Below are 57,671 nucleotides of genomic sequence, written 5' to 3' on the forward strand. Positions count from 1 at the left end.
TACAACAAAGCCTTAGACATCCAACCAGATTCTCACGTTGCCTGGAACAATCGGGGCAATGCACTGCGTAATTTAGGAAGATGGGAAGAAGCCATAGCCTCCTACAACAAAGCCTTAGACATCCAACCAGATTCTCACGTTGCCTGGAACAATCGGGGCAATGCACTGCGTAATTTAGGCAGATGGGAAGAAGCGATAGCCTCCTACGACAAAGCCTTAGACATCAAACCAGATTCTCACGTTGCCTGGAACAATCGGGGCAATGCACTGCGTAATTTAGGCAGATTGGAAGAGGCGATAGCCTCCTACAACAAAGCCTTAGACATCAAACCAGATTCTCACGTTGCCTGGAACAATCGGGGGGGCTATGCACTGCTTAATTTAGGCAGATGGGAAGAAGCGATTGCCTCTTATTACGACAAAGCCTTAGACATCAAACCAGATTCTCACGAAGCCTGGTTCAATCGGGGCATTGCACTGCGTAATTTAGGCAGATGGGAAGAAGCGATTGCCTCTTACGACAAAGCCTTAGACATTAAACCAGATTATCACGAAGCCTGGTTCAATCGGGGCATTGCCCTGCGTAATTTAGGAAGATTGGAAGAAGCGGTTGCCTCTTACGACAAAGCCTTAGAATTCAAACCAGATTATCACGCAGCCTGGTACAATCGGGGCATTGCCCTGCGTAATTTAGGCAGATGGGAAGAAGCGATTGCCTCTTACGACAAAGCCTTAGACATCAAACCAGATGATGACGCAGCCTGGAACAATCGGGGCAATGCACTGGGTAATTTAGGAAGATGGGAAGAAGCCCTCTCTTCCTACGACAAAGCCTTAGAAATCAAACCAGATGATGACGCAGCATTTTATAATAAAGCTTGCTGCTATGCGTTACACAGTCAAATGGACAAAGCAATTCAGAATTTGCAGCAAGCCATCAATCTGAATCCTGACGAATACCGAGAAATGGCAAAAACTGACTCGGATTTTGACAGCCTGCGATCGCACACTCGGTTTCAAGCCTTGATTCAAGAATAGAGATTTGCCCTTGGGCGAGCCGGGTTTATGAGATTGTCGTTTTTAGACAATTATTGTTGGTAAAACCCGCGCTTACAGCATCAAAAAGACTTTTCAAACGAAGCTAGTACACACGATATGATAGAAGAATTAGTAGCGAGGTAAAAAATGACTCAACTAAATGTAACCGTAACTAATGACAGATTTCCCGAACTCATCGCCCAGGTCGAGGATACGGGAGAACGAAGTGTCATAGAACAGGAAGGAAGGGCGATGCTGCTATCATTACTTATGCAGACCTGAAGCGACTGGAAGCACTAGAAGCCACCCTAATTGACAAAGCAAAACTACAAGAATATGAATGGCTAAAAGCTGCGATCGCAAATCCAGCATTTGATTCCCTAAGAGACTCAGCGGAAGATATCTACACTTTAGCTGATGGCTTGCCCTTCCACGACCCTGCATGGATTAAAACAGTAGCGATCGAGCCTAATTTTGGTTCGATACTCGACCCAGAAGAAGACATTTATACCATAGCTGACGGTAAACCATTCCATGACCAATGGTAAGATATTCCTAGTACCGTTTCCCTATTAGGTAGGTGAAAATAGACAGCAATTTATACACTTAAATCTCGGTCGATTTACTTTGAAAATTACTTCTTAATCACATATAGACAAATCTCTAACTAAATGTCCTTGATTCGGATGAAGACGATGGCTAGTTTGACCGCAGCGTGGGCAAATCGCTGTTTTCTTTGATAATTTAACGGTGAAAATTAATGTTTCTGCCGTTTGTATTTCATTTTATACTATTACCCTAGGTAAATTTAGTATATGGTCATTAACCTATTCATAATTTATTTTTTCACACTTTTTCTGCACATTCCATTAACATTTGAGCAGCGGTAAGTAACGAAGACCCGACGTATTTTATATGTTTACTTATTTTAACATAGTTGGGTTTTTTCTCACCTAGTTACTTAGTCATATCAGTGAGCTTCCCTTCTCAACTTCACTGGAATCAGCAAATCCTAGGAAGCTGTTCACCGCTCAACATTTCCAGGAGGCGATCGACTCCTATTTTGCTGTTGAGAATGACAGATTTAGCGGGTTGCTCTCTCACCTCACCGATCGCACAAGCTGTTTTTGCGTCTCCTCTCTTTTCCTGATCAGCCTCCATAATCCCCCGTGCTCGTTCCGCATCGGAAGAGGGGACAAATGCGATGAATCGTCCTTCATTTGCAATATATAGCGGGTCGAGTCCCAAGAGTTCACAGGCTCCGCGAACATCCTCACGCACAGGAATTTTTCGTTCGTCAATGTTTATCGCTACATTTGCTGCTGATGCGATTTCATTCAGTGCACTGGCTAGCCCACCTCGCGTTAAATCCCGTAAGCAGTGAATTTCGATGTTCGCACTCAGAAGTTCACCCACTAAATCTGCTACAGGAGCTGAATCACTTTCAATGGTTGTTTCAAACTCCAATCCTTCACGCATTGCCATAATGGCAATTCCATGTCTGCCAACATCTCCACTCAGAAGAATGATATCCCCAGGTTGAACTGAGGTGGGATTAATTCTCTGGTTGTGTTCGAGAATGCCAACACCTGCGGTATTGATAAAAATACCATCTCCTTTTCCGCGATCGACCACTTTAGTGTCACCAGTCACAATCTTGACGTTGGCGGAATCAGCAGCTTGTTTGATAGATTGGACAACACGCCATAGCGTTTCCATCGGCAGTCCTTCTTCTAGAATGAAGCCCAAGCTGAGATAGAGTGGGCGTGCGCCTGCCATTGCTAGATCGTTGACTGTGCCATGAATGGCTAGCGAACCAATATCACCACCGGGAAAGAATAGAGGACGCACAACATAGGAATCAGTGGTGAAGGCGATGCGATCACTAGAGAGCGACAAGACAGCAGCATCATGTTGAACATCGTTTGGTGAGCCGAAAATCGGCAGAAACATCTGCTCAATTAACTGATGCATCAATCGCCCACCGCCACCGTGTGCGAGGAGTATGGTTGGGTACTGCTGAATTGGAATCGGACACGATAGGGTAAAGTTTTTAAGACCAGTCATGATGAATGTATGCCAAAGCTAGCTGAGGGTTACTGGCGATCGCTGTCGATAACGGTAGTAGGCAGCGCAGGCTCCCTCGGAGGAAACCATCGGTGCCCCTAAAGGATGTTCGGGAGTACAGCGAGTGCCGAAGGCTGGACAATCATGAGGTTTACGGATGCCTTGAAGGATGAGTCCGCTGATACATTCGGAGGAAACAGGCGGATGGGGAGATGGCGAGATAGGGAGGAGTCCTTTGTTGTGAACATCGAAGGCGGCATACTGTTCGCGCAGTCCTAACCCGCTTTGAGAAATCTCACCCAAGCCGCGCCAGCAGCGAGGGACAACTTCAAACACTTCCTCAATGAGATGCTGTGCTGCTTCATTGCCCTGTCTGCGAACCGATCGCGCATACTGATTTTCAACTTCTGCTGTGCCCTCTTCCAGTTGTTTGATGCACAAGTATATTCCTTGCAAAATGTCAATAGGTTCAAATCCCGTGACTACAATTGGAACGCGATACTTGGGCGCGATCGCTTCATACTCTCGATACCCCATTACCGTACAAACGTGCCCTGCCGCCAGAAAGCCCTGCACCTGGCACGTTGGAGAGGATAAAATCGCTTCCATTGCTGGAGGAACAAGCACATGAGACACCAGCAGTGAAAAGTTGGTCACTCCCTGTTGGTACGCTTGGTATACTACCATTGCGGTTGCTGGGGCGGTTGTTTCAAACCCAACTGCAAAAAATACAACTTGCTTGTCAGGATTGTTTTGAGCGATTTTCAGGGCATCCAATGGAGAGTAAACCATGCGGACATCGCCACCCAATGCTTTAACTGTGAGTAAATCAGAGGGACTAGAGGCGATATCGCTAATCGCCGATCCAGGCACGCGCAGCATATCTCCAAAGGAGCAAAAGATAACGTTCGGTAGGGCAGCTAGTGCGATCGCCTCATCAATAATCTCAGCCGATGTGACGCATACAGGACACCCCGGGCCATGAATTAAGGTGATTGTTTTGGGTAAAAGAGTATCAATGCCAAATTTAACAATTGAGTGAGTTTGTCCCCCACAGATTTCCATGATGCTCCAGGGACGGGTGGCGATCGAGGCGATCGCGTCAGCGTACTGCTGAGCAAGGTGGGCGTCCCGATATTCGTCAACAAATTTCATCCGTTCAATCCTCCTGCTGATAAACAACATAAGCCGTTTCAGCCAGTACAGGAGGTTTGGGTATGTAGGTTTGAATCGCTTTCATGTACTGCACCCGTTCAAACTCACTAGGATTCGGGCAGTAACATTGGCTCATGATGCCTTGCATTTCACGGACGGAAGTGTAATCGTGTTCTTGCATCCACTGCCGTAGTTCCTGTTCAATCTCCAGGAGATGGTTAATCCCATGCCGCAGCAGAGCACTCACAATCATTGTCACTTTTGCTCCTGCCATTAACATTCGCACCACATCAACCCCTTTCTGAATACCGCTTGTTGCTGCAAAATCAGCAGCAATGCGGCCATATAAGATCGCAATCCACCGCATCGGCAAACGCATCGCTTGAGGAGTGCTCAGAAGAACGTTGGGTTTAACTTCCAGTTCTTCCACATCAATGTCCGGCTGGTAGAAGCGATTGAACAACACCAGCGCATCTGCTCCTTCTAGCGCCAATCGGTCTGCCATATTCGCTAAATTGGTTAAATAAGGGCTGAGTTTCACGGCAACCGGAATTGTCACAACCGCTTTCACTGCCTTGAGAATATCCAAATATTGCTGCTCGATCGCTGCACCTGTGAGATGGATATCGGTAGGAATGTTGTAGATGTTGAGTTCCAGTGCATCCGCTCCAGCTTGCTCAATTTGACGGGCGTAGTTTGTCCAACCTCCTAAAGTCGAGCCATTGAGACTGGCAATGATGGGAATATTCACTCTCTCTTTGGCTTTGCGAATATGCTCTAGATAAAGCGCAGGCCCTACATGAAAAATTTCGGGTTCAGGAAAGTAGGTCAGTGCTTCAGCATAGCTTTCGGTACCCTGTTGCAGATGGTGGTGCATTGTCAACATTTCCTGCTCAATTTGCTCCTCGAAGAGTGAGTGCAGGACGACGGCTGCAGCTCCAGCATCTTCCATTCGCTTGATATTATCGATATCTTCGGTTAGAGGAGCGGCTGCACCAACCACCAGGGGCGATAGCAATTCCAATCCCATATAAGTTGTGGTTAAATTCATGATTTCTCCTTCTTACAATGCCTGAGAAGAATACCCAATTTCAGGGCGCACGGTTGTGCGCCCCTACAATAGTGTTTACTGGTTTGCAGGTTCTGACTGTTTGTCACTGTTGGGAGGAACAGAGTTTGCGTCGTGATGCCCGTTGGGTTGGCCCAGGTGCTGTGCAGCCAAGTACTGATACATTTGCCAACGAGTATTGACATCCGCTTGAGCGAGTTCTACTAACCGTTTCGCATCTTCTGGTTTAGTGCGAGTTAGCATCTTGAAGCGATTTTCGCTGTACATCGCCTGCTCAACCGATATCTTGGGCGATCGCGAATCCAAAATCAGTGGATTTTCACCCCGTTCAGTCCGACGCGGATCGTAACGATAGAGCAACCACCGCCCCGATTCGACTGCCGCCTTCTGCTGCTGCATTCCCGTTGTCATATCAATGCCGTGAGCAATGCAGTGCGAGTAGGCAATAATTAACGAAGGGCCATTGTAAGATTCCGCTTCCAGGAACGCTTTGAGCGTGTGTTCATCCCGCGCTCCCATCGCGACACTGGCAACATAGACATTGCCATAGGTCATTGCCATGAGTCCCAAATCTTTCTTGGGTGCAGGCTTACCTCCGGCGGCGAACTTCGCAACCGCACCTCTGGGTGTGGCTTTGGACATCTGCCCACCTGTATTGGAATACACTTCTGTATCCAACACCAGAATGTTGACATTGCGACCACTAGCAATTACGTGATCGAGTCCACCATAACCGATGTCATAGGCCCAACCGTCACCACCAATCAGCCAGACGCTCTTTTTGACTAGGTAATCGGCGAGGGATTTTAGAGTTTGGATTTTAGATATTAGATTTTGCTCTCCCTCTAACTGATTGCACCATTCCTCTAGGCGTTGCTTGAGGATAGCTACCCGTTCGCGTTGCTCGACGATATCGGCTTCGTCCTTTTGTTCTGCATTGAGAATGGCGGATGCTAAGTCAACCGGAATTGGGGAACTGCCATTCATACTGCTCGATAGCTCTTGTATGAGTTCTCTGGCATATTCCATTTGCTTGTCGATCGCGACTCGGAAGCCCAAGCCAAATTCTGCATTATCTTCAAATAGTGAGTTTGACCATGCCGGCCCGCGCCCTTCCGCATTGTGCGTCCAGGGGGTTGTTGGCAAGTTACCCCCATAGATAGATGAGCATCCTGTCGCATTCGCCACTAACATACGATCGCCAAACAGTTGCGATACCAGTTTGACGTAGGGCGTTTCACCACAACCCGCACAGGCACCGGAGAACTCAAACAACGGTTCCTGCATCTGTTGCTGAGCAATCTTGTGCAAATTCAGTTTGGTGCGATCGGGGTTCGCTAAGTTGAGGAAGAAGTCCCAGTTTTCCCGTTCCTGTTCTCGCAAGGGTAACTGAGGAGCCATGTTAATTGCTTTCTTCCTGGGTTCGGCCCTGTTCTTTGCCGGACAAACATCGACACAAATCCCGCAACCCGTGCAGTCTTCAGCCGCCACTTGAATCGTAAATTTCAGGTTCGTCCAGTCATGGTCTCTGGCATTGGCACTCTTAAACGTTTCCGGTGCAGTTTCTAGTGCTTCTGGTTCATACACTTTGGAGCGGATTACGGCATGGGGACACACCATCACGCATTTGCCGCACTGCACGCACACATCAGCATCCCACACCGGAATTTCCTGGGCAATGTTGCGCTTCTCCCATTTGGAGGTACCACTCGGATAAGTGCCATCAATCGGCAACGCACTTACTGGAAGATCATCTCCCTGCCGTGCCATCATCTTGCCGAGTACGTCTCGAACAAAAGCTGGGGCAGTATCGGGAACCGGGGAGGGCGCTGATCCTACCTGAGTGGGAATAGCAGATTGTTGATAATTCTGATACTCGACTTCGTATAGATTATCCAGCGTGCGATCGACCGCTTTCAAATTCATTTCAACAATCGCCTCACCCTTCTTGCCGTAAGTCTTGCGGATAGATTGCTTGATGCGTGCGATCGCTTCTTCACGGGGCAACACGCCTGCAATGGCAAAGAAACAAACCTGCATCACGGTGTTGATGTGCCTGCTCATGCCTGTCTCACGCGCCACCTGAGAAGCGTTAATGACGTAGCATTTCAACTGCTTCTCAACAATTTGCGCCTTCAGACGCTCTGGTAAACGCATCCAGGTTTCTTCTGGATTGTAGGGACTATTGAGCAAAAAGATAGCTTCCGGTTTTGTAGCATCCAGCAGATCGAATTTCTCGACAAATTCCCATTGGTGGCAAGCGACAAAATTCGCACTGCTAACCAGGTAAGTTGAACGAATTAGTTCTGGGCCAAAACGCAAATGGGAAACCGTAACAGAACCAGATTTCTTGGAATCATAGACGAAGTAACCCTGAGCATAATTGTCTGTTTCTTCGCCAATGATTTTGATCGAGTTCTTATTTGCGCCCACTGTCCCATCGGAACCCAAACCATAGAAAATTGCTCGTACTACGTTATCGGGTTCAGTGGAGAAGCTGGGATCGTAGTTTAGTGATGTATGGGTGACATCATCGTAAATGCCAACGGTGAAATGATTTCGTGGCTGGTCACTTGTCAAATTATCAAATACAGCCTTCACCATTGCAGGGGTGAATTCTTTAGACGAGAGACCGTAGCGACCCCCGACTACCTGAATAGTCCGACGGTTGCTTTCAACTAGCGCACTCAGGACATCAAGATATAATGGTTCACCCGTGCTGCCTGGTTCTTTCGCGCGATCGAGTACAGCGATCGCTTTTACACTTTCGGGCAGTGCAGCAACAAATTGACTGACACCAAATGGTCTGTACAAGCGAACTTTCAGTACACCTAGTTTTGCACCGCGAGCATTCAGGTAATCCACCGTTTCATGCACGGTTTCACAACCCGAACCCATCAATACAATTGCTTGTTCCGCTGCTGGATCGCCGTAGTATTCGTAGAGTTGATACTGTCTCCCTGTTAGTTGTGCGAATTCATCCATCGCCTGCTGTACGATACCTGGACAGGCGTTATAGAATGGGTTAACCGTTTCCCGCGCTTGGAAATAAACGTCCGGATTTTGGGCTGTACCGCGAATCACTGGGCGATCGGGTGTCAAGGCGCGATCGCGATGCGCCAATATCAGTTCATCGGGAATGAAAGCGCGTAACTCGTCATCAGATAGCAGTTCTACTTTTTGAATTTCGTGGGACGTGCGGAAACCATCGAAGAAGTGGAGGAATGGAATACGAGATTCCAGCGTGGCACGAGTGGCGATCGCCGCTAAATCTTGCGACTCTTGCACCGAGGCTGAACAAAGCAACGCGCCACCCGTTCCTCGAACTGCCATTACATCACTGTGATCGCCAAAAATCGAAAGTCCCTGTGCCGCTAGCGATCGGGCCGCAATGTGAATCACCGCAGACGTTAGTTCACCCGCAATCTTGTATAAATTGGGAATCATCAGCAGCAAGCCTTGGGAAGCCGTAAACGTTGTAGTCAACGTTCCCGCCTGCAACGCTCCATGAACCGTTCCGGCTGCGCCTGCCTCACTTTGCATTTCCACAACCGAGGGAACAGTTCCCCACACGTTAGGCTGTTCAGCAGATGACCAGGCATCCGCCCATTCCCCCATCGTTGAAGCCGGTGTAATAGGATAAATTGCGATAACTTCACTGAGTCGGTAGGCAACGCGAGCAACAGCTTCGTTACCGTCTATCGTCACAAAAGTTTTTAATAGCATTGCCCAATCCTCTTTTTGTGGTTACAGGCATTCAGTTTGTTCGTTGTTAGCAAGCTGACATCTTGCACCTATCTCAATAAGCTTCGTTCGTGTAGGGTGAGAAGTGCCTCGGACACCCTGAAAAGCTAGCAATAGGGTTGGTAGGCAAAGATATGCCTGCTGTAGCGCGTAACAAATTACCAATGAAGCCCAAATAGGGTGTAATTACACCTGTTAGCATCTGAACTAGCGTATGGTACATAGCGTGATCAGCAGCAATTTGTCCGCATTCGTGCCCAATTACAAAACAGGCTTCTTCTTTAGAAAAAAACTGGCACAGCCCAGGCGAAATATAAACTAAGGCATCTTCATCTGTCCCTACAGTGTAGGCGTTAAAAAAGTCACCACCTTGCCTCGTGACTGCATGGGGCATGGGGATTTCGAGAGTTTTTGCACAATGAGACAACACCTCGAACAAGTCAGGGAAAGATTTTTGATCGATAAAGACACTACTAGCCAGTTCATGCCCAAACTGTAAGCTGACTACAGCATCCATAGCCTTGTTAATGACAGTTTTGACTGCTGTAGAATTCAATGTACGAATAATCCATTGGTCTACTAGATGTGCGTACACAGGTGCGGCGGTTATGCCCAATAGCCTACCTGTGGCAGAGTGCTGAATGTATCCTTGGAAACCTAAAGAAGTTTGGTCTAAGTATTTGAGAACCATTTTCTTTACTTGTTTAAATTGATGAAATTTTATCTTATACTAATAAATTATCACACTTGCAAAGTATACTCTTTTAATTAACGCTAAAATTTACTTTTCTTAACTGTATGTGATGGACAAATAATCTATTCATAAAAAAGCAATAAAATTAACAATAAAATTTACTTTTCTTAATTATTTGCTATGAACAAATAATATTATTTCCGGTTACACTCCTTATGATGTTGACGGTTGACAGTGGACAGTGGACAGTGAACAGTCAACCGTCAACAGTGAACAGCGAACTGGAATTTACTATTCCGATGCTAACGGATTTGATATAATCTCTTCACATACAGTCAATAAAACAACAATATTATTGTTTTATTGACTGTATGTTAACTGGCGATGGTTAAAATTGAAACTGATTCAAATAAGTTAAAGTTTCTTCTGCTTCTTCGTGGTCAACAATACTGAGTGCAAAACCCACATGCACAATGACGTACTCACCAATTTTTACGTCTGGTACATAGGCGAGGCTAACTTCTTTGATAATGCCGCCAAAGCTGACTTTACCTGTGCGCCAGAGCGAGGAGTTTCCATTGCGCTCTGAATTTTCCTCAATACCGATTACTTTACCGGGTACGGCAAGACACATTTTCACGCCCTCCTGATTGATTTTGCAAAGCTCGTAATGCAGCCATAATTTGTCCAGCCGCAATGCCTCCATCATTGGTTGGAATTCGGTGATGCCAATAAACTGAGAAACCCTCTGTATTGAGTCGAGCGATCGCACGTTCTAGTAAATAACGATTTTGAAAACAACCGCCCGTTAACACAATTTGTTCAACACCGACTCGGTTAGCGATCGCCACCATTCCCTCGATTAACGTGTTGTGAAACTTTGCGGCAACGATTTCTTGAGAAATCTGCCCGTGAATGTCATCGAGAATGGCATTGAGCATCGGTGAATAATCGAGAATCATAGAAGAGTGTACAGGACACAGCAACTCATACGGATAAGCTTCATCCGTCTTGAAACCATTAGTCGCGAACTCGATTTGCATCGCGGCTTGCCCTTCAAAACTGGCTTGTTGACACAACCCCAACAAGGCAGCGATCGCATCAAACAAGCGTCCGGCACTCGACGTTTTTGGAGTATTCAACCCTCGTTGCAACATGGTCTGCAAGACTTTAAGTTCTTGCTTTGAGAAGGATTGAAGAGGGGCTAACTCCGACATCTCAAACGCCCGATTTCCAAAGCATTCGTAGAGCAATCCCAACGCGCATCGTCGAGGTTCTTTGACTGCCTGTTCCCCTCCAGGTAATGAGAACGATCGCAGATGAGCCGTTCGTTCAAATCCGTTTGCTAGGATGTTGAGAAACTCACCTCCCCAAATCGTCCCGTCTAAGCCATAACCCGTTCCATCCCAGGCAATTCCCAACACGGGGGGTTCCAGTTGATTGTCCACCATGCAAGATAGGACATGAGCATAGTGATGCTGCACTGGAATTACGGCTGTAGAAGTACGAAAGGCTGATGGCAGATGGCAGAGGGCAGAAGGAAAGCGTTTCTGTTCAGTTGCCTGCTTGCTCTCTGCATTCACTTCAATTAAAGCATTGGCAAATTGAGTCGAGTAGTAGTCTGGATGAGCATCACAAGCGATCGCAGTGGGCTGAACCTCATAGATATTAAGTAGATGGTGAATCGCTTCTTGAAAGCGATCGATTGTTGATAAATTATCGAGATCGCCGAGATGCTGGCTCATCAAAATTTGATGATTGAGATACAGCGCAACGGTATTTTTTTGATGAGCGCCAACAGCGAGGATGACGGATGAATTATGAGAGGTTGATTTCGATGGCGGTGTAATTGGAAAGGGAGCATAGCCTCTGGCACGACGCAGAACGATTGGTCGATCGCAAACTACCCGCACGATGGAATCGTCAACAGGACGAGCGATCGGGCGATCGTGAACTAAGAACAAATCGGCAATATCCTGTAATCGGTTCAGCGCATCCAATTCATCCGTACAAATCGGTTCGCTAGAAAGATTTCCACTCGTCGCGACAATCGGAAAACCGAGTTCCGACAGTAAGAGATGATGCAACGGTGTATACGGTAGCATCACCCCTAAATAGGGATTGTCGGGAGCAACCGAGGGAGCAATTGTAGATTTGAGATTTTGGATTTTGGATTGAAGGAGAAGGATTGGTGCTTCGGAAGAACGCAGCAATTTTTCTTCCTCTTCAGAAACCTGACAGTGTTCGCGGATTAGCTCTAATGAAGGATACATTAACGCAAGCGGCTTATCAGGCCGCCGTTTGCGATCGCGGAGCGTTCTCACGGCAGTCTCATTGCTGGCATCCACAACCAGATGAAATCCGCCTAATCCCTTAATTGCCAGAATTTTACCCTGACGAATAGCATTTGCCGTTTGCAGCAGTGCCTCATCATGGCTTGCTAACGTCTTACCTTGACGATCCCAAAGTTCTAAATGGGGCCCACAAGTCGGGCAAGCGTTTGGTTGAGCGTGAAAGCGTCGATCCAGAGGGTTCTCGTACTCTGCATGGCACTCCGGACACATTTGAAATAGCTGCATCGTGGTATTAGGGCGATCGTAGGGAAGCGATCTCAAGATGCTGAAACGAGGGCCACAGTGCGTACAGTTGGTGAAGGGATAGCGATAGCGACGGTTGGCAGGATCGTCAATTTCGTGCAGACAGGCTGGACAGGTTGCGAGATCGGGCAGAATCAGTGCCGATTTAGGAGTGGCGATTGAGGAATCAGCCGCATCTGATGGATGAATGTCAAAGTCGGTGTATCCTGCAAGGCTCCTCCACTGAGCTTCTATGTGCTGTAAAAAGGCATGGGGCGGTTTGTCTTGATCGAGTCGTTTCTGGAAAACCTGAAGCTGTTCGATAGTACCCTCAATATCGATCGAGACTCCGCGATCGGTATTTTTCACCCAGCCCACAACCCCCACGTCTTTTGCTAAGCCGTAAACGAATGGGCGAAAGCCGACTCCCTGCACAATGCCTTCTACAGTCAAGCGCAGCCGACGTTTGGTTGAGTTTTGTATAAACTCTGATACTGTGGTCACCATAGCCGCTTCTCCTGATGACTTGCACAGACTATTGAATTGGCAGTTTCCAGGTAGCTATACCAGGCTTCCATTCCCTGTCCAGTTCGAGCAGAAACTTCAAAGAGTGTTGCTTGGGGTGCGACGCGCTGAATGTTAGCAATAGCCGATTCTCTCTCGAACCCCACGACTTCTGCAATGTCAATTTTGTTAATCAGAACGACATTTGCCGTTTTGAACATTGTGGGATACTTTAAAGGCTTATCCTCACCTTCCGTCACGGATAGCAACACAACTCGCATCGCTTCGCCTAAGTCATAGCTAGCCGGACAGACTAAGTTACCCACATTTTCAATAATCAACACATCCAGAGCATCTAGATCGAGCTTCTGCATTGCCCGTGACACCATATCTGCTTCTAGATGGCACGCATTCCCGGTGGTAATTTGCACGGCGGGCGCACCAGCACGGCGTAAGCGTTGAGCATCATTGTCTGTTTCTAAATCACCCACAATCACACCAATTTGTAAGGGGTGTTGCAGGGATGTTAATACGCGACTGTTCAAATCCTGCACCATTCGCTCAATCAGTGCTGTCTTCCCCGAACCGGGCGAGGACAGAATGTTGAGTGCCAGCACCCCTTTTGCCTGAAAATATCCCCGATTGCGTTCTGCTAAGCGATCGTTTTTCGACAACAGGGATTCATGAATAGCAATGGTGTGTGAAATGTGCGATCGCTCATGCGGATCGTGATGGTGTCCTTTTCCATTACCCGTGAAATCCGGGTGAGGATGTTGATGCTCATGTCCGCGATCGTGAGAATGAGAATGTTCGTGCAGATGGGAATCTTCGTGATGAGTAACCCCATCAATCGCAACTGCTCCAACCTGGCTGCAACCACAATCTTGACACATACTAAGAAACCTCCAGCGAAGTAAGTTCGAGTTCTCTACCCTGACGGATTTCAGTGCAGAATTGATGGCACTCAGGACACTCGTAAATCCAATCATAAGGTTGAAATTCACGTTGGCAATTTGGGCAATAGCAAATGGCTGGAATGGAATCAATGCTGAGTTGGGCGTGTTCAGCAATGGTTCCCTGTGTCACAACATCAAAGGCAAAGGCTAAAGCTTCTGGCTCCACTCCCGACAATTGACCAATACGTAGTGTCATGCGGTCAATTTGAGCTGCACCCTCACGTTTCGCGTACTCCAGAGCAATATCTAGTGTGTTTTGCATGATGCCAACTTCGTGCATATCAATTAGGAAGTGAAGGGGAAAAGGAAAAGGGGCAGTATCAAATAGTTTTCATGATAATCTCCTTTTGAGTTGGTTAAAACTCAGTTTTCAAAGGGTTTTATCATAAGTAGTAATCCTTCTGCTGCTCTGTTGAGAAACCAGTTGTTTAATCTTTACTAAAGCCAAGTCAACGTTCTTTCGTGTAACGGGAGAAAGGGTTTCTCCAAAGGAAAAGTTAACGGCTGGAATCAAAATTTGGTAAGCAGTAGGAATAGCTTTATACAGGGAACAGGTTAAAGCAAGCATCGATCGCGGATCGGCATAGTGTCCTGTAAAGCTGGCTGCATAATTTGGTCTGAGTTGTTCGATTTTGACCTCTGATAGTGTTGTAGTAACCACATCTACAAAAATGACGGTCTTCGCCTGTGCGATCGCTTCAGCTAAGTCTGGTGTAAGCTGATGTACAGCGAGCGATCGCACATCATTAAAATTCCACTGGGCAACAGTTTCGGCAACCTGATAACCGGCTCCATCGTCCCCCCGAATTGTGTTGCCATAGCCAATGATGAGATAGCTAATTTTTTTGTTGTCAGTAATATTCAAAAACTACCTCCTTTGCTTACTCAGCGGTTCAGATTCTCGACTGCTCTAAAGAAGTCGGGAATCTCGTTTTCAGCCTCTAGAAATTTCGTTCAATATCGTTCCATCTGGTGCAACCAGTTGAACGTGTAAAGGCATTTGACCAGCCGCATGGGTGGAGCAAGATAAACAAGGATCGAAGCAGCGAATTCCTGCTTCAACACGATTTAGCAAGCCTTCGGGAATTTCATTGCCGTTGCTATTGCCATGAATATATTGTTTGGCGATTTGAGCAACAGTTTTGTTCATTGCTAGGTTGTTTTGTCCAGTCGCAATGATCAGATTGACCTTTTCAATCAAACCATTTTCATCAACTTTGTAATGATGGAACAAAGTACCGCGTGGTGCTTCGCTAACTCCGATCGCTTCGAGTTGATTCACCCCACCATGAGCGCGAATTCGATTGGATAGAATATCTGGATCGTCCATGAGGGCTTGGATTTTCTCCAAACAGGCCAGGATTTCAATCAATCGAGCATAGTGGTAAAGGAATGAAGACGTGGCAACCCCACCAGAGCGATCGCGAAACTCATTTAACTCCCGATCGGCGGCTTCTGTACCGATGTAATTACACACATTGAGTCGAGCCAGTGGCCCAACTCGATAGATGCCATCGGGATAGCCTAAGGGCTGGTAGTACGGGAATTTCAGGTACGACCATTTCTCAACGGCTTCGCCTAAGAATTCCTGATAGTTATCTTCGCTCAGGTTGTCAGCAATAATATTGCCTTGACTATCAGTAAAGCGGAGATGCCCACCGTAGTGTTCCCATTCACCATCTTTGCCAACAAGTCCCATGAATAACGAAGGGAATTCACCAAAGATGTTCACTTCATCTTTGAGTTGACCATCAATCATGCCTTTGAATAGCCCCAAAGCCAGATTGATAGTTGCCAATGATTCGGGCAAGCGATCGCAAATCCACTGTCTGCTTTCTTCCGAAAGAGGCGATCGCACCCCTCCCGGCACCGTCCAAGCCGAGTGAATCTTGCGTGCGCCCAAGAGTTCGATGATATTTTGTCCAAATTGCCGTAGCCGGATTCCAGCTCTTGCCAGATCGGGATTGGCTTCAATCAAACCAAACACATTCCGTTTGGCGGGATCGCTATCCCAGCCCAACAAGAAATCGGGACTACTGAGATGAAAGAATGAAAGGGCATGAGATTGAGTAATCTGTGCCAGGTTCATCAATCGTCGCAGTTTCTCTGCAGCAATCGGAATTTTAACTGCCAGAATTTTGTCCCCAGTCTTCGAGGATGCTAGCAAGTGACTCACCGGACAAATGCCGCAAATCCGAGCAGTAATGCCTGCCATGTCTGTGAAAGGTCTGCCTTCACAAAACTTTTCAAATCCCCGATATTCCACGACATGAAACCGAGCATCTGAGACTTCACCCGCCTCATCCAGAAAAATTGAGATTTTAGCGTGTCCCTCAATGCGTGTAACAGGATCGATGACAACAGTCTTCATAGCACCTCTCTCTTCTAGTGGGCTGTCAGTAGTCCGTTTTCATTTGCACCTAACCATCAACCATTACCCAAACTTAATCATGTCTCGCCCTTCCATGCGGGGTTTTTCCCCTTTGAGCAGAGGTTCAAGGGTTGCTCGAATGCGCTCAGCCGATGGCGGACATCCTGGCATATAGATATCAACTGGAACAACCTGATGCACGGGCAAGACGCGATCGAGCAATTCCGGTACAATTCCTGGCTCGTGAGGCAGTTGCCGCCCCGTATCTGCCAATTCGATATAAGCGCGTTTGAGGACGGATTCAGTGCCCCCCAACATATTTCGCATACCAGGAATGTTTGCCGTGACGGCACAATCCCCAAAGGAAATTAGGATTTTGGTGCGTTGTCTGACTTGGTGGATCAGTTCCAGATTGGCTTCGTTGGCAACGCCTCCCTCCACCAGACAAACCTCAACATTTTCGGGATAGTCCTTGAGATCCGATCCAACGGGACTATAAACTACATCCACCTGCTGAGCGAGTTCAATCAACCACTCGTCTAAATCCAAAAACGACATGTGGCAACCGGAACAGCCTGCTAACCAAACGGTGGCAAATCTTATCTTGTCCATTCTTTTTTCTCCCGTGCCCTCACCAAAAATTCCAGCTTGTTGCGATCGCGTTCTTTCTCGCCAGTCGTGTCGCCTTTACGGAAAATCGATCCAGTGGGACAGGCATCGACACACTTCCCGCAGGAGGTACAGGCATCCACTGCGCCCCAAGGCTGATTCAATCCAGATACGATGTAACAATTCTCGCCCCGTTGTGCGACATCCCACACATGGGCTCCCTCAATCTCATCGCAGACGCGCACGCAACGAGTACAGAGGATGCAACGATTGTGGTCGATACTAAATAGCGGATGGGAATTATCGACTTTGCGATCGGGGAAACGATACGAGAAGCGAGAATGATCCATTCCCACTTCAATGGCAACATCCTGCAACTCGCAATTACCATTCGCTACACAAAAGGAGCAGACATGATTGCCCTCGGCAAATAGCAACTCAACAACCATGCGACGGTAGTCTTGCAGCTTGGGCGTGTTGGTAGAAACCTCCATCCCCTCAGCTACCTGAGTGACGCACGCAGGCAACAGCTTCGGTGTTCCTGCAATTTCTACCATGCACAGACGGCAAGCTCCGATATCTGTGACACCATCAAGGTGACATAGTGTAGGAAGGGCAACTCCAGCCTCTCTTGCCGCTTGCAGGATGCTTGCGCCCTCTTCGATCGCTACATCAATCCCATCAATTTTGAGCGTTTTGACAGACATACACACCTCACGAAGATTGCGAAACGGTGACTTTGCCGTTGTGTTCGACTGGAGATTGCAGCAAATCCAAATACTCTTGTTTGAAGTATTTCAACGTGCTGAGTACAGGATTTGGAGCCGTTTGACCCAACCCACACAGGCTCATCTCCTTAACCATGTAGCAGAGGGCTTCTAGCTGATCCAAGTCTTTCTGCGTCGCCTGGCGGTTCGCGATCTTATTCAACAGCTCATAAAGCTGAACCGTTCCCGCACGGCAAGGAATGCATTTACCACACGATTCATCCCGGCAGAATTCCATGTAAAACCGAGCAACTTCCACCATGCTGGTGTCTTGATCCATCACAACCATCCCGCCCGATCCCATCATGGAACCGACAGCCATGAGCGAATCATAGTCAACTGGGGTATCCAGTAACGAGGCAGGAATACAACCACCGGAGGGGCCGCCTGTTTGTACCGTCTTTACTACTCCATCGGGAATCCCGCCTCCCATTTCTTCCACAATTTCTCGCAGAGTGATTCCCATCGGGACTTCAATCAATCCGTTGTTACGAATCTTCCCAGTCAGGGCAAAAATCTTGGTTCCTTTACTTTTTTCAGTGCCGATACTGGCATACCAAGCCGATCCCTGACGAATGATGGGAGAAATATTGGCAAAACTTTCCACGTTATTGATCAAGGTTGGACATCCCCACAAGCCTTTTTGAGCTGGGTAAGGGGGGCGAGGACGTGGGCTACCTCGTCCGCCCTCGATCGATTGGATTAAAGCTGTTTCTTCACCGCAGACAAATGCTCCGGCACCAATCCGAATATCAACTTTGAAATCGAAGGGAGAGTCAAAAATTTGTGTGCCGAGGAGATTGTACTTCTTGGCTTGTTGAATTGCCTTTTGCAGGCGTTCAATGGCGAGGGGATATTCCGCTCGAACGTAGAGATATCCATGATTGGCGCCAACGGCATAACCGGCGATCGCCATGCCTTCTAAGACTAAATGGGGATCGCTCTCCAAAACGCTGCGATCCATGAATGCACCGGGGTCGCCTTCGTCACCATTGCAGATGACGTATTTCTGATCTCCCGATACTTTGGCCACCGTTGCCCACTTGAGCCCTGTGGGATAGCCACCGCCACCCCGTCCCCGCAAGCCACTCTTACTGATTTCCTCTACAACTTGGGCAGGGGTCATGTCATAGATGGCTTTGTACAACGATTGATAACCACCAACGGCTATATATTCCTCAATCCGTTCTGGATCGATTTTGCCGCTATGTTCCCGCACAATCCGCATTTGTCGAGCAAAAAAAGGATGCTGGGTATCGCCTTGGATGGGTTTGGCTGTCCCGCCATTGAGAGCATCAATGATGCTGGCGGCTTCTTCGGGCTTAACTTCTTCGTAGAGCGTGTTATTGGGTTCAATTTCTACTAGGGGGCCTCGTCCGCAGAACCCCATGCAACCTACACCAATGACTTCAACGCGATCGCTCAATCCGTGCTCTTTCACTGCGGTTTGCAGATTGGCTTGCACACCCAAAGAATTGGCAGCACGGCATCCCGTCGATGTACAGCAGTTGATACGAATGCTCTTTTGGTGCGATCGCTCCTGCTCAGCAATTTCCAATAATTCTGTTAAATTCATACTGAACCTATCTCCTCTCCGTTACGGCTTATCTGGGTTAGGTTATTCTTTCAATTCCAAGAGGCTAGGATATGGGGGCTTTAGGTCAGGCTTCCCAGGTGCGAATACGAGCCAGTACGGTTTCCGGCTCCTGTTTACCTGCCACAGTGCCATCGAAAACAACGGCTGGAGCAATACCACATGCTCCCAAACAGCGAGCTGCTATTAGTGAAACGTTGCCATCTGGAGTTGTCTTGCCCCTTTCGATCCCCAGTTCTTTTTCCAATGTTTCCATTACTTTATTGCTACCTTTGACGTAGCACGCTGTTCCCAAGCAAACGACGCAGGTGTGAGCACCACTGGGTTTGAGAGAAAACAGGTGATAGAACGTTGCAACTCCGTATACTCGACTCAACGGCAGTTTGAGTCCCTTAGCGATGTAGATCAGGACATCTTCTTCCAGATAGCCAAAGGCTTCCTGTGCCTTATGCAGCACTTCAATTAAGGCATCTGGTTTGTACTGATTCCGCTTCATGGTCATATCCAATGCTTTAAAGCGGCGATCGCCACTGGCATGACTCTTGGCAGAAGGAGATTTCGCAGGGGATGCAACGCCAGCAACGGTCGAACGGGGTTGGTCTTGAAGAGGTGGGTAAGGCATATTAATTAACCCTCAATTACAGCAACTTCAACCTTTTGTAATAATCCCTAATTAAAATTTAAGCTCCTTAGAGGCTTGCTACTTTTGCAACATTTGTATTGCTTAACTTTCTTTGCTACAAACTTTTAGCCTTCTAAACCTATCTTATGATGTGACAAGTCATGAAGTGAGAAATCACATAAATTTCTTCACAACTTGTCATGACTTTGCCCAGGGGAGCACTTCATGCCAAATCCGCTATAATAGCCCGCTTTTTCTTTCCAGTCGTAGAGACGCTCCGCTGGAGAATCTTCCACAGATTGGTGATAACGGGCATCCAGGGGAATCGCCAGCTAGGGCTAGAGCATCGGTTCAGTATGCGGTCTTGACAAAACAGACTGGAAATGATAAGTGAATTGAGAAGCCTGTTAAATTCTCACAATCAGGAAGAAGAAAGAAACCTTATGCGTCCTCCCTTATGGCATCCTCCAATTGAACTCTCGGCTCTCCTGAACTTATGGTTATAAGTTTATCTAATGAGAGAAGCAAGCTAATACGCGATTTTTAAAATTATTAAAATTAGACAAGCCATATCCTTGCTGCATTATCAACTTAATTCGATTGTTGATTCCTGACATAACTCCACTTGTTGTGCAATTCCGAAAGTAGTTGCAAATCCCCTCAAAATGAGTTTTAATTATTGATGCAAATCTCAAAAATACTTCTGCATGATTTAACAATTTCATAATTTATTTTTTCACACTTTTTCTGCACATCCCATTAAAATTTGAGCAGCGGTAAGTACCGAAAAACCAAATTGAGCAAGCGATTCAGAATTTGCAGCAAGCCATCAATCTGAATCCTGAGAAATACCGAGAAATGGCAAAAACGGACTCGGCTTTTGACAGCATTTGATCGCATACTCGGTTTCAAGCCCTGATTCAAAGATAGATAAACAGAGTCCAAATTTCCTGGCTAAATCTGGATTCTATAAAGCTTACAAGCACTTTCAAAAATAGTACAATTAAACTTAAACGACTTACAGGCTCAGACGAAAGAAACCGGGTTTTTGCCGAATCTGCGAGCTGTAACGCGTCTTTTCGTAAAAAACCCGGTTTCTGGCCACTCATGCGTAAGTCCTGAATTAGATACTTCTCGGAGACAAACACTATGCAAGTCACAACCGAAGAAATCATTTATCCTTCCAGCGACGGTCAACCAATGGCAGACAGCACAATTCAATATGAATTAATTGTCAAAATCAAAGAAGGTTGCGAATCGCTGTTTAAAGAGGACCCAAACGTTTTTGTAGCCGCCGATTTACTGTGGTATCCCGTTGAGGGCAGACCTGAGATTTCTCAAGCACCTGATACAATGGTGATATTTGGCAGGCCAAAGGGCGATCGCCTTTCCTACATACAATATCGAGAGGATAATATTGGCCCTCAAGTCGTCTTTGAGATTCGCTCCCATAACGACAGCAACACTAAAATGAATAAAAAACTTTCATTTTACCAGCGTCATGGAGTTGAGGAGTATTACCTTTACGATCCACAAAGAAATGAGTTGGAAGGTTGGCAAAGATTTGAGGGCAATTTAGAAGTTATTGAGCCGATGGAGGGATGGATTAGTCCGAGATTAGGTGTGCGATTTGAGTTGGGAGAAGATGGGTTAGAAATTTATCGGCCTAATGGAGAAAAGTTTCTTTCCTATGCGGAATTAGAAGAAGAGAGGTTATTAGATCGTCAGCGCCTACAACAAGAATCTCAAAGGGCCCAACAAGCAGACCAAAGAGCTCAACGTTTAGCTGCTAAACTGCGCGAATTGAACATCGATCCAGATAGCATTTAACGAATAAATGCTAAGAAACCTGGTTTGTTTGAGAAATCGGGTTTCTGGCGATCGCGGTTGTTTGTGGTTTTAAGGTAATCCTGTCAGCCCGATCGCCCTTTCCTCTTTTCTACGCAGTCATATAAAAAAATAGTATTAATCTATAGCTGGTAAAAGTATAGTCATTTATAGGCATGGGAGGCTTCAAGTCCCTCCCCCTTCACTTTTACCTTGAGCGGATTAACCCGCCTCGGCTGAACTACGCAGCTCCCTATCCCATCGCTGAAGGCATTTGGGATTGCTTTTCTGAGGATATTGTACGCTGCATTCACATCGGAATTAATTAGCTGACCAACCGATGTTTTGTACAAACCCCGCTTAATTCGCTTACCAGTAAACACAGGCTCTTTTTCGGTTTTTCCATAAACAGGAATTGGGTCTAAACCTAAAAAACTGGAGCGAGATGTGTAGGATTCTTCCTGCACAATTACATTGATTCCCGCCAACCGAGCTTTGTACTCCAACATTTCAATTAATCGAGAGTGAGGAATACTAACAAAGTTTTGGTTGGTTTGCTTCCCTAGATCAATTTCTGTTTTCCACTGCGCGTTCTTGCCAATTACTAGCGTCCCAATCTGCTTGGTGAGCAAAAGGTTAATAATTAGACGGCTAGCATGATGCAAATAATTATCAACTTTTTGGTGGCGACAGCGGGTTAAGCGCTGAATGCGAGGCGAAGTTTTTCGACTTCCTTTTAACTGGGATTGCAATCGTGCTTTCCGCTTGTTGTAGAACTGGTTGATCGATTTCAATGGTCGCCCGTTAATCAACAAAGGGATAAATCCCGGTTGATTTGAAGTTAACGCCACTAAATTATCCAGTCCTAAATCAATACTAGCTACAGAATTAGCGTTGCCAAGGGTGGACTCCGGTTCATCATAAATTACCTCAATTACATAGGAATCACATTTCGGAACCAGCCTAACTTGGCAAATCTTATCGGGAGCGACTTTGGTTTTGATTAAAAGTTCAGTACCCGAAAGTTGAATGATTCCTTTCTTCAACTGTTTACTGCTAATTGCTTGAATCGTGTAGACGAGAATGTTTCGCCCTTTAGTCTTATCTTTGTACTTTGGCAATTTTGGGCTACCCGTGAATCTTGAAGAGTCAGCTTTGTAAGCTTTAACGGCTTCAAAAAACGCTTTCCAATTCTTGTCTAGCACCATCAAGATTTGCTGACTTACTTTAGCAGGCAAAGCCTTGTATGCTTCATGAGACTTCATCAATCGGTTCATTTCGTTATAACTGACATAACCCCATCCATAAATAAAGCTTTGACGAATGACGTAATTGGCGGCATTGTAGAGGTTTTTGGACTTGAAAGCTAGTTCGTCTATTTGGGCGAAACGGTGTGACGTTGATTTAATGATGTGCCTCTCTGTTAGTTGCATTTGAGACTTGCGTTTTTTGGGCTATGCGTATTCCTTGTTCAACACTCACAACAATAGAATACCATTATTGTTTATAATTGCTTATACAATACTTCGGACAGTTTTAGATATAGTTGAGTGTCCGAAACCATTGCTGGCTATATGCTGGACTATTTTTTCAAGGTTTAAGTTCAGCGCTAAGTTTCAGAAAATGCGTAAAAAATGGCAGGGCTTCCTCGCCCTCGGCTTACAGGGCCGTTAAAAAACTGTCCGAAGTATTGTTATAAACTCAATGAAGTTTTACAATACCTACAAATCCAAGCTCTAGAATTATAATGAAAAAAATTGAAAAAGTCCCCAAATTCCTGTAAAATTGCCCTAAATAACCAAATAATATCGATCGAAAGCACTCACAGGCGAAAAAGATCGCATATAAAAAAGAAAAGAATCAATTAGACAGAAAATAAAGAGGTGAAACCCCTTGCAAAAATTAGCCAGCATAGAAAAGCCGATCGACTCAGGGGAAAAATCCATAGCAGTCAACACCCAAAAGGCTCAAACATTTTACGATCGCGGCAACGCCCTAGAAGCAATGGGACGATTCCAAGCAGCGATCGAATCTTGGGAAGAAGCGATCGAACTTGAACCAAAATTTTATGAAGCCTGGTACAACCAAGGCGTAGCCCTCAAAAAAATGGGCCAGCTAGAAGAAGCGATCGCAGCCTACAACAAATCCCTACAAATCAAACCAAACAATCCCGAAGCGTGGTATAACCGCGCCAACGTTTTGCGGAAGCTCAATAGACTCTCAGAAGCGATCGCATCCTACGAAAAGGCGATCGAACTCAACCCCAGCTACCCCGAAGCTTGGACGAACCGCGGCAACACCCTCGTCAGCTTAGAGAAATTATCAGAAGCGATCGCATCCTACGAGAAAGCTATAGCAATCAAACCAGACTACTGCGAAGCTTGGTACAACAAAGCATTTGCCCTGAGAAAATCCGACGAAAATACAGCCGCGATCGCCTCCTACGACAAAGCGATCGAACTCAAACCAAATTTGCATCAAGCTTGGTACAACCGCGGCTTAGCCCTAGCCGATGAAAAACTCTACCCGGAAGCCGTCGCCTCCTACGACAAAACCCTGCAACTGCGGCCGAATTCCGCCGAAGCCTGGAACAAACGCGGCAAGGCGATCGCCCAAATGGGACAATTTGAATCAGCGATCGCATCCTGGGACAAAGCCCTCGCACTCAACCCAAACGACAGCGAAACCTTTTATAACCGTGGCTTAGCCTTCGCAAACTTACAACGCTTGGAAGAAGCAATAGCCTCTTGGGACAAAACCCTAGAGTTGCAGCCAGACAACACCGAAGCCTGGTACAACCGCGCCGTCGCCCTCAAAAAAATTCAACGATTTACCGAAGCGATCGCCTCCTACGATAAAATCATCGCACTCACACCCGACGATCCCAACCTGTACTATCAAAAAGCTTGCGTGTACGCCCTGGAAAAACAAACAGGCGAACTCACAAACAGCCCCGAACTTGTAGCTACAAGCATCCGGCTGGCGATCGAAAACTTGTCCAAGGCGATCGAACTCAATCCGCATAAATACCGGAAATTGTGCAAAAATGACTCTAAATTGCGTACAATACGGGAAGAAGTGCGGTTTTTAGCTTGATTTCAGGGTAGCAATGATTGATGGAGACGGATGCCGCACTGCAACCTTTGTAGGCAAAACAGCACCATAAACCCCCAATCATGCAAACCCTAGACAAAACTCAAGCAAAATTCGCTCAACTGGCAGCCCACCTCAGAGAAGTTAACGATATCGAATCAGCCTCGTCGCTGCTGCATTGGGATCAATCAACTTATATGCCCGCCAAAGGTGCAAATGCCAGAGGCCGCCAGTTGGCTACTCTCAAACAAATATCCCACGAAAAATTTACCGACCCCAAAATAGGTGAACTCCTAGAAGACTTGCGTTTCTACGAACAAACCCTCCCCTACGACTCCACCGCAGCCAGCCTGATCCGCATAGCCCGCAGAGACTACGATCGCGCCTCCAGGGTCCCCGCAACCTTCATGTCCGCACTCTGCCGCCACCAAGCCGACAGCTACGAAGCTTGGGCCGCAGCCAGGGCAGCCAACAATTTCGCAGCGGTCGAGCCGTATCTAGAAAAAACCCTAGAATTAAGCAGGCAATACGCCGATTTTTTCCCCGGCTACGAACACATTGCCGATCCTTTGATCGATCGTAGCGACTACGGCATGAAAGTATCTCTGCTGCGCCCGCTTTTCGCCAAACTGCGTGAAGAGTTAGTGCCGATAGTCGAAGCCATCACCTCGCAACCTCCCGCCGACGACTCCTGCTTGCACCAAGACTTCCCAGAATCCCAGCAACTAGAATTCACCCGTAAAGTCGTAGAACGCATGGGGTACGACTTCCAACGGGGACGGCAAGACACCACCCTGCACCCGTTCATGACCAACTTCTCCATAGACGACGTACGAATTACCACCCGCGTCTATGAAGACCACTTGGATCAAGCACTCTTCAGCAGCATCCACGAAGCCGGACACGCCCTCTACGAACTCGGAAATTCCCCGGAATTTGAAGGCACGCTTCTGGCAGGCGGCATTTCCTCCGGCGTCCACGAAAGTCAATCGCGACTTTGGGAAAATTTGGTGGGGCGCAGCCGCGGTTTGTGGGAATGTTTCTATCCGCAACTCCAAGGCGTATTTTTGCGACAGTTGGGACACGTATCCACTGACGCATTTTACCGGGCAATTAACAAAGTCTCACGATCGCTCATCCGCACCGACGCCGACGAAGTAACCTACAACCTCCACGTCGCCATCCGCTTTGACCTAGAATTGGCAATGGTAGAGGGAAAACTAGCAGTGCGAGACCTCCCCGAAGCCTGGAACGAACGCTATAAAACCGACCTCGGCGTTGTCCCCGCCACCGATAGCGAAGGCGCGATGCAAGATGTTCACTGGTATGTTGGTACGATCGGCGGAATGTTCCAAGGTTACACCCTCGGCAACTTGATGAGCGCCCAATTCTACGAAACAGCAGTAAAAATCAATCCTGAAATTCCGGTAGAAATAGAACGGGGCAATTTTACCGTACTCCACAACTGGCTAAAACAAAACATCTACCAGCACGGCCGCAAATACACCGCTGTCGAATTGATCGATCGCGTTACAGGTTCACCTTTAACTATCGATCCCTTTATCCGCTACATTCGCCACAAATACGGGGAATTTTATGTCATTTGAGGGATAGCAACTTCACTTTGCAGATTTTAAAATGGCATTAAAAAAAGTAGCCCCCTAAAAATAAATGGCGATACTCACAAAGTATCGCCCAGTTTTACAACGAAAATCAAAAATCCTAAATAAGGGAGTATGTATGTCGGAACTCTTTCAGGCTGTTATCGCCAGCGACGAAAAAACCGACTTGCGTCAGTTTGTGAGCGATTTGCGCGCTTTGGGAAACAAATATTTACTGCGAAACGACATAGTTAACGCTTTTGCCGCCTACTGCACCAAATACGAAAAGCCTGAAGAGTTCCATCAATCTTCTCATTTAAGCAAATTAATTTACTACGTTCAGGAAATTATCCTCGAAGATGGTAGCCTTTGCGTCCTGCTGCGACCAAAAATTGCTACAATGGAAATAGTGCGAGTTGCAGACGACTTGACTGTTGAGCAGATGACAGTGCAAGACTTGCTCGATGTGCGCGATCGGTTCGTCAACCACTTTCACCCCCACGAAGGCGACATTCTCGAACTAGATTTCGGGCCTTTTTACGATTATTCCCCCACAATTCGCGACCCCAAAAACATCGGCAAAGGAGTGCAATTCCTCAACCGATACCTGTCCAGCAAACTATTTCAAGACGCCAGACAGTGGCAGGAAACTCTATTTAATTTCTTGCGGATTCACCGCTACAACGGCGTACAATTACTAATTAACGATCACATAAAATCCCAAGAACAACTTTCAAAACAAGTCAAAAAAGCCCTCACCTTTGTTAGCGAACTTTCTGAAGAAGAATCCTACGAGAGATTTCGACGGGTTTTGCAAATGATGGGTTTCGAGGCAGGTTGGGGAAATACCGCCGCCCGCGTGCATGAAACCCTAGGACTTCTTGACGAATTAATTGATGCCCCCGATCCGCAAACCCTAGAAGCATTTATTTCTCGCATCCCGATGATTTTCAACATCGTCCTAGTTTCTCCTCACGGCTGGTTCGGCCAAGAAGGAGTTTTGGGGCGACCGGATACGGGAGGTCAGGTAGTTTATGTCCTCGATCAAGCCAAGAGTTTAGAGAAACAACTGCAAGAAGATATTCATCTTGCCGGCCTCGATAGTTTAGGCGTCAAACCTAAAGTAATTATTCTCACCCGGTTAATTCCTAACAGCGACGGCACGCGCTGCAACAAACGTTTAGAAAAAGTTCACGGCACAGAAAATGCTTGGATTTTGCGGGTTCCCTTCCGGGAGTTCAATCCCAAACTGACTCAAAATTGGATTTCGAGGTTCGAGATTTGGCCTTATTTGGAAACTTACGCGATCGATGCAGAAAAAGAACTGTGGGCTGAGTTTCAGGGTAAGCCAGATTTAATTCTCGGCAACTATTCAGACGGCAACTTGGTAGCGTTTTTGCTATCTCGAAAACTGAAAGTTACTCAGTGCAATATTGCCCATGCGCTGGAAAAATCTAAATATTTGCTCAGCAATCTTTACTGGCAAGAATCAGAGGAAAAGTACCATTTTTCGCTGCAATTTACGGCCGATATAATTGCCATGAATGCAGCTAATTGTATTGTCAGCAGCACCTATCAAGAGATTGTGGGCCAACCCGATAGTGTCGGTCAGTACGAATCTTACAAGTGTTTTACCATGCCGGATTTGTACCACGTTGTGAACGGGATTGAACTGTTCAGCCCTAAATTCAACGTCGTGCCGCCGGGAGTTAACGAAAGTGTGTACTTTCCCTACACGCGGATAGAAGACCGGGTGCAAGGCGATCGCGATCGGCTCCACGAATTATTATTTACTCTAGAAGACCCGGAACAAGTCTTTGGAAAACTCGACGATCCGCACAAGCGCCCTTTATTTTCGATGGCCCGGCTCGATCGCATTAAAAACATGACAGGCTTAGCAGAATTGTTCGGAACAAGCCAGGAATTACAAGAAAAATGCAACTTAATTCTAGTAGCTGGCAAGCTTCGCGTCGAAGAAACCGACGATTACGAAGAAGCAGAAGAAATTAAAAAGCTCTACGCAATTATCGACCAATACAACCTTCACGGTAAAATTCGCTGGTTGGGAGTGAGGCTTTCCAAAAGCCTGTCCGGCGAAATCTACCGGGTAATCGCCGACACCCAAGGTATATTTGTTCAGCCAGCCTTATTTGAAGCTTTCGGCTTGACAATTCTCGAAGCAATGATTACCGGTATTCCTACTTTCGGGACACAGTTTGGTGGGCCGCTGGAAATTATTCAAGATGGCGTAAATGGGTTTTATATCAACCCGACCAACCACCAGGAGACTGCCCAAAAAATTCTAGCTTTTTTCTCGAAATGCGAACACAATCCCAACTATTGGTATGAAATTTCAACGCGAGGCATTGACCGAGTTTATAGCACGTATACCTGGAAAATTCACACTACCAAGCTGCTGACGCTGGCGCGGAGTTACGGTTTCTGGAACTACTCGTCCAAGGAAAACCGCGAAGATATGCTCCGCTACATAGAATCGCTGTTTTATCTCATTTATAAGCCAATAGCAAAGGCTTTATTGGCAGAACACGCAAATCGATAAGTCGCGAGTTTTGCTTTTTATATCCAATCCGTTGGTATCGCAATTATTCATCTCTCTCTTCCCTTTCTCTGTATCCTCTGCGTCAAGAGGGGTTTAATAATTCCCATACAACCGAAATTGATATTACGGGGAGATTGAAGGAAAAAACTTCGCTTTTCATAGATCAACTTTGTAGAAAATTCGCCTGTAAAGATTTGTGAATGACGGCAGGTTTTGTACCATAAGACTGAGGCTAAAAGACGTGGTTTATACGAAAATATGAGCTTTGGTAACGAAACATCTCGGAATCAAGCGGGTTTATTAGGAATAGTGCGAACCGGCCCCTACTTCTAACAGGTAAGTTGTGAGTGCTGGTGTCCCGAGTGCTGAAATTCTAGAGACCGGGGCAGATATAGCAACCGCGGCAGACGCTTAGAACTTTCTTAATGGCTCAAACCAATGCGGTCTATTACCCCTTCCCTCGGACTTCTTCTTACCCGATAGCGAAGTAGAAGGGCATTCTTCCTTCTTGCTTTTGCTATATGTCTCAGAAAGCTGTCCGGGTAATACAATTAGATTTAGAAACTTGAAAACAGGGAAACCTTGTCAAACCTTACTAACAGGATGAAATTTATGCGTGTGACTACTGTTACGATTTTCAGCTTGATCGCTCTGCTCGCTCCCGGCTTAACCCGAAAGGCAATTGCTGCTTTTGACTCCGAGCCCTTGGTGCAGGAACAGTACCGCAGAGACTTTACGGCTCCCGCCGATCCGGGTGCGTCAGCATCGCCCGATGGAAAGTCCGAAGCAGATATGTTTAACAAGCCTTTTTACGCGGGCGAGCAGGCGCCAGTCAGAAAGGAAAAAACTATCTCGGCGGGAGCTGACGGGCCAGAAGTTGCCGCCATACAGCAACGGTTGCAGGTGCACAGTTTCAAGGTGGGGACGATCGACGGTTCCTATGGCTCTCGCACTACATCGGCGGTTCGTGCCTTTCAGCAGTCTAAGGGTTTGAACTCAGACGGCATTGTGGACAAAGAAACTTGGACAGCTTTAGCAGCAGATCCGGCGCCTGCTCCTGAAACTGTGCAGAACAATGCTCCAATTCTGAGCAATGCTGCTGTTGCCGGCAATCCTCCAGCTCTTCTAAATAAAGGCACTGTCGGTTCCAAGGTGAAGACGCTACAGGTGCGTTTGGAAATGCAGGGTTACGATCCGGGCCCGATCGACGGCATTTTTGGCGCTCGCACTGCTACGGCTGTCAAGAACTTTCAGAAATTTAAGGGTTTGACGGTTGACGGCATGGTTGACGAAACAACCTGGAAGGCGCTGGGTCAAAAGTAAGCGAGGAGTAAAACATACGGAAAATTGCTGTGGCGATAACTCATGATTGAACCCGGTGTGCCAAAATGACCGGGTTTCTCGATGTTGGGCGATCGAGCAATTTGGTCATCCGCCTGCGGATTTATCAGTGGGTCGCTGTGTTTTATCTAAAATCTAAAATCTAAAATCTAAAATCGATTGACCGATCGCTCTGTTGTGTGCTATAGTATTAAAATGTCAAAATGCGGATATGGCGGAATTGGCAGACGCGCCAGATTTAGGTTCTGGTTCCGAGAGGAGTGAAGGTTCAAGTCCTTTTATCCGCATAACAGATTGTATTCCCAAACGAAAAACCCCCACCCTTGGTTTAGCAGAGTTTTTGCTGCCTTGTGAACGGCATCCCGGAATTGAAGGTTGTGTTACAAGCTGCCATTTTTGCCAAGGGCTTTGAAGGCTATGTCCTTGATTCTATCGTGGTTTTGACTCTTGTTGTCACCCCGTCCGGGCTTTTGCTAACTCTTGATAATTAGGCGTCTTGATAGAACGGAGAATATTTTTAAGTTTTGACCATAAATTTTCACGCTTGTGAGAAATCGGGCGAATAGGGCGACAGGTATATTAATTTTGCCTCTTTCTCTTTAATGGCTTTTTCTACTTCTTCTCCGGTATGAATAGTACAATTATCCAGCACTACACAAGCACCTTTCCATAACTTTGGCACTAATTTTCTGATAATAAAAGCCTCAAATGTAATTCCATCAGTTGTACCTATTAAATTAACTCATGTTAGGACTTCTTTGACCGATATAGCTCCAATTATTGAGACATTTCTTCGGCGTTTATTCGGTTGTGATCACGAGAGCTCTTGAACCTTTTAGAGATCGAGCATATAACCTAACCATTGCCCAGTTTACTCCACATTCATCAATGAATATTAAGTCGTTCAAACAAACTTCTCTAATTTTTTGCCAGAACTCGTATCGCAGGTTCTGAACCCTGTCAGTGCCTTTGTCTGACGGGAAAAGAGTTTTTTTTCAAAGTCATGTTTAAGAGTTTTGCCATTCTTCCCATCGTTGCTACGCTGATGGTAAAACCAATTTTTTGGTACAGTAAATAACGGAGTTCTTCGAGAGTTGCATCATTGTTTGCTTCAATCAATTCCGCTACAATTAGCAGTTGTTCTGCATTCAGTTTTAATTTGACTCCACATCGCTCAGTGCGAGGAGCAATGTTTTGGGTGTCACGATACTGTTTAACCCATTTTTGGACAAAACTCTGAGGCTCCACAAAAACGCTTAGCTATTGCTCTTTGTGACAGCGGTTCATTATGGTACACATCCATAATTTTTTGTCTAAAATCAAGAGAATAACTTTTCATTTTTACTAATGCGTGATCCTTGCTAAAATTTGAGATAGTTGTCATTCTAGTGACTGCGGGTCGAGCGACTACTGCTCGAAGAGCGCCCCATTTAATTAGAACTGTATAACATTTTGAAGTTCTATATTTTTCACTCCGTTTAAGTCAGTTATATTATACCTCATCTTTCTAAGAAATGCTATAGATGCTCCCTCGGCCCCAGCCGACATTAGTTATCCTACCGACTTAGGACTATTAAACGGAACCAGATTTCATACCGACAAAATTATAGGTATCCTGTATAAATAACTCAAATATCAAACCAATAAAAAAACAAGAACCTACCGTAATATTGCCAAAAAAAACTACTTAGCAGTAGCGAAAAAAAGACGATTAACCCGCAATAAAATAAGACGAAGCCTTAAGAAATAACTCCAATACATCAAAAGAAATCTCGCTCATATTGAACAGCTAATCGAGTCAGGTGCGACCCTAGAAAGTTTGAATAAAAAGCAATATAAAACCTTCCTAGTCCTCACGGAAGTCTATCGTCAACAGCTATGGTTATTTGACAACAATAAACAGAGTATTGAGGATATAATAGTAAGTTTAAGTCAGCCCCACATTCGCCCAATAGTCAGAGGAAAAGCCGGAAAAAGCGTAGAGAGGCGAGCCAAACTATCAGCCAGTTGCTTTGAAGGGTATGTATTCTTAGACCGGATGAGCTGGGATAACTTTAACGAATCTGGGGACTTAAAAGCACTCTTTAGAAGCATATCATAGGATCACAGGATATTATCCAGAGTCAGTTCATGCAGATCGAATTTATCGAAATCGAGAAAACCGAGCTTGGTGTAAAGAAAGAGGAATTAGAATCAGTGGCCATCCTTTAGGAATAGCTCCAGCAAATGTGAGTAAAGAAAAAAAGAGGCAAGCGTTGGAAGATGAGAGAATTCGCAACGCGATTGAGGGAAAATTCGGACAAGGTAAACGAAGATTCGGTCTGAATCGAGTGATGGCTAAACTTGATAATACATCTGGTAGCGTTATTGCAATTACTTTTTTGGTAATGAATCTTTCTACCTGGTGGCGCCGGGTTTTTTGTGTGTTTTTATGTCTGTTTGGAAAAAGAACACCTGTTTTGGAAGCGATGATAATCTTCCCTTCTAATAGGAGTGGATTAATACATAAAAGACTTATATTAAATCGAGCTTGAATATATCGATCGCTCCTGTTATTGGGAAAGCAATGAATTATTCAGCAAGCCCTAATTAGTCACTATAAAATTGACATAATTCCAAATCATGCACAAGTATTTTTTAGAGAATCTGCATCAACAATTGAGAATTATTTTGAGGGTATTTGCAACTACTGTCTTGATCGCACCACAAGTAAAGTCATGGAAGGAATCAACAATCGGATTAAGTTGATAATGGGGCAAGGGTATGGTTTTTCTAATTTTAATAATTTTAGGAATCGCGTAGCTTGCTTTTTTGATTAGATAAACTTGTAACCATAAGTTCAGGAGAGCCAGTTGAACGCCGCAAAATCTTTTCAAGAGTACCTTCAAAGCCTTCTACAATTATCCGATCGCCCAATTGAAACGGTTCGTGCCACAGCAACAATATTTCCGCTAAAAAGTATTTGAAGATGTCTGGGAACGGGAAACTAATCCCTACTGAACCAAGTCCTAACCAACTGATGATATCTGCAGGCTGCCAAGCTGGGAACGCAATCACGCAGGCCCTCAAACTGCCAGCCACCCAAGTGAGAGTGTCAAATAATTCAAGAATGCCACGCTAACACAAAAGATTGAGCTCGATCGCCCGACAAGAATGTTTGACTCTCACTGTGCGGGTGACTCCATCGACTAGCTCGCTAATCATTAAAACACAATCAAAATTTAAGATTAGCAGCGCCGACCCCGATCGAGTAAAATCACAGCACTTGCCCCCCGATGGGTTAATCTGCTAAAACTAACAAAGTTTGATGATTTCTGAGAAATAACATACATGGTTGCTACATCCGTCAAGATTAAACACGAAGTCAAAGACTTGTCCCTCGCCCCCTTGGGAAAGCAACGCATCGAGTGGGCCGGTCGGGAAATGCCCGTTTTGCGGCAAATTCAAGAACGCTTCGCTAAAGAAAAGCCTTTCGCTGGCATTCGCTTGGCTGCTTGCTGCCACGTAACCACAGAAACCGCTCATTTGGCAATCGCCATCAAACTCGGCGGTGGCGACGCCGTACTGATCGCCAGCAACCCCTTGAGCACTCAAGATGACGTAGCGGCTTGCTTAGTTCAAGACTACGGCATTTCCGTCTTCGCCCTCAAAGGAGAAGATGCGGCTACCTACGAACGTCACGTCTACACAGCCCTAGACCACCGCCCCAATATTATCATCGACGACGGCAGCGACGTGGTAGCGGCACTGATCCAACACCGCCCGAACCAAATTTCCGACTTGATCGGAACTACCGAAGAAACTACCACCGGCATCGTGCGCCTGCGGGCCATGTTGAAAGACGGCGTGCTGACTTTCCCCGCAATGAACGTCAACGACGCCGACACCAAGCACTTCTTCGACAACCGCTACGGTACCGGTCAATCTACCCTAGACGGCATTATCCGCGCTACCAATATTTTGTTAGCCGGTAAAAATATTGTGGTTGCAGGTTACGGTTGGTGCGGCAAAGGCACGGCACTGCGCGCCCGTGGTATGGGTGCTAACGTAATTGTCACCGAAATCGATCCGATTCGGGCGATCGAAGCAGTGATGGACGGTTTCCGCGTCATGCCGATGGACGAAGCAGCAACAGTCGGAGATATATTCATTACTGTTACCGGCAACAAACACGTCATTCGTGCCGAACATTTCGAGACAATGAAAGACGGCGCAATTGTTTGCAATTCCGGTCACTTCGACATTGAAATTGACCTCAAATCCCTCGGTGCAAAAAGCACCGACGTGAAAACAGTCCGGTCTTTCACTCAAGAATATCACCTCAATAATGGCAAGTCGGTTATTGTGTTGGGCGAAGGTCGTTTGATCAACTTGGCAGCAGCCGAAGGACACCCCAGTGCCGTGATGGATATGAGCTTTGCTAACCAAGCTTTAGCCTGCGAATATCTAGTTACGAACAAAGGCAAACTAGAGCCTGGTATTCACTCAATTCCCGTGGAAGTTGACAAAGAAATTGCCCGTCTCAAATTGGAAGCAATGGGTATTCACATTGATACTTTGACTGCCGAACAAATTGAGTACACAAACTCTTGGACTTCGGGCACTTAATCATAGTATTCTCGTTCCCGGGCTCGGCCTGGGAATGGATACAAGGAGGCTCTGCCTCCCTCAAGGGGAGTCGAGGCAGAGCCTCTAGATATTTGTTCCCAGGCACAGCCAGGGGATGAACAATGACTAATGACTAATGACTACTGACTTCTTCTTACCAAATTAGTGAATCAAAATGGTTGAATGGATAACTAACACAATGCAGTCGATGGGCTATCTCGGAATAGGGCTGTTGATGTTTTTAGAAAATCTTTTCCCCCCCATACCCTCAGAATTGATTATGCCACTGGCAGGATTTACGGTATTCCAGAACAGAATGGAGTTTTCACCGGCGATCGCAGCAGGAGTAATCGGTACAGTTCTGGGGGCGCTTCCCTGGTACTATGCTGGTAAATTATTGAGCGAAGAACGCTTGAGGAATTTAGCCGACAAATACGGCAAGTGGATCACAGTATCGGGCGCCGATATTGACAAAGCAAATAGATGGTTTAACAGACACGGCAACAAAGCCGTGTTTTTGTGTCGCCTCGTACCGGGAGTTCGTACCCTAATTTCTCTGCCCGCTGGCATCAATAATATGCCTTTAATTCCTTTTTTAATCTACTCAACAGGCGGCACTCTTTTATGGGTAACTTTTCTGACTTTTGCCGGATATAAACTCGGGGAAAATTATACACTTGTAGAGGATTATCTCGGCCCGGTTTCCAAAATAGTTGTGGTGATTATAGTCATCTGGTGTATTTTATGGATAGTGAAGAAGAATATGCAAAAAGAATAAAATCCTAGATAAATGCAGACATCCCCAAAAACATCTGCGTTTATCTGCGTCTATCTGCTATTATCTGCGGTTAAAAATCAAGTTATCAAAAATTTATACAAATATTTAGGATTGATTGAGGTTTAGGCAGACAATCGTGGCAAAATAGGGAACATTCCTATCCGCGCTGTTAAGATATGTACGAAAAAATTGTAGCCCCAACAACAGGTTCTAAAATTACTTTCAAAGACGGTTCGCCGATCGTCCCCAATGACCCGATTATTCCCTTCATTCGCGGCGACGGTACCGGCGTTGACTTGTGGCCTGCATCCCAGAAAGTCATGGATGCTGCGGTAGAAAAGGCTTACGGTGGCGATCGAAAAATCAACTGGTTTAAAATCTATGTAGGCGACGAAGCCTGCGATGTCTACGGTACTTACCAATATCTGCCCCAGGATTCCTTAGACGCCATCAAAGAATACGGAGTCGCCATCAAAGGGCCACTGACAACCCCAATCGGGGGCGGCATTCGATCGCTAAACGTAGCTTTGCGGCAAATTTTTGACCTTTACGCCTGCGTGCGACCCTGCAAATATTATGCTGGAACACCATCGCTACACAAAACTCCTGAGCTCCTAGACGTAATTATTTACCGGGAAAATACAGAAGATATTTACCTCGGAATTGAATGGGCAAAAGGCAGCGAAATCGGCAAAAAATTGATTGAATTCCTCAATAATGAGTTAATTCCAGCAACACCAGAACATGGCAAAAAACAAATTCGCCTCGATTCTGGCATCGGAATTAAACCCATTAGCAAAACAGGTTCTCAGCGTTTAGTACGGCGTGCCATTACCCACGCTTTGCGGTTGCCGAAAGATAAGCAGCAAGTGACTTTGGTGCACAAAGGCAACATCATGAAATATACTGAAGGAGCTTTCCGAGATTGGGGTTACGAATTAGCAACCACCGAATTTCGCCAACAGTGCGTAACTGAAAGAGAGTCTTGGATTCTGGGCAACAAAGAAAAAAATTCCGACATTAGCTTAGAAGATAATGCTCGCCAAATAGATCCGGGATACGATGCTTTGACCCCAGAAAAACAAGCCAAAATTCGTCAAGAAGTAGCCGACGTTCTGTTTGCAATTTGGGACAGTCACGGCAGTGGCCAGTGGAAAGAAAAAATCATGGTCAACGACCGAATTGCTGACAGTATTTTCCAACAAATTCAAACCCGACCGGCCGAGTATTCGATTTTGGCGACAATGAATCTAAACGGGGATTATTTGTCCGATGCGGCCGCCGCCATTGTGGGTGGATTGGGTATGGGCCCTGGTGCGAATATTGGTGATGAATGTGCAGTTTTTGAGGCCACTCACGGCACTGCACCGAAACACGCTGGTTTGGATAAAGTCAATCCCGGTTCCCTGATTTTGTCCGGGGTGATGATGTTAGAATACATGGGATGGCAGGAAGCAGCAGACTTGATTAAGAAGGGTTTGGGAGCGGCAATTTCTAATGGTGAAGTTACTTACGATTTGGCGAGGTTGATGGAGCCGCCGGTGCCTGAGTTGAAGTGTTCGGAGTTTGCTGAGGCGATTATTAAGCATTTCGCTGATTGAGTTTGAGGGCTTTTTTTGAACGGGCTAGAAGCCCGTTCCACAACCAGTAAACTTGCTTTGTAGGCCGTTGCTCCTAGCCCGCCCGCTGTTTATTAAGAACGGGCTAGAAGCCAGTTCCACAAAAGTCAACTTGCTTGTGGGCCGTTGCTCCTAGCCCGCCCGAAAATACAATTTACATGGGGGGTTTATAATGATGGAACAGCCATTCCGCGCTCAACTGCGGGACGTTTCTGCAAGGTTTCTACCCAACGTTTGAGGTGGGGGTGGTTGTCGAGGGTTAATCCTTGAAATTCGTAAATAGCAACCCAGGGATAGGTAGCAATGTCGGCAATAGAATAGTCGCCGCAGATATATTCATATTTTGCTAGTTGAGTGTCTAATACTCCGTAGAGGCGCAAGGTTTCTTTTTCGTAGCGCCCAATCGCATAGGGAATTTGTTCGGGTGCAAAGCGTTTGAAGTGATTTAGCTGACCAAACATCGGGCCGACGCTGGCCATTTGAAACATCAGCCACTGCATAACTTGAAAGTATTTTTGTTTGTCTGTGGGCAGAAATTTACCGCTTTTTTCAGCAAGATAGATTAGAATAGCGCCCGACTCGAAGACGGTGATGCCGTTATCTCGATCAACTATCGCCGGAATTTTGCTGTTGGGGTTGATTGCGATGAACTCTGGGCTAAATTGGTCGTTTTTTGTGATGTCGATGACGTGCACGTTGTAGGGTAAACCTATTTCTTCGAGCATGATCGAGACTTTGCGACCGTTCGGTGTGGTAAAAGTGTAGAGGTCAATCATAGTTGTGATGTTAAGTTGAAAGTTGGCAAGGCAGGAAATAACCCGATATATTATCACAATTTGGACGAGAATTGCGAATTTTCGCTTTCTTGTGTTAAAATTATATTCTAATAATATAAAAATAACGATCGCTCGAAATGGACATTATTGAAATTCTCAAAGACGATTATCAACGATTTCCCGATAATCAGACTTACAGCATCTATGCAAAAGATGTTTATTTTGAAGATCCGGTGAATCGATTTACCGGAGTCGATCGCTACCGCAAAATGATCGGGTTTATGGGGACTTTTTTTCAGGATGTAAATCTAGATTTGCACGGGATTTCGCAGTCGGGAGATACTATAGACACTCGCTGGACTCTGAGCTGGATCGCACCGCTACCTTGGAAACCGAAAATGGCGATCGCCGGTAGGAGCGAACTCAAAATCAACAGCGACGGTTTAATTGTTTCTCACATCGATTACTGGAACTGTTCGCGGTTGGATGTGCTCAAACAGCTTGTATTTCCCCTAAAATCTAATGTTTGAAAATTGTTCTTAGGTTGGTTAGCAATAAAAAATGGTGTTTCAAGAGCGAGATCCCTTTTTTAACCGCAGATGTTAGCAGATAAATACAGATGAACGCTGATGGATTTTTATTTATTGCAATTGATATCGGAGATAAATAATTTTAACTGAGCTTGACATGGCAGCAATTTCGTGTACTGCTGGAAAAGCGCTGTGTTCAGCGGTGGGCGATCGCCAAAATTAAGCGCCCACTAAATTAATCTCTGTTACAGAACGTTACAATAAAGAAGTAAAGAATTTTCAGGCGAGCTAAACAATCAATGCGCTTAATATTAATGACCGGAAAAGGCGGCGTCGGCAAAACCTCCGTAGCCGCTGCTACTGGGCTGCGATGTGCCGAATTGGGATACAAAACCCTAGTGCTGAGCACAGATCCCGCTCACTCCTTAGCCGACAGCTTCGACATGGAACTCGGACACGATTCGCGGCTGGTGAAACCGAATTTGTGGGGAGCAGAATTAGACGCTCTCAGGGAATTAGAAGGCAATTGGGGAGCAGTTAAGCGCTACATTACTCAAGTCTTGCGAGCGCAGGGGCTCGAAGGGGTGCAAGCTGAAGAATTAGCCATCTTGCCAGGAATGGATGAAATCTTCGGTTTAGTGCGGATGAAGCGGCATTACGACGAAGGCGAATTTGATGTTTTAATTATCGATTCTGCTCCGACTGGCACAGCATTAAGACTGCTAAGTTTGCCGGAAGTGGGCGGCTGGTACATGAGAAAATTTTACAAGCCGCTGCAAGGCATATCAGCCGCCCTTAGACCTTTAGTTGAACCTATTTTTAGACCAATTGCGGGTTTTTCTTTACCGGACAAAGAGGTGATGGATGCACCTTACGAATTTTACGAACAAATCGAAGCTTTGGAAAAGGTTTTAACTGACAATACTGTCACTTCGGTAAGGTTAGTTACCAATCCCGAAAAAATGGTAATTAAAGAATCTCTGCGCGCTCATGCCTATTTGAGTTTGTACAATGTAGCCACAGATTTAGTAGTAGCTAACCGGATTATTCCCGCAGAAGTAACTGACCCATTTTTTAAACGCTGGAAAGAAAGCCAGGAACAGTACCGTCAGGAAATTCACTCAGATTTCATGCCGCTGCCAGTTAAGGAGGTGCCACTTTATTCAGAAGAAATGTGCGGTTTGGCAGCTTTAGAACGGTTGAAAGAAACGCTTTACAAAGACGAAGACCCCAGTCAAGTTTATTACAAAGAAAATACGATTAAGATCGTTCAGGAAAACAATCAATATAGTCTTGAACTGTATTTGCCGGGAATTGCTAAGGATCAGATCCAGTTGAGCAAAACGGGAGATGAGTTGAATGTTCGGATTGGGAATCATCGCCGTAATTTGGTGTTGCCGCAAGCTTTAGCGGCGCTACAACCTTCGGGGGCGAAGATGGAGGATGATTATTTGAAGATTAAGTTTGCTTAACAACACTTACGCACTATCAACCTAAAAAACCCGGTTTCACCCTTGAGATAGTGAGGCATAAACCGGGTTTTTGACCTCGCGTGCAGGTATCGATCGCCTTTTTGTACTGCTGGCTAGATACAATTAACATGATTTAGTATGAACCACTTCCTTTAATGCCTCATCAATCACTGCATCGCTGACACCTCGACGCTTCAAACTTGCTACTAATGCTGTTACTGTCTCGCTCTCAAATCGTTCTAAATCAACGCGCAAACCTTGACCGATATAAGCACGAATTAATGGCTGATAACCCGAAAAACCCAACAATGGTGCAACTTTTTTTAAATCTTCCACAACATCTTCGGGCATACGAATCGTCACGCTAGTCATTGGACGGTTGCGGTTTAATCGCTGCTTTAATGCTTCAACCTTCATACTCTGCCCTCTCCTGACGAGTTGCTTTACGTGCTGAAATAATCCGAATGACATTTTCTTCACGCTCAATGTGAACCACATACAGTAGATTCCACCGACTATCTAGCCCAATCACAGCATCACGCGCTTCCTCATTGCGGCTGGCATCAACGACAACTAGAAATGGGTCAAAGAAGGATTCAGTAGCTTGTTGAAAAGTAACCCCATCATGATTCGTGGGATTTATCCGCGCTTTTCCTTCGTCCCATACAAAGGTAATGCCATTGAGCACGAAGTATACATTCATGCTCCCTAGTATAGGTAAAATGTATTTACAATGTCAATACGTTATTCACAAAAAACGATCGTTTTCAAACTACTGCCAAAGCCTCAATTGTAAACGCCTCACCAACAAATTTCAACTAGGTTCGCCACTAACATCTCCCTCTTCTTTTCCCTCCTCTGCGTCCTCTGCGGTTTGTTCAATCTTTCGTGGATTCAACTCAATCTTTTTCTGCTGACGTTCCGACGCAGCTTTTTGCAGCATTTTCAACCTTTCTGGGTCAGCATTCGCTCGCCAAAACAACGTATGATCCTTAATTTTAACGCAGTTTTCCTCCAAACACTTCACCCATTCCCGATACTTTTTAACTACGCCACGATCTAGAATCCCTAACTTTTCTTCTTGGCGGGTTAGTTTCGCAAACTTGTCGTAATGGGGATAACTAGCAGTAACAAAAGCTTCTTTTCTAACTAAAATTGGCGGATTATACACATCAGAAAAGTCTTGATAGCTGACCGAAAGATCGCGCAAATCTATGTGCATAGAAGTGTGAAGGGCTGGATGCGGGTTAGTGTCAAAATCGGGATAAAATAAATAGGAAATTTGAGGTTTGCGAGCGTGAAATTTGATGATTGTAGCGCCGTCAAGCCTGCCAATTGTGCGGTTAGCGCAGCCTTCGTACAGACGCAGCAAAGGGTCTAGTTCTTCTACTGCAGAGACGTGAACTGAAAGGGAACCGGGCTGTTTGTAGCCGATCGCACTATCTTCGCAACAGTCAGCCACAATATCAGGTTTTCCCAAACTATATAGCATTAAATCAGCCAAAGTGCAAGCTTTTTGATAATTGTCAAACAAACCTTTGATGTCGTTGCGGATTTGAGCCGGGAGTCGGCGCATCGAAGGCCGCTCGCCCAAACCGTTGAGAGCGAGATATACCAGCAAATCCTGGCGGCGCTTGTCGGCGATTCTCTCCCAATCATCCGCATCCGTTGCTTGCAAAATCACCCTCCAAGCGCGATTAAAACTGTGAAATTCCCCCTTAATCGCCGATTCTTCCGCTAGTTCGCCTTTAACAGGAAGCCGGCCTCGATCGCTCACAAAAGCCATCAAAGGAGCCAACATTTCCGCATAATCCTCAAACCGCTTAACTTGCGATCGCACCCTGGGAGTCGATAAGTGCGATCGAAACCGAGAAGCGCGAAAACCTTCACCCTCCGCAGCATCCCGAAACACAAAATAAATCCCCAAAGCCACAGGAATCGCATCAACATTCAAAACTTGGTCAATATAAACCTTCAACTCTTCTTGTTCGTAATACTTCTGAAAAGTATTCCGAGAAGTAATCACCCCATCCCCGTAAGCAATTTGACCTCGATCGCTATCATCAATCAAAACCTGAGCCGCCACAACTAATAAATTCTTAGTTAATTCCCAAGCATTCAGCAACGCTTCTCGGCGTTCCGCCAAAGATTCAATGACATTAATCACATAACCAATATTCACAATATCAGCACAAATTCGCGGAGTATCCGGCTGATAGTATGGATCCCAACCAGAAATAGCATAACCCTCTTGTGCAATATATTTAACATCCCCCCCGTAACCGCAACCGTAATCAAAAAAAGTCGCCCCGTCCCTCGCTAAATCAGCTTCTAAAACCAGACGCAGAGGTTTAGAAAGCGAGTTGCGTACCATTGCAGCTTTGTGTCGCTCGATCTTAGGAATTGATAGCTCACTATTCTCCTGTTTCAAACGCTCGACAACAGTATGATCTTGGATTTCTACACCGCAATATCCCAAATATTTGAGCCAACCCTCGCGAGTGCCGATCACGCTAGTGTTGTCAAGCAGCCCCCACTTTTCCTCGGTGCGAGTCAGCCTTGCAAACTTTTCGTAATTGGGATAATCGGCAGCTACAAAAGTTTCCTTACGGTGCAAAACAGGAGGATTTTCGCTGTTGCTGTAATCGAAATATTTAACTTCCCCTGTTGCTAGATTAATTTGGATGCTGGTTTGCAAAGCAGGATGAGCATCTGTATCGAAATCAGGATAAAAAAGATAAGATATTTTAGGTTGATGGAGCAAAAATTTCACTAAAGTTGCTTCATCAATATTTTCGAGAGTGTGTCTGGCACAATTTTCGTAGATACCGAGGACAGGGTGGAGTGTCTGCAAAGCCGAAACGTGAACGTAAAAAGCCGTCGGTAAATTTTTTCCCACCTTGCTTTCGCGACAGCAGCGAGCCACTTTTGCTAGGAGATTGTCAACACATAAATTATTGTTTTCATCTTGCGGGTACGGCACAAGATTTACAGAATCTTGCTCAGAGATAGCCGCGTTTTCATACAATAAAACTTCCCGAGCAAAAACCCTCAAAGGCGTTAGCATTTTTTCATCATTTTTTAATAAATTGCTATCTAAAATAGTGTTTGTACTGGTATCGTAATTCATAGCTAAATTAATTATTATTTTTAATTAACCGCAGAGAACGCAGAGAACACGGAGTGACGAAAGAAAGAAACAAAATTTTCCTAGATTTTTTCTATTTAGGATGCACACTCCGTACCGTACCGCTCTATTTCTTAGTCTCTTAGAGAGAAACTTCGTTTTTGTAATGGCGATTTTAATTGCCGACTAGGAGCAACTATGATCGAGTAATATATTAACCAAACATTCGCGTTTCCACAAATTCTTGAACCCTGGCTAAATGACTGAACAAACTTACTAATATGTTCTCAACCCTCTCAATATTTAACAATTCCACATCTGGTGATTCAGATTGAAAGCTTCGCGCTTGATGCTCCAATTGTGCGGCCAAATCCGACATCAGAGCAACTCCTACATTAGCAGAAGTTCCTTTGAGACGGTGGGCTTGATATTCCACAGCTTGCCAATCTTTAGCTTCTACGGCTATTTTGGCAGCAGCTACATCAGCTTGCGCGCCTGCCACAAAAGCTTGCAAAAGTCGCTCTGGCAATTTAATATTAACTCGTCCGAGTTGCTCCAATCTGCTCTTGTCGAACAGTCCGTCGTAGTCTATATGTTCCCAAGTTTGATGTGCGATCGCCCTTGGTGTCGGCAGAGCCACAACCTGCGCTTTTTCCATAACTTCTGTATAATTTGTTGCTAATTGAGATTTATTTGCCGAACTTATACTTTTAACTCCATACTTATTGTCACCCTGAACATTTAGGGCTTCATACTTTTTCAGAGCCGCCGCCAAAGCATCTAAATCTACAGGTTTACTGAGATAATCATCCATCCCCGCTGCCAGACACTTTTCTCGTTCCCCCGGCATAGCATGAGCCGTTAAAGCCATCACAAAAGTATGCCGATCTCTTCCTTCAATTTGCCTCAACTTTTGCGCCGTTTTGTAACCATCAAGTATCGGCATTTGACAGTCCATCAGCACTAAATCATAGCTTTTTTTTGCCAGCAAATCCAGCGCTTCTTGACCGTTGACCACGCAGTCAGCTTGATAGCCTAAAACTGCCAACTGTTCGACAAGAACTTGTTGATTGATTGGGTGGTCTTCCGCCACCAAAATCCTTAGCGATGACAGCGAATTGGGAGTAACATATTGAGAATTAACTGGTGGCAACTTGTAAGTATTAGCAGCCTCCACTCTCCCAAAATCTCCCGTTCCCTTCACCGACGCCTGCAAAGCCTCAAGCAGGCGGCTTGGTCGCACCGGCTCGATCAAATATCCGTTAAAACCTCGACTGCAAAGCGATTCAGCCTTCGGCTGTTCCCGCAAAGCAGTCATGGCGATTAACGAGCCAACTGCCGAGGTCAATCGCACTTTCCTAGCAAATTCCTCCGCATCCAACTCCGGCATTTGCAAGTCCACAAGCACCACATCCCAGCTTTTTCCCCCCTCTCCCGAATACTGAGAAATCCCGCCCTGGGCATTTGGAAACCAATTCCAAGCCTCAGCAGCAGTTTCTGCCTCATCGCAGCGGGCACCCCAACTTTGAGCGAGCGAGCGCACCGCTGCCCTTCTCAAAGCGCTTCCAGAGACTACTAACAGTTTCTTGCCCGCTAGTTCGGGATCATGAGGCTCAACTGGCAACTGTTTTTCCAAAGGTACAGTAAACCAAAAAGTAGCACCACTGCCTAGCAAACTGCGAACTCCAATGTCCCCTCCCATCATCTCCACTAACTGCTTACAAATAGCCAAACCCAAACCCGTCCCGCCGTAAGGCCTAGTAGGAGAATCGTCTACCTGAGAAAAAGATTGGAACAACTTTGTTTGCCCTTCTGCCGAAATTCCAATGCCAGTATCTCGGACGGAAAATAGCAATCTTGCCCCTTGTCTACCCTCTGCCAGTCGGTTGCCTTGTTTCACCGTTACGTGAACTAAAACTTGACCGCGATCCGTAAACTTTATGGCATTACCCGTCAAATTCAGCAAAACTTGCTTCAATCTGCCCGAGTCGCCTACCAACTTTCTGGGCACTGAACTGTCAACTAAAATATTCAATTCAAGACCTTTTTCTTCAGCCAAATGCGCTATGATTTCTATCACCGACTCAACGCAAGTATCCAAATCAAAATTAGCCTTTTCCAGCCGCATCTCTCCAGCTTCAATCTTAGAGAAATCGAGAATATCATTAATAACATTTAGCAAATGTTCAGCACTGCGGTAAATCGTCTGAGCACAGCCCCGCTGTTTCTGTTCCAGAGGAGCGCGCAGCATCAATTGAGCCATTGCCAAAACCCCATTCATCGGAGTGCGAATTTCGTGACTCATGTTCGCCAAGAATTGCGACTTCACCCGACTAGCTTCTAAGGCAGTTTCCCGCGCTTCCACCAACTCATTAATCTTGTCGGCAACCATCACAATTCCCCCTACTTTACCGTCTGGATTGTACCAAGGGTGAGCGGCCCAGCGCAGGTAGATAATAGAGCCGTCTGCTCGTTCCCAAGCATCTTCGCTCACAGAAACTACCTTGCCTTGGAGCACTTCTTGGTACATTACTTTCCAGCGATTCGGCGTATCTGGAAACAATTCGTAATGGCTGAGATTATTCAGGGACGGCAAGCCCAAATTAAATTGACTAACCCATTTTTTAGAGTTAGCCATATAGCGCATTTGTGTATCGAACATCGCCATTGCTACAGGCACGCAAGTAATAATTTGTCTCAGTTGCTGCCGTTCCCTTTCCACAGCATCTTCCGCCTGTTTCCGCTCAGTAATATCGCTAATCATGCCGGCCATTCGCAGCGGTTTTCCTTGGGAATTGCGCTGAGCTTTTCCCTGAGAAGTGCAGTAGCGGTAAACACCGTTCGAGTGCAGCAGCCGAAATTCTACATTGTAGTCTATTTCGTGTTCCAAGTGAGCGGCGATCGCCGCGACAATTCCCTCCTTGTCATCGGGGTGCAGGCGGTTATATAGAGCTTCCATAGTCCTGCCAAATTGCTTGCGCGACAAACCGATAATTTCCAAAAGGCGATCGTTCCAATAAACCTCATTTTTACTTAAATCCCAATCCCAAATTCCGTCGTTCACTCCCTCTAAAACTAACCTGTATCGTTCTTCACTTTCCTTGAGCTTTTGACTGGTATGAAACGCCTGATATTCGGCACGGAAAACGCGCATCGCATTGGATAAGCTGCGGGACAAACTATCTGGAGAAAGCTTATTTTTAGCGATATAATCTGAAGCTCCTGCCTTCATCAATTCCACAGCAATTTGTTCGTCGCCTTGACCTGTGAGTACAATTAAGGGAACTTTCAGTCCAGCTTCTCGTAGATGTTTTACCAAACTCAGTCCGTCTCCGTCCGGCAATCCGTAGTCGAGGAATACGCAGTCAAATTTGCACTCAAATATTTGATTTAATAGCAGCCCCTGTTCTGTCTCCTCAAGCTCGCTTAAAGGTTGAGATTTATTTTGTTGGGAGAGTTTCGCGGTAGCCTGCGTAGAATTTTTGCTGACCGAGAGTTGGACCAGGGCATCCGCGCAGTCTTCTGCCTCAGTAACTTCTGCCGAAACACCAGCGGACTTGAGCGAGCGTTTGATCGCCATTCGATCTACTGCATCGTCATCAACTATCAGAATTGTGAGAATTTTGTCCATAAAAACCGAATTGTGGATTACTCCGAAAAAGCTGCTGTCGAGAAAAAGGAATTCAAACAACTGCATCGCTGAAAAATCATAAATCCCCCTTGAAAAAAAATATTCAAATTTCCCTATTTTAGGGAATTTCGCTCAGCATCCAGTATTTGTTTAGGGTAGCCATCACTTCCACAAAGTTAGAAAAAGTAACAGGTTTAAGAATATAGCCCGCTACATTCAAATTATAAGCTTTTACTTTATCTCTATCTTCATTAGAAGTTGTGAGGACGATTACCGGAATCGACCTCAAACATTCATCTAGTCGCAATTGTTGCAAAAACTCGATCCCGCTCATTCTCGGCATATTCAAGTCCAGCAAAATCAACCGGCGCGCTTTAGGCATGGGAGGATCTATTTTTCCTTCTCCACGTAATATGGCTAGAGCTTCTAATCCATTGGCAGCAATGTAGAGGGGGTTGACGATGTTATTTTTTTTGAAAGCTCGCCGGACGTTCATCACATCAACCTCATCATCTTCTACCAAGAGAATATGAATTTTTTTGTCTTGCATAAATCAGCCATTTTCTAGATGTTTTTTAAGCGCCCGTCTCGTTTGCGAGGTTTTGTCAGCACGGATCGCGAACCCAGCAGGTTTAATATCTATTGTCCTTTGTCAAGAATCATTTATGCCGGGGTCGATGACAGTATCTACCTGCAGGCGTACTTGCCCGTCATTCGATTTGAGATTTGAGATTTTGGATTGACCCGACGGATAAATGCGGGGGCTTGAGGATTTTAGATTTGAGATTTGGGATTGATTCCACGGATAAATCCGGGGGCTTGTACCATCAAGAAATTCTTGGTCAGAGCATGAGCGGTGCAGCGGAGATCCAAAAACTCGCCAATAACACCCGATCGAGCTACGGTAAAATCTAAAACTCATCTACATTATTATTAATCGCCATGTCAGCCGATCGCAAACTCTACGAAGGCAAAGCCAAAATCCTCTACTCCACCGAAGACAACGAAATTTTGCTGACCCACTTCAAAGACGACGCCACAGCCTTTAACGCCCAAAAACGCGGCAGCATCGTCGGCAAAGGCGAAATCAACTGCGCCGTATCCGCCCACCTGTTTCGGATGCTAGAAGCCAAAGGCATTCCCACCCACTTCATCGACACGCCGGCCCCCAACGAAATGCGAGTCTGTCGCGTCCAAATCTTGCCATTGGAAGTCGTAGTCAGAAACATTGCCGCCGGCAGTCTGTGCAAGCAAACCGGACTCGCTCTCGGCACAATAGTCCATCCGCCGCTGGTGGAGTTTTATTACAAAAACGACGATTTGGGAGACCCGCTGCTGACCCGCGACCGGCTGCTGCTAATGCAACTAGCCACCCCCGAACAAATAGACCAACTAGAAATCGCCGCCCGCGAAATTAACGAAATACTCAAAGAATTTTTCAGCCAGTGCGGCATCACCCTGGTAGACTTCAAACTAGAATTCGGTATCGACCAACATCAAAATCTGATCCTCGCCGACGAAATCAGTCCCGACACCTGCCGCCTCTGGGACAACGCAGAAGCCGACCCCGACGCCCGTGTTATGGACAAAGACCGATTCCGCCGCGACTTAGGATCGGTAGAAACCGCTTACCAGCAAGTTCTCCAACGCGTTCTCGCTCAGAAAGTCTAGAGGCCTTGGTAATGCGCTAGAATTGCACAGTTTGTCACCCTTCTGCTTTCGATGTCAGCAATCAGCGGTCAACAGTCATCAATTAGCGGTCAGCGCGAAATTCCACCGACTTATATAACTAATGACTAATGACTAATGACTAATGACTAATGTGGTGTGTGGATTGCCCAAAAAAGTGAACAAAAATGCGTTTATCTGCTGTATTGGTGGCAGTTTTTACTGCCTCAGCAACATTCGGGTTATCAAATTCTGCTTCCGGCCAAACATCCTACTCTGAATCAGCAGAGGAAGCTTTGGCTGCCGCCCGGCCCGCCCCGTCGATCGAATTACCCGATCGCCCCATTCCAGAATTAACCCAAAACCCTCCTCAAAACCGCAAAGCCGCTAAAACCGGCAAAGGGGAAGCCCTAAAAATAGCTCAGGCCCCTGCCAGAGGAGAACCCAACGACCAACCCCCAGATCGAGTCACAGAACCGCCTTCGCCGGTTTCACCTCTGATCGTTCAACTCAAACCCGAGCTAGCATCCAACCCCTCCCCCGCCTCTAGCAGCCAAAACGCCCTGCCAGACGCGCAACAGGACAGTTCGCTCCCCCCCGAGGCATCGGCTGTAACGCCCGCCTGGATCGCAGCAGAGCTAGGGAAACCAGAGGAACCAGGGACGATCGCTCAAAACGCCCAAGTTCCGACAATACCGGCCCCGACCAGGCCGCCCGCTAACACCGTTCCCCCATTGCCACCTAGCCCAGCACCGCAGCCGAGACAAACCCCCGCACCCGCCGGGGCGGCAGAACCGCAAGTGCTAGTTGCAGAAGTGACAGTCACCGGGGCGACGGACGACCTGGAAAGCGAAATTTACCGAGTCATCAGCACCCAACCGGGACGCACGACCAACCGCAGCCAACTGCAACAAGACATCAACGCCATTTTTGCCACAGGCTTTTTCAGAAACGTGCGGGCAGTACCGGAAGACACCCCGTTGGGCGTCCGGGTAACTTTTATTGTGCAGCCAAATCCGGTGCTGCGGGGAGTGACAATCACCGGTCAGCAAGTGCTGCCCCAAAGCGTAATTGACGACAGCTTCCGCGATCAATACGGCAAAATTCTCAACCTTCGCCGCTTTGAAGAGGGAGTGAAAAAAATTAATGCGTGGTATCAAGAGAACGGCTATGTTTTGGGCCAAATCACTGATGCCCCGCAAGTAGCAGACGACGGCACTGTCACCCTGGTAGTGGCAGAAGGCCAGATCGAATCCGTTGATGTCCGCTTCCTGAATAAGGAGGGAGAGGCAACAGATGCCACGGGTCAGCCGATCGGAGGCAACACCCGTCAGTTTGTCATCACCCGCGAAGTAGAACTCAAGCCCGGAGACATCTTTAACCGCACTAAGGCGGAAAGGGATTTGAGACGGGTGTTTGGTTTGGGAATTTTTGAAGACGTGCGACTTGCCTTGGAACCGGGAACGACTGACCCCCGCAAGGCAAGAGTAATTGTCAACGTCATTGAGAAAAATACCGGTTCTCTGGCGGCTGGTGCGGGTTTGAGTTCCGCGACGGGTTTATTCGGTACGCTGAGTTACCAGCAGCAAAACTTGAGAGGTAGGAACCAGAAATTGGGGGCTGAAGTACAAATCGGGGAACGCCAAACCCTGTTTGACCTGAGTTTTACCGACCCCTGGATTGCGGGCGATCCTTACCGGACTTCTTATACGATTAATGCGTTTAGAAGACGATCGATCAGCGTGATTTTTGACGGTGGCGAACGGGAAGTTAGATTGCCCAACGACGATCGACCCCGCGTCGTCCGCACCGGTGCCGGTATCAATTTCACCCGTCCCCTGGATCGGAATCCTTTTGCGGATTCTGAGTGGACAGCTTCAGTCGGCTTGCAGTACCAGCGAGTCTCAATTACCGATCGCAAAGGCAGGCGCGAGTCCGAGGACGAACTCGGCAACCTGTTGAGTTTTAGCGATTCGGGCTCGGATGACTTGACAACTTTGCAAGCAGGTGTTGTGCGCGATCGGCGCAACGACCCCCTCCGCCCCACTAGCGGTTCCCTGCTCCGGTTTGGGATGGAACAATCGATTCCTGTAGGTTCCGGCAGCATCCTCTTAAACCGCCTGCGGGCCAGCTACAGCTTGTACCTACCAGTCAAGTACACTAACTTTACCCCCGGCCCTCAAACCCTGGCATTCAGTTTTAGAGGCGGCACCGTATTCGGAGATTTGCCTCCCTACGAAGCCTTTGCCTTGGGGGGCGCCAACTCGGTGCGCGGATACGACGAAGGCGACATGGGAGCCGGCCGCAGTTTCCTAGAAGCCAGCGTTGAGTACCGTTTCCCGATTATTTCGTTTATCGGCGGAGCGCTATTTTTGGATGCTGGCACTGACTTGGGCACGGGCAAAGATGTGCCGGGCGACCCGGCCGGTATCCGCGAAAAGCCCGGTAGCGGTTACGGTTACGGCCTCGGCGTGCGGGTTCAGTCTCCTTTAGGGCCGATCCGCATCGATTACGGTATCAACGACACGGGCGACAATCAAATTCACTTTGGAATTGGTGAGCGATTCTAAGTTGACAGTTGACAGTTGGCAGTTGGCAGTTGGCAGTTGGCAGTTGGCAGTTGGCAGTTGACAGTTGACAGTTGGCAGTTGGCAGTTGACTACTAACTACTAACTACTGACTACTGACTACTAACTAATGCCCAATGCCCAATGCCCAATGCCCAATGCCCCATTCCCATAACTAATGACTATTCAACGTACCTTAAAATCTGAATTTGAACTGTCGGGAATCGGTTTGCACAGCGGCGAACAAACTCGCGTCCGAGTTTTGCCTGCGGAGGTTGAGGAAGGCCGCTATTTTGTCAGAATTGACTTGCCCGGTGCTCCGATAATTCCTGCAAAAATTGAGGCGGTTTGCCAGACTGCACTTTCAACAGAACTGGCAGGTATCGATGCTCACATTCGCACTGTAGAGCATCTATTAGCCGCTTTGGCGGGGATGGGAGCGGATAATGCTCGAATTGAGGTTGATGGGCCGGAAGTGCCTCTGCTGGACGGTTCGGCTCAGGTTTGGGTAGAGGCGATCGCCCATACTGGCTTAGTTCCTCAAGAATCGAAGCAAGACCCCACTTCCTCCTTTGTCGTTAGTGAGCCAATTTGGGTGCGCTACGGGGATGCTTTTGCAGCGGCTTTACCGTCAGCCGAAACTCGGTTTAGTTACGGAATTGATTTTGAGGAACAGGCGATCGGCAATCAATGGTACAGTTGGTCGCCAGAGGCAGAAAGTTTTGCTAGCGCGATCGCCCCAGCCCGCACTTTTGGACTTGCTCGCCAAGTTGACCAATTGCGACAAGCAGGTTTGATCAAAGGTGGTACCCTAGAGAACGCCCTAGTTTGCGATCAATCCGGCTGGCTCAACCCGCCTTTGAGATTTGCCAACGAACCAGTGCGCCATAAAATCCTAGACTTAGTAGGCGACCTCAGTCTGCTCGGAACTTGGCCAAAAGCTCACTACTTGGCTTACAAAGCCAGTCACAACCTGCACGTCCAACTCGCCCAAGCCCTGAAATCGGAAGCTCTAGCTACCCTAGATAAAAGTTAGGAAAAAACAAGGTGATATTCTGTTAAGATTGCATCTTCCTTCTGACTTCTGCCTTCTGCAATACCACACTCAAAATTCTTCAAGAAATGTCTACGCTGACTGAAGTTAACACCCTCCATACTGCTAATTCTGAATCCGTCTCCACCAAAAACGGTGAAGATTCTCCAGCGGTTAAATCTACTTTTACTCTCGAAGAAGTTCAGAAATTATTGCCTCATCGCTATCCTTTTGCACTGGTTGACAAGATTGTTGATTACGTGCCGTCCGAGAAGGCTGTAGGAATTAAAAATGTGACTTTCAACGAACCACATTTTCAAGGGCATTTCCCCGGACGGCCGATTATGCCTGGAGTATTAATTGTCGAAGCGATGGCTCAAGTTGGCGGTATTGTTCTGGCTCAGTTGCCCGACATCAAGCAAGGATTGTGGATGTTTACCGGAATTGATCAAGTCAAGTTCCGTCGTCAGGTTGTACCGGGCGATCAGTTGCTGATGACTGTAGAATTGCTGTGGGTAAAACGCCGCCGCTTCGCAAAAATGCAGGCTCTGGCTGAAGTAGACGGACAAAAAGTTTGTGAAGGGGAATTGACGTTTTCGATGGTAGATTAAATTGGGGAATTGGTAACTGGTAATTGGTAATTTATAACTAAGAACAGTCAACAGACAACAGCCAACAGTCAACAGACAACGGACAACAGCCAACTGACAACTGACAACTGAAAAATGCTTACTTTGATTCACCCAACTGCTGTGATTCATCCCCGCGCTGAACTTCACCCGACTGTAGAAGTGGGAGCTTATGCTGTAATTGGGGAAAGAGTGAAAATCGGGCCGGAGACTAAGATTGGCGCTCATGCAATTATCGACGGGCTAACAGAAATAGGCGCTCGCAATCAAATTTTCCCCGGTGCGGCGATTGGTTTGGAACCTCAAGATTTGAAATACGAGGGCTCTCTGACTAGGGTGAAAATTGGCGACAACAATCTCATTCGGGAATACGTGACAATTAACCGCGCTACTGGAGCCGGAGAAAGCACGACTATTGGCAATCATAATCTATTGATGGCTTATGTTCATGTGGGACACAATTGCGCGATCGCCGATCGAGTAATTATCGCCAATGCTGTAGCCTTAGCCGGACACGTTAAAATCGAGTCTCAAGCTCGCTTGAGCGGTGTTTTGGGGGTTCACCAGTTTGTCCACATCGGCCGCTTATCTATGGTGGGCGGCTTGAGCAGGATCGATCGAGACGTACCTCCTTATATGCTAGTCGAGGGGAATCCTTCGAGAGTGCGAGCAATCAACAAAATAGGCCTCGAACGCGCCGGTTTTACCCCAGAAGATTTGCTAGTTTTGAAGAAAACTTTTCGTATTCTATACCATTCTGGCTACACTCTCAATCAAGCTTTGGAACAGTTGGATTTGTTGCCAGAAAATGCCCACTTGCAGCACCTGCAGAGATTTATGCAGCAGTCTGTAACAAAAGGGCGGCGCGGTTTGATTCCTGGCAAAAAGTAAATGAGGTAGAATAAACCTATTGTTTGTAGTAAGGACTTTAGTCCTTATTAGCAGCTAAAATTCGCGTCAGAGAGGACTGAAGTCCTCACTACAAACCTATGATCAGTTAGCTGTAGGGTGTGTCAATTTCAAGCCTTAACCCAGCTAAAAAAGTTTTGCTCCGGGGCACCTTACTGATGATATCGAGGATTTTATGAAAATTTTTATCAGCACTGGTGAGGTTTCGGGCGATTTGCAAGGAGCTTTGTTAGTTGCAGCCTTAAAACGTTACGCTGTCGCCGCTGGTTTGGAGTTAGAAATAACCGGATTGGGCGGCCCTCGTATGGCGGAAGCAGGTGCTACTATTTTAGGCGATACTTTGGGCATTGGTTCTATGGGCCTTATAGAATCAGTGCCGTACATTTGGCCCACAATCAAAGTTCAGCAAAAAGCTAAACAATATCTCAAAAACTTCCGCCCCGATGCTGTTGTATTGATTGATTATTTGACTCCAAATCTCGGTATTGGCAGCTACATCCGCCGCTGTTTGCCTGATTTGCCGGTGGTTTGGTACATCGCACCTCAAGAATGGGTTTGGTCGATTTCTCCTCGCAATACTGATCTGATTGTCAATATTTGCGACCAACTTTTGGCAATTTTCCCAGAGGAAGCTCGTTATTATCAAAAAAAAGGATCTCAAGTGAGTTGGGTTGGTCATCCTTTGGTGGATAGAATGCAATCTGCGCCCAGCCGGGAAGTTGCCCGCAAAACTTTGGGAATTGTGCCGGAACAGGTGTCGATCGCCCTAATTCCCGCTTCCAGACACCAAGAGCTCAAGTACCTGATGCCGGTTATATTTGAGGCAGCTCAAATTATTCAAGCTAAATTGCCGGAAGTTCATTTTTGGATTCCGCTTGCTAACAAAGCTTTCCGCAGCAAAATTGAACAGGCGATTGAGAATTACGGTTTGCGGGCTACTTTGTTAGAAAATCAAACTCTGGAAATATTAGCCGCTGCCGATCTGGCGATCGCTAAATCTGGTACTGTTAATCTGGAGCTAGCTTTGCTCGACGTTCCGCAAGTTGTCGCCTACCGCGTCAGTCCGATTACGGCGATTATTGCTCGCCACGTCCTGAAATTTTCGATTCCTTTTATGTCTCCGCCCAATTTGGTGCAAATGAAGCCGATCGTCCCGGAGTTGCTGCAAGACGAGGCGACTGCGGAAAATATAGTGAATCACGCACTGGAATTGCTGCAAAATGCCGATCGACGCCAGCAAACTTTGGCAGGTTATCGGGAAATGCGCGAAAGTCTCGGAGATGTGGGCGTGTGCGATCGGGCCGCTGCGGAAATCATGAAAAATGTTAAATTAAATACAGCTTCTTAAAGCAATTTTGGTATTGAAAGGTTATGTAGAAACCCGGTTCCTTTGTGGCTGGCTCGTGGACAAACCCACGATTTATTACCAGAAACGCGGTTGATTTCCTTAATTTCTATTAAAGCAACTTTGTTATTGAAATGTTATGCCAAGCAATCGGAAAAAGCGACCGATCGCTGTTGATTTATTTGCAGGCGCGGGCGGCATGACCCTGGGCTTTGAACAAGCAGGGTTTGATGTACTTGCCTCAGTCGAAATCGACCCTATTCACTGCGCCACACACGAGTTTAATTTCCCGCTGTGTTCTATTCTTTGCAAAGATGTCACACAGCTTACGGGTTCAGAAATTCGGAAAAAATCGGCGATCGGGCGGCGCGAGATAGACGTAGTAATCAGCGGTTCGCCCTGTCAAGGATTCTCCATGATGGGCAAGCGCGATGTGGACGACCCGCGAAATTCTCTAATTTTTCACTTTCAGCGCTTAGTTTTGGAGCTAAAACCCAAGTTCTTTGTAATGGAAAATGTGCCAGGAATTGCATCAGGAGAACACAAAGAACTCCTGAATGTTTTAATTAGCTCTTTTCTGAAATGTGGCTATAAAGTAGAAGAAAAATATCAAGTTCTCAACGCTGTTAACTATGGAGTACCGCAAGCTCGCAAACGATTGTTTTTGATGGGGTGCAAAGAAGGTTATGAGCTACCCAAATACCCTCAGCAAACTACTATACTGCCGAAAATTAAAATTCCTAAACGCTATAAAAAAATTAATTTGCCTGCTGTCCCGACAGTTTGGGATGCGATTGGAGATTTGCCGGAAGTGGAAAAGTACAGCGAGTTGCTGCATCGAGATTGGGTGATGGCGGAGTACGGAAAGTGCAGCACTTATGGGAGTATAATGCGCGGAATTGATGCTTTGGATGATGATTATTCCTACGATCGCGAGTACGATCGACAAATCCTCTCTGGTAGTTTGCGAACTAAACATTCTCAGGAATGTATAGAAAGGTTTCAGGCGGCCAAACACGGCGAAAAAGAGCCGATCAGCCGTTTTTACAAGCTTCACCCTGACGGAGTTTGCAACACACTCAGGGCCGGAACCGACAGGGCGAGGGGGGCTTATACTTCGCCGAGACCGATTCACCCGATCGCCCCTCGGTGCATTACAGTCAGAGAAGCTGCGCGACTGCATTCCTATCCTGACTGGTTTAGATTTCATGTCACAAAATGGCACGGTTTTCGCCAAGTCGGAAATTCTGTACCACCGCTACTGGCGAAAGCTGTCGCAGCGCAAATTATTAGCGCTTTAGGGGTGACAGCCTTTAAGCCCAGTCTCAAACTGACATGGGGAGATGATTCGTTGCTTAAACTCAATTGGTCGGAAGCAGAACAATATTATCTAAAAAGTTAAGAATTAGATTGACAGCGTATATCCAGGGCTACCCCCAATTAAGCGCGGGTTTAGCGTCCCCTGTATCAGTGATCACACTTCGATTACCCGCACGAGATGTCCCCGGTAGTTAAACAAACCGGGAATGTATTCCGGCGCGCTGTGCAGTTTTTTCAAGGTAAAAGTGGGAACTATTTCGACTACTGGTCTGCAATCCAAGGCGTAGCGTCCTATACATAAAATAGCAAAATCAACATCTGGATATCAGAGGAGATTTGAGATTGTGAAAGTCTGCCGGAAAACATTGTGAGAAATTTCACTGAGTTTTGCAACAATTACAAGTCTTTTGGACTTCTAGAGCTATTGTGTAAAAAGTGTATTTTCAGGAGACTCAACTACTATGGGTTGGTTTAAAAGACTGTTCGGACTCGAAAAGCCTGCACCCCAGGCTGAACCGATGGCACAAGTAGTACAGCAAGCAGCACAAGCGCAATCCATCGCTCCTGCTAAAGTCGGCCCAGACGGAAATTTTGACGAAAGTGGCTTAGCGAAGCGGGTTGCTTTAGCTTTTGACGCCGATGCAGAAGTTGCTGATATCGAGACTGTTTATGTAGCTCAGCTCAGCAGCACGGTTGTTCTCAAAGGTCAAGTTCCTAGTCAGGAAATTCTCGACAAGTTGGTGGCGATCGCCTCTGCTGAAGAAGGTGCCACAAACGTGCAAACCGATCAGGTGACAGTCGGCTAGTTCTTGGGAACCGAAGCAGTCTCGCTCCGGGTGCTGCTCAAATTAGCCAAAAACTCGATTAAACCCGCTGCGGCGGGTTTTTTGTTGCCGTCACCCCCCTCAAAATATTAATTATTGTAAATAAAATTGATTTATCTCAAAAAACAGTATAATTGAATACAGAAACTAAAAAAGTTTTAGCAAAGAAAACCAACCCTGACCTGACTGCCCTTTTTATCTCCATAAATATAAGGATCAAAAAATATGAAACTGACTTATCGCGGTTCAAACTACGAGTACGACATTCCGACAGTTGATATGATCGAAGGCGAAGTCGCGGGCAAATATCGGGGCCAAAACTGGAACTATCGGTATCCGAGACACATTCCCAACCCCAAAAAATACGGTGGCACAAACAATACCAAAAAGCGAGATGCTCAAGCTGGCGATCGGGATGTCGCAGCAGCTCGCGCCTCAGCGAGGGGGGAATATTACCCAACAGTTGTGGAAGTGGCGCAAGTGCACCAAGCGAATATTTGCAATATTCTCGATCGTAGAAAGGAAGCAGCCAAAGCCAAGGGCGATGAAACACTGCTGCGCTTGCTAGAAATTGAGTCGAGACACATGGTGTGTTAGAGAAAAAGCTTCCGAAAACAAAGCGTTTGTCAAGAGGGGGAAATCAACAG

50 protein-coding genes, 1 tRNA gene and 1 pseudogene are annotated in these 57,671 nt (G+C 46.4%); 25 read left to right on the forward strand and 27 right to left on the reverse strand.

Going from position 1 to position 57,671, the window contains the following annotated elements:
• Together QUA07_RS15510 and QUA07_RS15515 are read left to right on the forward strand one after the other, a co-directional pair.
• A partial coding sequence (locus QUA07_RS15510; protein WP_333326546.1) for a tetratricopeptide repeat protein occupies positions 1 to 1,038 on the forward strand: 1,038 nt, incomplete at its 5' end.
• Positions 1,039 to 1,185: 147 nt separating this feature from the next.
• Entirely contained in the window at positions 1,186 to 1,320 is a 135-nt protein-coding gene (locus tag QUA07_RS15515) for a hypothetical protein (RefSeq protein WP_333326548.1), read from the forward strand.
• 720 nt (positions 1,321 to 2,040) lie between these two features.
• On the opposite strand, the gene hypE is transcribed toward QUA07_RS15515, so the two are convergent.
• The 16 genes from hypE to QUA07_RS15595 form a co-directional block, all read right to left on the reverse strand.
• On the reverse strand, positions 2,041 to 3,105 hold the full coding sequence (gene hypE / locus QUA07_RS15520) for a hydrogenase expression/formation protein HypE (protein ID WP_333326550.1): 1,065 nt from the start codon (positions 3,103 to 3,105) through the stop codon (positions 2,041 to 2,043).
• A gap of 18 nt (positions 3,106 to 3,123) precedes the next feature.
• Positions 3,124 to 4,260: a hydrogenase formation protein HypD gene (gene hypD, locus QUA07_RS15525; RefSeq protein ID WP_333326552.1), complete on the reverse strand. Its 1,137-nt coding sequence runs from the start codon at positions 4,258 to 4,260 to the stop codon at positions 3,124 to 3,126.
• A 4-nt stretch (positions 4,261 to 4,264) separates the two neighbouring features.
• The gene (locus tag QUA07_RS15530; protein WP_333326554.1) at positions 4,265 to 5,311 is read right to left on the reverse strand and encodes a dihydroorotate dehydrogenase-like protein; all 1,047 of its coding nucleotides are present in this window, start codon (positions 5,309 to 5,311) and stop codon (positions 4,265 to 4,267) included.
• A gap of 75 nt (positions 5,312 to 5,386) precedes the next feature.
• The gene (nifJ, locus tag QUA07_RS15535; RefSeq protein WP_333326556.1) at positions 5,387 to 9,055 is read right to left on the reverse strand and encodes a pyruvate:ferredoxin (flavodoxin) oxidoreductase; all 3,669 of its coding nucleotides are present in this window, start codon (positions 9,053 to 9,055) and stop codon (positions 5,387 to 5,389) included.
• A gap of 73 nt (positions 9,056 to 9,128) precedes the next feature.
• Complete coding sequence (locus QUA07_RS15540) at positions 9,129 to 9,764, reverse strand: M48 family metalloprotease (RefSeq protein ID WP_333326558.1); 636 nt, start codon at positions 9,762 to 9,764, stop codon at positions 9,129 to 9,131.
• Between the two features lie 391 nt (positions 9,765 to 10,155).
• Positions 10,156 to 10,401, reverse strand: a complete 246-nt coding sequence (locus QUA07_RS15545) for a HypC/HybG/HupF family hydrogenase formation chaperone (protein ID WP_333326560.1) — start codon at positions 10,399 to 10,401, stop codon at positions 10,156 to 10,158.
• Positions 10,379 to 12,850 carry a carbamoyltransferase HypF gene (gene hypF, locus QUA07_RS15550; RefSeq protein ID WP_333326562.1) on the reverse strand — a complete coding sequence of 824 codons (2,472 nt, stop codon included), beginning with the start codon at positions 12,848 to 12,850 and terminating at the stop codon, positions 10,379 to 10,381. Before hypF ends, QUA07_RS15545 begins: the two co-directional genes overlap by 23 nt.
• A complete protein-coding gene (gene hypB, locus QUA07_RS15555) occupies positions 12,844 to 13,740 on the reverse strand; it encodes a hydrogenase nickel incorporation protein HypB (protein WP_333326564.1) in 897 nt (298 codons plus the stop codon). Before hypB ends, hypF begins: the two co-directional genes overlap by 7 nt.
• 1 nt (position 13,741) lies before the next feature.
• The gene (hypA, locus tag QUA07_RS15560) at positions 13,742 to 14,083 is read right to left on the reverse strand and encodes a hydrogenase maturation nickel metallochaperone HypA (RefSeq protein ID WP_333326566.1); all 342 of its coding nucleotides are present in this window, start codon (positions 14,081 to 14,083) and stop codon (positions 13,742 to 13,744) included.
• A 90-nt stretch (positions 14,084 to 14,173) separates the two neighbouring features.
• Positions 14,174 to 14,668: a hydrogenase maturation protease gene (locus QUA07_RS15565; protein WP_333326568.1), complete on the reverse strand. Its 495-nt coding sequence runs from the start codon at positions 14,666 to 14,668 to the stop codon at positions 14,174 to 14,176.
• A gap of 69 nt (positions 14,669 to 14,737) precedes the next feature.
• The gene (locus tag QUA07_RS15570) at positions 14,738 to 16,174 is read right to left on the reverse strand and encodes a Ni/Fe hydrogenase subunit alpha (protein ID WP_333326571.1); all 1,437 of its coding nucleotides are present in this window, start codon (positions 16,172 to 16,174) and stop codon (positions 14,738 to 14,740) included.
• 63 nt (positions 16,175 to 16,237) lie between these two features.
• A complete protein-coding gene (locus tag QUA07_RS15575; protein ID WP_333326573.1) occupies positions 16,238 to 16,786 on the reverse strand; it encodes an oxidoreductase in 549 nt (182 codons plus the stop codon).
• Entirely contained in the window at positions 16,774 to 17,490 is a 717-nt protein-coding gene (gene hoxU, locus QUA07_RS15580) for a bidirectional hydrogenase complex protein HoxU (RefSeq protein ID WP_333326575.1), read from the reverse strand. Before hoxU ends, QUA07_RS15575 begins: the two co-directional genes overlap by 13 nt.
• Before the next feature lie 7 nt (positions 17,491 to 17,497).
• Complete coding sequence (gene nuoF / locus QUA07_RS15585) at positions 17,498 to 19,126, reverse strand: NADH-quinone oxidoreductase subunit NuoF (protein WP_333326577.1); 1,629 nt, start codon at positions 19,124 to 19,126, stop codon at positions 17,498 to 17,500.
• A gap of 85 nt (positions 19,127 to 19,211) precedes the next feature.
• On the reverse strand, positions 19,212 to 19,766 hold the full coding sequence (gene hoxE / locus QUA07_RS15590; protein WP_333326579.1) for a bidirectional hydrogenase complex protein HoxE: 555 nt from the start codon (positions 19,764 to 19,766) through the stop codon (positions 19,212 to 19,214).
• A 512-nt stretch (positions 19,767 to 20,278) separates the two neighbouring features.
• Positions 20,279 to 20,485: a transposase gene (locus QUA07_RS15595; RefSeq protein WP_445305893.1), complete on the reverse strand. Its 207-nt coding sequence runs from the start codon at positions 20,483 to 20,485 to the stop codon at positions 20,279 to 20,281.
• 76 nt (positions 20,486 to 20,561) lie between these two features.
• On the opposite strand from QUA07_RS15595, the gene QUA07_RS30070 reads away from it, so the two are divergent.
• Entirely contained in the window at positions 20,562 to 20,660 is a 99-nt protein-coding gene (locus tag QUA07_RS30070; RefSeq protein ID WP_445242844.1) for a TPR end-of-group domain-containing protein, read from the forward strand.
• A 255-nt stretch (positions 20,661 to 20,915) separates the two neighbouring features.
• Positions 20,916 to 21,596: a Uma2 family endonuclease gene (locus QUA07_RS15600; protein WP_333326584.1), complete on the forward strand. Its 681-nt coding sequence runs from the start codon at positions 20,916 to 20,918 to the stop codon at positions 21,594 to 21,596.
• 161 nt (positions 21,597 to 21,757) lie between these two features.
• Here the strand turns inward: QUA07_RS15600 and QUA07_RS15605 are convergent, their stop codons facing one another.
• Positions 21,758 to 23,026 (reverse strand): transposase, encoded by a 1,269-nt coding sequence (locus QUA07_RS15605; protein WP_333326585.1) that lies wholly within the window; start codon positions 23,024 to 23,026, stop codon positions 21,758 to 21,760.
• A gap of 460 nt (positions 23,027 to 23,486) precedes the next feature.
• Between QUA07_RS15605 and QUA07_RS15610 the strand changes: the two genes are divergently transcribed.
• The 5 genes from QUA07_RS15610 to QUA07_RS15630 all read left to right on the forward strand — a co-directional run bounded on the left by QUA07_RS15610 (position 23,487) and on the right by QUA07_RS15630 (position 30,475).
• Entirely contained in the window at positions 23,487 to 24,689 is a 1,203-nt protein-coding gene (locus QUA07_RS15610; protein WP_333326587.1) for a tetratricopeptide repeat protein, read from the forward strand.
• A gap of 80 nt (positions 24,690 to 24,769) precedes the next feature.
• Complete coding sequence (locus QUA07_RS15615; RefSeq protein ID WP_333326589.1) at positions 24,770 to 26,293, forward strand: carboxypeptidase M32; 1,524 nt, start codon at positions 24,770 to 24,772, stop codon at positions 26,291 to 26,293.
• Between the two features lie 133 nt (positions 26,294 to 26,426).
• Entirely contained in the window at positions 26,427 to 28,847 is a 2,421-nt protein-coding gene (locus QUA07_RS15620) for a sucrose synthase (protein WP_333326591.1), read from the forward strand.
• A gap of 612 nt (positions 28,848 to 29,459) precedes the next feature.
• Entirely contained in the window at positions 29,460 to 30,170 is a 711-nt protein-coding gene (locus QUA07_RS15625) for a peptidoglycan-binding protein (RefSeq protein ID WP_333326593.1), read from the forward strand.
• A 223-nt stretch (positions 30,171 to 30,393) separates the two neighbouring features.
• Positions 30,394 to 30,475 (forward strand) — tRNA-Leu (locus QUA07_RS15630).
• Between the two features lie 251 nt (positions 30,476 to 30,726).
• On the opposite strand, the gene QUA07_RS15635 is transcribed toward QUA07_RS15630, so the two are convergent.
• Together QUA07_RS15635 and QUA07_RS15640 are read right to left on the reverse strand one after the other, a co-directional pair.
• A complete protein-coding gene (locus QUA07_RS15635) occupies positions 30,727 to 30,921 on the reverse strand; it encodes a transposase (RefSeq protein WP_333326652.1) in 195 nt (64 codons plus the stop codon).
• A gap of 227 nt (positions 30,922 to 31,148) precedes the next feature.
• Entirely contained in the window at positions 31,149 to 31,436 is a 288-nt protein-coding gene (locus QUA07_RS15640; protein ID WP_333326595.1) for a hypothetical protein, read from the reverse strand.
• A 271-nt stretch (positions 31,437 to 31,707) separates the two neighbouring features.
• Here QUA07_RS15640 and QUA07_RS15645 point away from each other — a divergent pair.
• Together QUA07_RS15645 and QUA07_RS15650 are read left to right on the forward strand one after the other, a co-directional pair.
• Positions 31,708 to 32,722, forward strand: a pseudogene (locus QUA07_RS15645) (transposase); the annotation flags it as partial.
• Between the two features lie 144 nt (positions 32,723 to 32,866).
• A complete protein-coding gene (locus QUA07_RS15650) occupies positions 32,867 to 33,007 on the forward strand; it encodes a transposase (protein ID WP_445305894.1) in 141 nt (46 codons plus the stop codon).
• Here the strand turns inward: QUA07_RS15650 and QUA07_RS15655 are convergent.
• A complete protein-coding gene (locus QUA07_RS15655; RefSeq protein ID WP_333326597.1) occupies positions 32,976 to 33,245 on the reverse strand; it encodes a mechanosensitive ion channel domain-containing protein in 270 nt (89 codons plus the stop codon). The two genes, QUA07_RS15650 and QUA07_RS15655, sit on opposite strands and share 32 nt — an antisense overlap.
• Before the next feature lie 273 nt (positions 33,246 to 33,518).
• Between QUA07_RS15655 and ahcY the strand changes: the two genes are divergently transcribed.
• From ahcY to QUA07_RS15670, 3 genes are all read left to right on the forward strand, one after another.
• Complete coding sequence (gene ahcY / locus QUA07_RS15660; RefSeq protein WP_333082580.1) at positions 33,519 to 34,796, forward strand: adenosylhomocysteinase; 1,278 nt, start codon at positions 33,519 to 33,521, stop codon at positions 34,794 to 34,796.
• Between the two features lie 175 nt (positions 34,797 to 34,971).
• Positions 34,972 to 35,574: a DedA family protein gene (locus QUA07_RS15665; RefSeq protein WP_333326599.1), complete on the forward strand. Its 603-nt coding sequence runs from the start codon at positions 34,972 to 34,974 to the stop codon at positions 35,572 to 35,574.
• A gap of 176 nt (positions 35,575 to 35,750) precedes the next feature.
• Positions 35,751 to 37,175, forward strand: coding sequence for an NADP-dependent isocitrate dehydrogenase (locus tag QUA07_RS15670; protein ID WP_333326601.1), 1,425 nt, complete (start codon positions 35,751 to 35,753; stop codon positions 37,173 to 37,175).
• A gap of 185 nt (positions 37,176 to 37,360) precedes the next feature.
• Here the strand turns inward: QUA07_RS15670 and QUA07_RS15675 are convergent, their stop codons facing one another.
• Positions 37,361 to 37,969, reverse strand: a complete 609-nt coding sequence (locus QUA07_RS15675; RefSeq protein ID WP_333326603.1) for a glutathione S-transferase N-terminal domain-containing protein — start codon at positions 37,967 to 37,969, stop codon at positions 37,361 to 37,363.
• 137 nt (positions 37,970 to 38,106) lie between these two features.
• Here QUA07_RS15675 and QUA07_RS15680 point away from each other — a divergent pair, with 137 nt between their 5' ends.
• Complete coding sequence (locus QUA07_RS15680; protein ID WP_333326605.1) at positions 38,107 to 38,499, forward strand: DUF2358 domain-containing protein; 393 nt, start codon at positions 38,107 to 38,109, stop codon at positions 38,497 to 38,499.
• Positions 38,500 to 38,798: 299 nt separating this feature from the next.
• Entirely contained in the window at positions 38,799 to 39,971 is a 1,173-nt protein-coding gene (locus QUA07_RS15685) for a TRC40/GET3/ArsA family transport-energizing ATPase (RefSeq protein ID WP_172188640.1), read from the forward strand.
• Positions 39,972 to 40,094: 123 nt separating this feature from the next.
• On the opposite strand, the gene QUA07_RS15690 is transcribed toward QUA07_RS15685, so the two are convergent.
• The 5 genes from QUA07_RS15690 to QUA07_RS15710 all read right to left on the reverse strand — a co-directional run bounded on the left by QUA07_RS15690 (position 40,095) and on the right by QUA07_RS15710 (position 47,279).
• Positions 40,095 to 40,388: a hypothetical protein gene (locus tag QUA07_RS15690; protein WP_333326607.1), complete on the reverse strand. Its 294-nt coding sequence runs from the start codon at positions 40,386 to 40,388 to the stop codon at positions 40,095 to 40,097.
• The gene (locus tag QUA07_RS15695) at positions 40,378 to 40,674 is read right to left on the reverse strand and encodes a BrnT family toxin (protein ID WP_333326609.1); all 297 of its coding nucleotides are present in this window, start codon (positions 40,672 to 40,674) and stop codon (positions 40,378 to 40,380) included. The genes QUA07_RS15690 and QUA07_RS15695 overlap by 11 nt, the downstream gene beginning before the upstream one ends.
• A 111-nt stretch (positions 40,675 to 40,785) precedes the next feature.
• Complete coding sequence (locus QUA07_RS15700; RefSeq protein WP_333326611.1) at positions 40,786 to 43,101, reverse strand: DNA phosphorothioation-associated putative methyltransferase; 2,316 nt, start codon at positions 43,099 to 43,101, stop codon at positions 40,786 to 40,788.
• A 211-nt stretch (positions 43,102 to 43,312) separates the two neighbouring features.
• Entirely contained in the window at positions 43,313 to 46,729 is a 3,417-nt protein-coding gene (locus QUA07_RS15705; protein WP_333326613.1) for a response regulator, read from the reverse strand.
• A 118-nt stretch (positions 46,730 to 46,847) separates the two neighbouring features.
• Positions 46,848 to 47,279: a response regulator gene (locus QUA07_RS15710; RefSeq protein WP_333326615.1), complete on the reverse strand. Its 432-nt coding sequence runs from the start codon at positions 47,277 to 47,279 to the stop codon at positions 46,848 to 46,850.
• Between the two features lie 392 nt (positions 47,280 to 47,671).
• Here QUA07_RS15710 and purC point away from each other — a divergent pair, with 392 nt between their 5' ends.
• From purC to QUA07_RS15745, 7 genes are all read left to right on the forward strand, one after another.
• Positions 47,672 to 48,400 carry a phosphoribosylaminoimidazolesuccinocarboxamide synthase gene (gene purC, locus QUA07_RS15715; RefSeq protein ID WP_333326617.1) on the forward strand — a complete coding sequence of 243 codons (729 nt, stop codon included), beginning with the start codon at positions 47,672 to 47,674 and terminating at the stop codon, positions 48,398 to 48,400.
• A gap of 185 nt (positions 48,401 to 48,585) precedes the next feature.
• Positions 48,586 to 50,967: a BamA/TamA family outer membrane protein gene (locus QUA07_RS15720; RefSeq protein WP_333326619.1), complete on the forward strand. Its 2,382-nt coding sequence runs from the start codon at positions 48,586 to 48,588 to the stop codon at positions 50,965 to 50,967.
• Between the two features lie 175 nt (positions 50,968 to 51,142).
• Positions 51,143 to 52,000 carry a UDP-3-O-acyl-N-acetylglucosamine deacetylase gene (lpxC, locus tag QUA07_RS15725; RefSeq protein WP_333326621.1) on the forward strand — a complete coding sequence of 286 codons (858 nt, stop codon included), beginning with the start codon at positions 51,143 to 51,145 and terminating at the stop codon, positions 51,998 to 52,000.
• Positions 52,001 to 52,086: 86 nt separating this feature from the next.
• Complete coding sequence (gene fabZ / locus QUA07_RS15730; RefSeq protein ID WP_333326623.1) at positions 52,087 to 52,608, forward strand: 3-hydroxyacyl-ACP dehydratase FabZ; 522 nt, start codon at positions 52,087 to 52,089, stop codon at positions 52,606 to 52,608.
• Positions 52,609 to 52,722: 114 nt separating this feature from the next.
• Positions 52,723 to 53,517: an acyl-ACP--UDP-N-acetylglucosamine O-acyltransferase gene (gene lpxA / locus QUA07_RS15735; RefSeq protein ID WP_333326625.1), complete on the forward strand. Its 795-nt coding sequence runs from the start codon at positions 52,723 to 52,725 to the stop codon at positions 53,515 to 53,517.
• A gap of 193 nt (positions 53,518 to 53,710) precedes the next feature.
• Positions 53,711 to 54,883 (forward strand): lipid-A-disaccharide synthase, encoded by a 1,173-nt coding sequence (gene lpxB, locus QUA07_RS15740; protein WP_333326627.1) that lies wholly within the window; start codon positions 53,711 to 53,713, stop codon positions 54,881 to 54,883.
• Positions 54,884 to 55,019: 136 nt separating this feature from the next.
• Positions 55,020 to 56,282: a DNA cytosine methyltransferase gene (locus QUA07_RS15745; protein WP_333326628.1), complete on the forward strand. Its 1,263-nt coding sequence runs from the start codon at positions 55,020 to 55,022 to the stop codon at positions 56,280 to 56,282.
• A 72-nt stretch (positions 56,283 to 56,354) separates the two neighbouring features.
• Here QUA07_RS15745 and QUA07_RS15750 read toward each other — a convergent pair whose 3' ends face one another.
• Complete coding sequence (locus QUA07_RS15750; RefSeq protein WP_333086225.1) at positions 56,355 to 56,480, reverse strand: hypothetical protein; 126 nt, start codon at positions 56,478 to 56,480, stop codon at positions 56,355 to 56,357.
• A 181-nt stretch (positions 56,481 to 56,661) separates the two neighbouring features.
• Between QUA07_RS15750 and QUA07_RS15755 the strand changes: the two genes are divergently transcribed.
• Positions 56,662 to 57,006 carry a BON domain-containing protein gene (locus tag QUA07_RS15755; RefSeq protein WP_333082559.1) on the forward strand — a complete coding sequence of 115 codons (345 nt, stop codon included), beginning with the start codon at positions 56,662 to 56,664 and terminating at the stop codon, positions 57,004 to 57,006.
• A gap of 243 nt (positions 57,007 to 57,249) precedes the next feature.
• Positions 57,250 to 57,621: a DUF4278 domain-containing protein gene (locus QUA07_RS15760; RefSeq protein ID WP_333082558.1), complete on the forward strand. Its 372-nt coding sequence runs from the start codon at positions 57,250 to 57,252 to the stop codon at positions 57,619 to 57,621.
• The last annotated feature ends 50 nt before the right edge of the window (positions 57,622 to 57,671 follow it).

Source organism: Microcoleus sp. T3_A4, assembly GCF_036700465.1.
Classification (GTDB): domain Bacteria; phylum Cyanobacteriota; class Cyanobacteriia; order Cyanobacteriales; family Microcoleaceae; genus Microcoleus.

Bases quoted from the DNA above. Each gene is read 5' to 3' on its own strand.
- QUA07_RS15515 (WP_333326548.1), top strand. From the start codon at position 1,186: ATGACTCAACTAAATGTAACCGTAACTAATGACAGATTTCCCGAACTC.
- hypE (WP_333326550.1), bottom strand. From the start codon at position 3,105: ATGACTGGTCTTAAAAACTTTACCCTATCGTGTCCGATTCCAATTCAG.
- hypD (WP_333326552.1), bottom strand. From the start codon at position 4,260: ATGAAATTTGTTGACGAATATCGGGACGCCCACCTTGCTCAGCAGTAC.
- QUA07_RS15530 (WP_333326554.1), bottom strand. From the start codon at position 5,311: ATGAATTTAACCACAACTTATATGGGATTGGAATTGCTATCGCCCCTG.
- nifJ (WP_333326556.1), bottom strand. From the start codon at position 9,055: ATGCTATTAAAAACTTTTGTGACGATAGACGGTAACGAAGCTGTTGCT.
- QUA07_RS15540 (WP_333326558.1), bottom strand. From the start codon at position 9,764: ATGGTTCTCAAATACTTAGACCAAACTTCTTTAGGTTTCCAAGGATAC.
- QUA07_RS15545 (WP_333326560.1), bottom strand. From the start codon at position 10,401: ATGTGTCTTGCCGTACCCGGTAAAGTAATCGGTATTGAGGAAAATTCA.
- hypF (WP_333326562.1), bottom strand. From the start codon at position 12,850: ATGGTGACCACAGTATCAGAGTTTATACAAAACTCAACCAAACGTCGG.
- hypB (WP_333326564.1), bottom strand. From the start codon at position 13,740: ATGTGTCAAGATTGTGGTTGCAGCCAGGTTGGAGCAGTTGCGATTGAT.
- hypA (WP_333326566.1), bottom strand. From the start codon at position 14,083: ATGCACGAAGTTGGCATCATGCAAAACACACTAGATATTGCTCTGGAG.
- QUA07_RS15570 (WP_333326571.1), bottom strand. From the start codon at position 16,174: ATGAAGACTGTTGTCATCGATCCTGTTACACGCATTGAGGGACACGCT.
- QUA07_RS15575 (WP_333326573.1), bottom strand. From the start codon at position 16,786: ATGGACAAGATAAGATTTGCCACCGTTTGGTTAGCAGGCTGTTCCGGT.
- hoxU (WP_333326575.1), bottom strand. From the start codon at position 17,490: ATGTCTGTCAAAACGCTCAAAATTGATGGGATTGATGTAGCGATCGAA.
- nuoF (WP_333326577.1), bottom strand. From the start codon at position 19,126: ATGAATTTAACAGAATTATTGGAAATTGCTGAGCAGGAGCGATCGCAC.
- hoxE (WP_333326579.1), bottom strand. From the start codon at position 19,766: ATGCCTTACCCACCTCTTCAAGACCAACCCCGTTCGACCGTTGCTGGC.
- QUA07_RS15600 (WP_333326584.1), top strand. From the start codon at position 20,916: ATGCAAGTCACAACCGAAGAAATCATTTATCCTTCCAGCGACGGTCAA.
- QUA07_RS15605 (WP_333326585.1), bottom strand. From the start codon at position 23,026: ATGCAACTAACAGAGAGGCACATCATTAAATCAACGTCACACCGTTTC.
- QUA07_RS15615 (WP_333326589.1), top strand. From the start codon at position 24,770: ATGCAAACCCTAGACAAAACTCAAGCAAAATTCGCTCAACTGGCAGCC.
- QUA07_RS15620 (WP_333326591.1), top strand. From the start codon at position 26,427: ATGTCGGAACTCTTTCAGGCTGTTATCGCCAGCGACGAAAAAACCGAC.
- QUA07_RS15625 (WP_333326593.1), top strand. From the start codon at position 29,460: ATGCGTGTGACTACTGTTACGATTTTCAGCTTGATCGCTCTGCTCGCT.
- ahcY (WP_333082580.1), top strand. From the start codon at position 33,519: ATGGTTGCTACATCCGTCAAGATTAAACACGAAGTCAAAGACTTGTCC.
- QUA07_RS15665 (WP_333326599.1), top strand. From the start codon at position 34,972: ATGGTTGAATGGATAACTAACACAATGCAGTCGATGGGCTATCTCGGA.
- QUA07_RS15670 (WP_333326601.1), top strand. From the start codon at position 35,751: ATGTACGAAAAAATTGTAGCCCCAACAACAGGTTCTAAAATTACTTTC.
- QUA07_RS15675 (WP_333326603.1), bottom strand. From the start codon at position 37,969: ATGATTGACCTCTACACTTTTACCACACCGAACGGTCGCAAAGTCTCG.
- QUA07_RS15680 (WP_333326605.1), top strand. From the start codon at position 38,107: ATGGACATTATTGAAATTCTCAAAGACGATTATCAACGATTTCCCGAT.
- QUA07_RS15685 (WP_172188640.1), top strand. From the start codon at position 38,799: ATGCGCTTAATATTAATGACCGGAAAAGGCGGCGTCGGCAAAACCTCC.
- QUA07_RS15690 (WP_333326607.1), bottom strand. From the start codon at position 40,388: ATGAAGGTTGAAGCATTAAAGCAGCGATTAAACCGCAACCGTCCAATG.
- QUA07_RS15695 (WP_333326609.1), bottom strand. From the start codon at position 40,674: ATGAATGTATACTTCGTGCTCAATGGCATTACCTTTGTATGGGACGAA.
- QUA07_RS15700 (WP_333326611.1), bottom strand. From the start codon at position 43,101: ATGAATTACGATACCAGTACAAACACTATTTTAGATAGCAATTTATTA.
- QUA07_RS15705 (WP_333326613.1), bottom strand. From the start codon at position 46,729: ATGGACAAAATTCTCACAATTCTGATAGTTGATGACGATGCAGTAGAT.
- QUA07_RS15710 (WP_333326615.1), bottom strand. From the start codon at position 47,279: ATGCAAGACAAAAAAATTCATATTCTCTTGGTAGAAGATGATGAGGTT.
- purC (WP_333326617.1), top strand. From the start codon at position 47,672: ATGTCAGCCGATCGCAAACTCTACGAAGGCAAAGCCAAAATCCTCTAC.
- QUA07_RS15720 (WP_333326619.1), top strand. From the start codon at position 48,586: ATGCGTTTATCTGCTGTATTGGTGGCAGTTTTTACTGCCTCAGCAACA.
- lpxC (WP_333326621.1), top strand. From the start codon at position 51,143: ATGACTATTCAACGTACCTTAAAATCTGAATTTGAACTGTCGGGAATC.
- fabZ (WP_333326623.1), top strand. From the start codon at position 52,087: ATGTCTACGCTGACTGAAGTTAACACCCTCCATACTGCTAATTCTGAA.
- lpxA (WP_333326625.1), top strand. From the start codon at position 52,723: ATGCTTACTTTGATTCACCCAACTGCTGTGATTCATCCCCGCGCTGAA.
- lpxB (WP_333326627.1), top strand. From the start codon at position 53,711: ATGAAAATTTTTATCAGCACTGGTGAGGTTTCGGGCGATTTGCAAGGA.
- QUA07_RS15745 (WP_333326628.1), top strand. From the start codon at position 55,020: ATGCCAAGCAATCGGAAAAAGCGACCGATCGCTGTTGATTTATTTGCA.
- QUA07_RS15755 (WP_333082559.1), top strand. From the start codon at position 56,662: ATGGGTTGGTTTAAAAGACTGTTCGGACTCGAAAAGCCTGCACCCCAG.
- QUA07_RS15760 (WP_333082558.1), top strand. From the start codon at position 57,250: ATGAAACTGACTTATCGCGGTTCAAACTACGAGTACGACATTCCGACA.